This is a genomic window from Pseudomonas sp. LB3P58 (genome assembly GCF_054897895.1).
On sequence record NZ_JBUBVE010000001.1, the window covers coordinates 3,179,077 to 3,234,616 of the forward strand.

Annotated in this window: 55 protein-coding genes and 2 pseudogenes (1 of these 57 cut by a window edge); 35 read left to right on the plus strand and 22 right to left on the minus strand. The window is 58.3% G+C overall.

Annotation, left to right across the window (positions count from 1 at the left end; all coding sequences use genetic code 11):
• Positions 1 to 49: 49 nt before the first annotated feature.
• The 4 genes from ACYZTZ_RS14665 to ACYZTZ_RS14680 all read left to right on the plus strand — a co-directional run bounded on the left by ACYZTZ_RS14665 (position 50) and on the right by ACYZTZ_RS14680 (position 3,441).
• Positions 50 to 340: a hypothetical protein gene (locus ACYZTZ_RS14665; protein WP_056741666.1), complete on the plus strand. Its 291-nt coding sequence runs from the start codon at positions 50 to 52 to the stop codon at positions 338 to 340.
• A 194-nt stretch (positions 341 to 534) separates the two neighbouring features.
• The gene (locus ACYZTZ_RS14670; RefSeq protein WP_461998727.1) at positions 535 to 1,959 is read left to right on the plus strand and encodes a GGDEF domain-containing protein; all 1,425 of its coding nucleotides are present in this window, start codon (positions 535 to 537) and stop codon (positions 1,957 to 1,959) included.
• Between the two features lie 363 nt (positions 1,960 to 2,322).
• Positions 2,323 to 2,445 carry a hypothetical protein gene (locus ACYZTZ_RS14675; RefSeq protein ID WP_269084616.1) on the plus strand — a complete coding sequence of 41 codons (123 nt, stop codon included), beginning with the start codon at positions 2,323 to 2,325 and terminating at the stop codon, positions 2,443 to 2,445.
• Between the two features lie 327 nt (positions 2,446 to 2,772).
• Positions 2,773 to 3,441: a polysaccharide lyase family 7 protein gene (locus tag ACYZTZ_RS14680; RefSeq protein WP_046048980.1), complete on the plus strand. Its 669-nt coding sequence runs from the start codon at positions 2,773 to 2,775 to the stop codon at positions 3,439 to 3,441.
• A 306-nt stretch (positions 3,442 to 3,747) separates the two neighbouring features.
• Here the strand turns inward: ACYZTZ_RS14680 and ACYZTZ_RS14685 are convergent, their stop codons facing one another.
• Positions 3,748 to 4,323 (minus strand): TetR/AcrR family transcriptional regulator, encoded by a 576-nt coding sequence (locus ACYZTZ_RS14685; protein ID WP_461998729.1) that lies wholly within the window; start codon positions 4,321 to 4,323, stop codon positions 3,748 to 3,750.
• A 147-nt stretch (positions 4,324 to 4,470) separates the two neighbouring features.
• Between ACYZTZ_RS14685 and ACYZTZ_RS14690 the strand changes: the two genes are divergently transcribed.
• The 4 genes from ACYZTZ_RS14690 (at position 4,471) to ACYZTZ_RS14705 (ending at position 8,425) form a co-directional block, all read left to right on the plus strand.
• On the plus strand, positions 4,471 to 5,571 hold the full coding sequence (locus ACYZTZ_RS14690; protein ID WP_461998730.1) for an alkene reductase: 1,101 nt from the start codon (positions 4,471 to 4,473) through the stop codon (positions 5,569 to 5,571).
• A 72-nt stretch (positions 5,572 to 5,643) separates the two neighbouring features.
• Positions 5,644 to 6,432: an SDR family NAD(P)-dependent oxidoreductase gene (locus ACYZTZ_RS14695; RefSeq protein ID WP_461998731.1), complete on the plus strand. Its 789-nt coding sequence runs from the start codon at positions 5,644 to 5,646 to the stop codon at positions 6,430 to 6,432.
• A gap of 47 nt (positions 6,433 to 6,479) precedes the next feature.
• The gene (locus ACYZTZ_RS14700; RefSeq protein ID WP_461998732.1) at positions 6,480 to 7,349 is read left to right on the plus strand and encodes an alpha/beta fold hydrolase; all 870 of its coding nucleotides are present in this window, start codon (positions 6,480 to 6,482) and stop codon (positions 7,347 to 7,349) included.
• A gap of 77 nt (positions 7,350 to 7,426) precedes the next feature.
• Positions 7,427 to 8,425 carry an NADP-dependent oxidoreductase gene (locus ACYZTZ_RS14705; protein ID WP_461998733.1) on the plus strand — a complete coding sequence of 333 codons (999 nt, stop codon included), beginning with the start codon at positions 7,427 to 7,429 and terminating at the stop codon, positions 8,423 to 8,425.
• 224 nt (positions 8,426 to 8,649) lie between these two features.
• On the opposite strand, the pseudogene ACYZTZ_RS14710 reads toward ACYZTZ_RS14705, so the two are convergent.
• Positions 8,650 to 8,916: pseudogene (locus ACYZTZ_RS14710) on the minus strand (hypothetical protein); the annotation flags it as partial.
• 40 nt (positions 8,917 to 8,956) lie between these two features.
• Positions 8,957 to 9,577, minus strand: coding sequence for a cell wall hydrolase (locus ACYZTZ_RS14715; protein WP_461998734.1), 621 nt, complete (start codon positions 9,575 to 9,577; stop codon positions 8,957 to 8,959).
• 175 nt (positions 9,578 to 9,752) lie between these two features.
• Here ACYZTZ_RS14715 and ACYZTZ_RS14720 point away from each other — a divergent pair, with 175 nt between their 5' ends.
• Together ACYZTZ_RS14720 and ACYZTZ_RS14725 are read left to right on the plus strand one after the other, a co-directional pair.
• The gene (locus ACYZTZ_RS14720) at positions 9,753 to 10,604 is read left to right on the plus strand and encodes a CAP domain-containing protein (RefSeq protein ID WP_461998735.1); all 852 of its coding nucleotides are present in this window, start codon (positions 9,753 to 9,755) and stop codon (positions 10,602 to 10,604) included.
• Positions 10,605 to 10,801: 197 nt separating this feature from the next.
• Positions 10,802 to 11,701, plus strand: coding sequence for a bestrophin family protein (locus ACYZTZ_RS14725; RefSeq protein WP_056745107.1), 900 nt, complete (start codon positions 10,802 to 10,804; stop codon positions 11,699 to 11,701).
• A 62-nt stretch (positions 11,702 to 11,763) separates the two neighbouring features.
• Here ACYZTZ_RS14725 and ACYZTZ_RS14730 read toward each other — a convergent pair whose 3' ends face one another.
• Positions 11,764 to 12,552 carry a DeoR/GlpR family DNA-binding transcription regulator gene (locus tag ACYZTZ_RS14730; RefSeq protein WP_461998736.1) on the minus strand — a complete coding sequence of 263 codons (789 nt, stop codon included), beginning with the start codon at positions 12,550 to 12,552 and terminating at the stop codon, positions 11,764 to 11,766.
• A 453-nt stretch (positions 12,553 to 13,005) separates the two neighbouring features.
• On the opposite strand from ACYZTZ_RS14730, the gene speF reads away from it, so the two are divergent.
• Positions 13,006 to 15,189 carry an ornithine decarboxylase SpeF gene (gene speF, locus ACYZTZ_RS14735; protein ID WP_461998737.1) on the plus strand — a complete coding sequence of 728 codons (2,184 nt, stop codon included), beginning with the start codon at positions 13,006 to 13,008 and terminating at the stop codon, positions 15,187 to 15,189.
• A gap of 4 nt (positions 15,190 to 15,193) precedes the next feature.
• Here the strand turns inward: speF and ACYZTZ_RS14740 are convergent, their stop codons facing one another.
• Positions 15,194 to 16,087: a LysR family transcriptional regulator gene (locus ACYZTZ_RS14740; protein WP_461998738.1), complete on the minus strand. Its 894-nt coding sequence runs from the start codon at positions 16,085 to 16,087 to the stop codon at positions 15,194 to 15,196.
• 85 nt (positions 16,088 to 16,172) lie between these two features.
• Here ACYZTZ_RS14740 and ACYZTZ_RS14745 point away from each other — a divergent pair.
• Both ACYZTZ_RS14745 and ACYZTZ_RS14750 read left to right on the plus strand, forming a co-directional pair.
• Positions 16,173 to 16,963: pseudogene (locus ACYZTZ_RS14745) on the plus strand (NAD(P)H-dependent oxidoreductase).
• Positions 16,964 to 17,151: 188 nt separating this feature from the next.
• Positions 17,152 to 18,828 (plus strand): MFS transporter, encoded by a 1,677-nt coding sequence (locus ACYZTZ_RS14750; protein ID WP_461998739.1) that lies wholly within the window; start codon positions 17,152 to 17,154, stop codon positions 18,826 to 18,828.
• A gap of 144 nt (positions 18,829 to 18,972) precedes the next feature.
• Here ACYZTZ_RS14750 and ACYZTZ_RS14755 read toward each other — a convergent pair whose 3' ends face one another.
• Genes ACYZTZ_RS14755 through ACYZTZ_RS14765 form a run of 3 tightly spaced genes read right to left on the minus strand, consistent with a single transcriptional unit; the run spans position 18,973 to position 20,509 of the window.
• Entirely contained in the window at positions 18,973 to 19,395 is a 423-nt protein-coding gene (locus ACYZTZ_RS14755) for an HD domain-containing protein (RefSeq protein WP_461998740.1), read from the minus strand.
• 40 nt (positions 19,396 to 19,435) lie between these two features.
• A complete protein-coding gene (locus ACYZTZ_RS14760; protein ID WP_461998741.1) occupies positions 19,436 to 20,101 on the minus strand; it encodes a DUF2268 domain-containing putative Zn-dependent protease in 666 nt (221 codons plus the stop codon).
• A 36-nt stretch (positions 20,102 to 20,137) separates the two neighbouring features.
• A complete protein-coding gene (locus tag ACYZTZ_RS14765; protein WP_046049313.1) occupies positions 20,138 to 20,509 on the minus strand; it encodes a PH domain-containing protein in 372 nt (123 codons plus the stop codon).
• A gap of 198 nt (positions 20,510 to 20,707) precedes the next feature.
• Between ACYZTZ_RS14765 and ACYZTZ_RS14770 the strand changes: the two genes are divergently transcribed.
• A complete protein-coding gene (locus ACYZTZ_RS14770; protein WP_461998742.1) occupies positions 20,708 to 21,133 on the plus strand; it encodes a hypothetical protein in 426 nt (141 codons plus the stop codon).
• Between the two features lie 4 nt (positions 21,134 to 21,137).
• On the opposite strand, the gene ACYZTZ_RS14775 is transcribed toward ACYZTZ_RS14770, so the two are convergent.
• Together ACYZTZ_RS14775 and ACYZTZ_RS14780 are read right to left on the minus strand one after the other, a co-directional pair.
• Positions 21,138 to 21,611, minus strand: a complete 474-nt coding sequence (locus ACYZTZ_RS14775; protein WP_461998743.1) for a GNAT family N-acetyltransferase — start codon at positions 21,609 to 21,611, stop codon at positions 21,138 to 21,140.
• A gap of 220 nt (positions 21,612 to 21,831) precedes the next feature.
• Positions 21,832 to 22,311: a VOC family protein gene (locus ACYZTZ_RS14780; RefSeq protein WP_461998744.1), complete on the minus strand. Its 480-nt coding sequence runs from the start codon at positions 22,309 to 22,311 to the stop codon at positions 21,832 to 21,834.
• A 173-nt stretch (positions 22,312 to 22,484) separates the two neighbouring features.
• Between ACYZTZ_RS14780 and ACYZTZ_RS14785 the strand changes: the two genes are divergently transcribed.
• Together ACYZTZ_RS14785 and ACYZTZ_RS14790 are read left to right on the plus strand one after the other, a co-directional pair.
• A complete protein-coding gene (locus tag ACYZTZ_RS14785) occupies positions 22,485 to 23,027 on the plus strand; it encodes a DinB family protein (RefSeq protein ID WP_461998745.1) in 543 nt (180 codons plus the stop codon).
• Between the two features lie 235 nt (positions 23,028 to 23,262).
• Entirely contained in the window at positions 23,263 to 23,631 is a 369-nt protein-coding gene (locus ACYZTZ_RS14790) for a DUF5064 family protein (RefSeq protein ID WP_046049310.1), read from the plus strand.
• Positions 23,632 to 23,647: 16 nt separating this feature from the next.
• Here ACYZTZ_RS14790 and ACYZTZ_RS14795 read toward each other — a convergent pair whose 3' ends face one another.
• From ACYZTZ_RS14795 to ACYZTZ_RS14805, 3 genes are read right to left on the minus strand one after another with little or no spacing between them, the layout of a single operon-like run.
• Positions 23,648 to 25,417, minus strand: coding sequence for a SulP family inorganic anion transporter (locus ACYZTZ_RS14795; RefSeq protein WP_461998746.1), 1,770 nt, complete (start codon positions 25,415 to 25,417; stop codon positions 23,648 to 23,650).
• 49 nt (positions 25,418 to 25,466) lie between these two features.
• Positions 25,467 to 26,288: a polyphosphate kinase 2 gene (gene ppk2, locus ACYZTZ_RS14800; protein ID WP_461998747.1), complete on the minus strand. Its 822-nt coding sequence runs from the start codon at positions 26,286 to 26,288 to the stop codon at positions 25,467 to 25,469.
• Positions 26,289 to 26,346: 58 nt separating this feature from the next.
• Complete coding sequence (locus tag ACYZTZ_RS14805) at positions 26,347 to 27,009, minus strand: VIT1/CCC1 transporter family protein (protein WP_046049307.1); 663 nt, start codon at positions 27,007 to 27,009, stop codon at positions 26,347 to 26,349.
• A gap of 180 nt (positions 27,010 to 27,189) precedes the next feature.
• Here ACYZTZ_RS14805 and ACYZTZ_RS14810 point away from each other — a divergent pair, with 180 nt between their 5' ends.
• The 12 genes from ACYZTZ_RS14810 (at position 27,190) to ACYZTZ_RS14865 (ending at position 39,479) form a co-directional block, all read left to right on the plus strand.
• Positions 27,190 to 28,464, plus strand: a complete 1,275-nt coding sequence (locus ACYZTZ_RS14810; protein WP_461998748.1) for a flavohemoglobin expression-modulating QEGLA motif protein — start codon at positions 27,190 to 27,192, stop codon at positions 28,462 to 28,464.
• Between the two features lie 160 nt (positions 28,465 to 28,624).
• On the plus strand, positions 28,625 to 29,935 hold the full coding sequence (locus ACYZTZ_RS14815; RefSeq protein WP_461998749.1) for a flavin-containing monooxygenase: 1,311 nt from the start codon (positions 28,625 to 28,627) through the stop codon (positions 29,933 to 29,935).
• 24 nt (positions 29,936 to 29,959) lie between these two features.
• A complete protein-coding gene (locus ACYZTZ_RS14820; RefSeq protein WP_008027166.1) occupies positions 29,960 to 30,376 on the plus strand; it encodes a RidA family protein in 417 nt (138 codons plus the stop codon).
• A 157-nt stretch (positions 30,377 to 30,533) separates the two neighbouring features.
• Positions 30,534 to 31,211: a DUF1028 domain-containing protein gene (locus tag ACYZTZ_RS14825; protein WP_461998750.1), complete on the plus strand. Its 678-nt coding sequence runs from the start codon at positions 30,534 to 30,536 to the stop codon at positions 31,209 to 31,211.
• Positions 31,208 to 32,359 (plus strand): acetylornithine deacetylase, encoded by a 1,152-nt coding sequence (argE, locus tag ACYZTZ_RS14830; RefSeq protein ID WP_461998751.1) that lies wholly within the window; start codon positions 31,208 to 31,210, stop codon positions 32,357 to 32,359. Before ACYZTZ_RS14825 ends, argE begins: the two co-directional genes overlap by 4 nt.
• Before the next feature lie 289 nt (positions 32,360 to 32,648).
• The gene (locus ACYZTZ_RS14835) at positions 32,649 to 34,064 is read left to right on the plus strand and encodes a purine-cytosine permease family protein (RefSeq protein ID WP_461998752.1); all 1,416 of its coding nucleotides are present in this window, start codon (positions 32,649 to 32,651) and stop codon (positions 34,062 to 34,064) included.
• Between the two features lie 213 nt (positions 34,065 to 34,277).
• A complete protein-coding gene (locus ACYZTZ_RS14840) occupies positions 34,278 to 34,475 on the plus strand; it encodes a PLD nuclease N-terminal domain-containing protein (protein WP_462000677.1) in 198 nt (65 codons plus the stop codon).
• 566 nt (positions 34,476 to 35,041) lie between these two features.
• Positions 35,042 to 35,335, plus strand: a complete 294-nt coding sequence (locus ACYZTZ_RS14845; protein ID WP_461998753.1) for a fructose-bisphosphate aldolase — start codon at positions 35,042 to 35,044, stop codon at positions 35,333 to 35,335.
• 194 nt (positions 35,336 to 35,529) lie between these two features.
• Positions 35,530 to 37,008, plus strand: a complete 1,479-nt coding sequence (locus ACYZTZ_RS14850; protein ID WP_461998754.1) for a hypothetical protein — start codon at positions 35,530 to 35,532, stop codon at positions 37,006 to 37,008.
• Between the two features lie 94 nt (positions 37,009 to 37,102).
• The gene (locus tag ACYZTZ_RS14855) at positions 37,103 to 37,936 is read left to right on the plus strand and encodes a suppressor of fused domain protein (protein WP_461998755.1); all 834 of its coding nucleotides are present in this window, start codon (positions 37,103 to 37,105) and stop codon (positions 37,934 to 37,936) included.
• A 498-nt stretch (positions 37,937 to 38,434) separates the two neighbouring features.
• Positions 38,435 to 38,836 carry a hypothetical protein gene (locus tag ACYZTZ_RS14860; protein WP_461998756.1) on the plus strand — a complete coding sequence of 134 codons (402 nt, stop codon included), beginning with the start codon at positions 38,435 to 38,437 and terminating at the stop codon, positions 38,834 to 38,836.
• A gap of 13 nt (positions 38,837 to 38,849) precedes the next feature.
• A complete protein-coding gene (locus ACYZTZ_RS14865) occupies positions 38,850 to 39,479 on the plus strand; it encodes a hypothetical protein (protein WP_461998758.1) in 630 nt (209 codons plus the stop codon).
• Between the two features lie 48 nt (positions 39,480 to 39,527).
• Here ACYZTZ_RS14865 and ACYZTZ_RS14870 read toward each other — a convergent pair whose 3' ends face one another.
• From ACYZTZ_RS14870 to ACYZTZ_RS14885, 4 genes are all read right to left on the minus strand, one after another.
• Entirely contained in the window at positions 39,528 to 40,076 is a 549-nt protein-coding gene (locus ACYZTZ_RS14870; protein WP_007895886.1) for a cupin domain-containing protein, read from the minus strand.
• Positions 40,077 to 40,574: 498 nt separating this feature from the next.
• Positions 40,575 to 41,861, minus strand: coding sequence for an NAD(P)/FAD-dependent oxidoreductase (locus ACYZTZ_RS14875; RefSeq protein ID WP_461998759.1), 1,287 nt, complete (start codon positions 41,859 to 41,861; stop codon positions 40,575 to 40,577).
• A 52-nt stretch (positions 41,862 to 41,913) separates the two neighbouring features.
• Positions 41,914 to 43,404 carry an aldehyde dehydrogenase gene (locus ACYZTZ_RS14880; RefSeq protein ID WP_461998760.1) on the minus strand — a complete coding sequence of 497 codons (1,491 nt, stop codon included), beginning with the start codon at positions 43,402 to 43,404 and terminating at the stop codon, positions 41,914 to 41,916.
• Between the two features lie 206 nt (positions 43,405 to 43,610).
• On the minus strand, positions 43,611 to 44,987 hold the full coding sequence (locus tag ACYZTZ_RS14885) for a glutamine synthetase family protein (RefSeq protein WP_415756690.1): 1,377 nt from the start codon (positions 44,985 to 44,987) through the stop codon (positions 43,611 to 43,613).
• 280 nt (positions 44,988 to 45,267) lie between these two features.
• Here ACYZTZ_RS14885 and ACYZTZ_RS14890 point away from each other — a divergent pair, with 280 nt between their 5' ends.
• The 5 genes from ACYZTZ_RS14890 to ACYZTZ_RS14910 all read left to right on the plus strand — a co-directional run bounded on the left by ACYZTZ_RS14890 (position 45,268) and on the right by ACYZTZ_RS14910 (position 50,500).
• A complete protein-coding gene (locus ACYZTZ_RS14890; protein ID WP_461998761.1) occupies positions 45,268 to 46,029 on the plus strand; it encodes a gamma-glutamyl-gamma-aminobutyrate hydrolase family protein in 762 nt (253 codons plus the stop codon).
• 369 nt (positions 46,030 to 46,398) lie between these two features.
• On the plus strand, positions 46,399 to 47,541 hold the full coding sequence (gene potA, locus ACYZTZ_RS14895) for a polyamine ABC transporter ATP-binding protein (protein ID WP_046049293.1): 1,143 nt from the start codon (positions 46,399 to 46,401) through the stop codon (positions 47,539 to 47,541).
• 29 nt (positions 47,542 to 47,570) lie between these two features.
• On the plus strand, positions 47,571 to 48,452 hold the full coding sequence (locus ACYZTZ_RS14900) for an ABC transporter permease subunit (RefSeq protein ID WP_162247457.1): 882 nt from the start codon (positions 47,571 to 47,573) through the stop codon (positions 48,450 to 48,452).
• The gene (locus ACYZTZ_RS14905; RefSeq protein WP_347804263.1) at positions 48,449 to 49,333 is read left to right on the plus strand and encodes an ABC transporter permease subunit; all 885 of its coding nucleotides are present in this window, start codon (positions 48,449 to 48,451) and stop codon (positions 49,331 to 49,333) included. The genes ACYZTZ_RS14900 and ACYZTZ_RS14905 overlap by 4 nt, the downstream gene beginning before the upstream one ends.
• Before the next feature lie 69 nt (positions 49,334 to 49,402).
• Positions 49,403 to 50,500, plus strand: a complete 1,098-nt coding sequence (locus tag ACYZTZ_RS14910) for a polyamine ABC transporter substrate-binding protein (protein WP_461998762.1) — start codon at positions 49,403 to 49,405, stop codon at positions 50,498 to 50,500.
• Between the two features lie 248 nt (positions 50,501 to 50,748).
• Here ACYZTZ_RS14910 and thpR read toward each other — a convergent pair whose 3' ends face one another.
• Positions 50,749 to 51,288 (minus strand): RNA 2',3'-cyclic phosphodiesterase, encoded by a 540-nt coding sequence (gene thpR / locus ACYZTZ_RS14915; protein WP_461998763.1) that lies wholly within the window; start codon positions 51,286 to 51,288, stop codon positions 50,749 to 50,751.
• A 59-nt stretch (positions 51,289 to 51,347) separates the two neighbouring features.
• Between thpR and ACYZTZ_RS14920 the strand changes: the two genes are divergently transcribed.
• On the plus strand, positions 51,348 to 51,542 hold the full coding sequence (locus ACYZTZ_RS14920; protein WP_033056474.1) for a hypothetical protein: 195 nt from the start codon (positions 51,348 to 51,350) through the stop codon (positions 51,540 to 51,542).
• 14 nt (positions 51,543 to 51,556) lie between these two features.
• Here ACYZTZ_RS14920 and ACYZTZ_RS14925 read toward each other — a convergent pair whose 3' ends face one another.
• A complete protein-coding gene (locus tag ACYZTZ_RS14925) occupies positions 51,557 to 51,910 on the minus strand; it encodes a DUF1428 domain-containing protein (RefSeq protein WP_008151812.1) in 354 nt (117 codons plus the stop codon).
• Between the two features lie 2 nt (positions 51,911 to 51,912).
• Entirely contained in the window at positions 51,913 to 52,998 is a 1,086-nt protein-coding gene (locus ACYZTZ_RS14930; protein WP_461998764.1) for a hypothetical protein, read from the minus strand.
• A 436-nt stretch (positions 52,999 to 53,434) separates the two neighbouring features.
• Between ACYZTZ_RS14930 and ACYZTZ_RS14935 the strand changes: the two genes are divergently transcribed.
• Positions 53,435 to 53,695, plus strand: coding sequence for a hypothetical protein (locus ACYZTZ_RS14935; RefSeq protein ID WP_046049286.1), 261 nt, complete (start codon positions 53,435 to 53,437; stop codon positions 53,693 to 53,695).
• Here the strand turns inward: ACYZTZ_RS14935 and ACYZTZ_RS14940 are convergent.
• Both ACYZTZ_RS14940 and ACYZTZ_RS14945 read right to left on the minus strand, forming a co-directional pair.
• Complete coding sequence (locus ACYZTZ_RS14940; protein ID WP_461998765.1) at positions 53,667 to 54,614, minus strand: NAD-dependent epimerase/dehydratase family protein; 948 nt, start codon at positions 54,612 to 54,614, stop codon at positions 53,667 to 53,669. The two genes, ACYZTZ_RS14935 and ACYZTZ_RS14940, sit on opposite strands and share 29 nt — an antisense overlap.
• Before the next feature lie 3 nt (positions 54,615 to 54,617).
• On the minus strand, positions 54,618 to 55,540 hold the 3' portion of the coding sequence (locus ACYZTZ_RS14945) for an HlyD family secretion protein (RefSeq protein WP_056745169.1). The gene runs 193 nt beyond the window's last position; only the last 923 of its 1,116 coding nucleotides appear in the window; its start codon lies off the right edge, out of view; its stop codon occupies positions 54,618 to 54,620.

Here is a 55,540-nt window from a genome sequence, read left to right on the forward strand (position 1 = left end):
CAGCGGATCTGGATGGGTATCAAGACGCTAAATCACAAAGGAGACGACTATGTATGCGGTCATAAGAACCTACTCAGGTCCTGGTGCAAAGCAGCTTTTCGATGTTTTAGAAAAGCAAAAGGACGACGTCGAAGCTGCCCTCCGTAAAGTGGCTGGCCTGGCAAGCTACACACTGCTACCGCTCGGTGATGGTGGTATGTCGGTGACTGTTTGCACGGACAAGGCCGGTACCGATGAGAGCATGAAAGTCGCTCGCGACTGGATTCAGAAAAACGCCTCGCACATCCACACGAACCCGCCGGTCGTCACGGAAGGCCCGGTTATTGTGCAGATCAATTAGCGCGCCCCTTGCGTTCGCGTGAACATTTTTACCTGCTTGTGCAGCAGAAATCGGCAAGGAGTCTAATATTGAAATGCCATAGGTCGGTCCATCCCCTATCTGCGTAATGATGCGTGGGACCGTTGGCAAGTAGGCGGCTTTGGAGCCAACACCGGACCGGTGTTGGCTAAATAGATTTCAACTTGGAGGGAACCATGAGCAATCTCATCGCCACCGGCGAGCCACCTGAAGCCGTCCGCCTCATGGTCAAGGTTTATGCCTACTTGCTACTCGCAGGATTCGCGTTTGTTCCGGCCTATCTGATTGGCTACTTATACGTCTTTCAAGACCCCACCCTTATTTTCGAAAACCACCTGTTCCATATCATTGCGATCACGGCAGCCACCTTGGCGGGCCTGTTTGTGACTTACGTCACGTGGCGCTGCTATCAGTCATCGGGAGATCCGCTGCTGCGATGGATGACGCTTGGTTTTCTCGGTTTTGTACTGATCTACGCGCTGCATGGCGCATTCACCGGGCTTGCACACCACAATATCTGGCTCTTCCTGCTGTATGGACCAGCCTCTCGACTGGTCATGTCGATTCTGCTGTTAGTCGGAATGCTGTCGTACCACCGCCCACCTGATGCCGCGGACCAACGAATGAAGGCCCGCCCGTGGTTGACCTGGATAGGACTGTTCCTGCTGGTTGACGTGGCAGTGGCGTACGTCGCGAATTCGCCGATCGCCGGCAATCTCGCGGTGCGCCTCTCGATGGAAGGTGGTGCCCTCGTTCTTTCCACATTGACCGTGGCAATACTCCTGCTGCGCCGTATCCGTTCGCCGCTGATGATGATTTTTGTCGTCTCGGTCACCGCGTTCGCGCTGTCATCGCTTGCCTTCATCCTTGCACGTCCGTGGAACCACATGTGGTGGCTCGCTCATGCGATCTTCGCCGGTGGATTCTTCATGTTGAGCTATGGGGTCGTGCAAGCGTTCCTCACCACGCGGTCGTTCTCGAAGATTTACAGCCAAGAAGAACTGATGGTGCGTCTTGCCGAAGCGATGGCGTATACCGAGAGCGCCCTGCAGGAACTCCAGCGCACCAATCAAGAACTCGGGCACCTTGCGGCCACCGATCCACTGACGGGTGCTGATAATCGGCGTCGGTTCATGGAGCGGGTCGAAGTCGAAATGGGCCGGACCAAGCGCGGCGGTGAGCCGTTCTCCGTATTGGCACTCGATCTGGATAATTTCAAGTCCATCAACGATCGCTTCGGGCATCAGGTTGGCGACGACATCCTGAAAGATTTCGTGGAGAAATGCCTCGATTCGATCCGGCCGTATGACGGCGTAGCCCGAGTGGGCGGGGAAGAATTCATGATTCTGCTACCTCAGACTTCACTTGAAGGCGCGCACGTCATCGCTGAGCGTCTGCGAAACACCGTTGCAAATAATTCTTTTCATGGCCTGCAGCGGTTAACCGTGGTCACAGTGAGCATCGGCGTATCGCAATCCGGCCGCGACGGCGACACCATCGAGGCCATTCTGCGTACAGCCGATCAACGCCTGTATCACGCTAAACACGAAGGCCGTAACCGTGTGGTCACGACCATCAAAACCAGCCTCCAATCTATGTGAAAGCGTCGGCACCGATACCCGGCTTTGCCCATCGCAACAGGCAGCAATCGGCCGAAATAGCGGACGTCCAGCTTTGGTTCAGAAAGAAACCTGGCGCTACGCCTTCGCTACGATCTCGTCCCACGCGGTAGGGCTGGGAAACAGCTCGTTCAGGAAACTCACAAACGCCTTCACATTCGTTCAGCCCGATAGGCGGCGGCACGGTCACTTTCAAGGTGCCGGAGGGCTCAGCGCGCGAGGCCACTGCTGCCTGCTCGATGTCCTCTACCTCGCGCAGAATTCGTAGCGCCCGTTCGTAAAGATCGCGCCGCTGATGTCACCAACGGCGATGCCGTCTACTCCGCCTTGGCGGACATCCCTCACGTGGATCATCTGGTTCTGCTCGCCGGCACATTTGTGGCGGGCAAGGTGCTGGACGCTGAAATCAACTACCTGCGTCGGGCGTTCGAAGAGCGTATATGGGCATCGCATCGGTACCGCCGCTGAAGCAGGCGCCGCTACCGTTTTCCTGATGACCAACACCTTTATGAACGGCGCCACGCTAAACATCGACGGTGGCGCTCGGCTGGTCTGAGTGACCTGCCTCGCGCTGAGTGCATTTCAGGAACCCGGATTAGTTCCATCAACTCCCAAAATAGCCGACTAACGGTGCCCCCGTAGGCACAAAGCCTGCAATAACCACCTCGGCGAACATTTGACGTCAATCTACCGCCATACGGGTTTCCTAATCAGCAGACCCAATTGACACAGCTCAATAGCGTCGGTTCAAGCGCAACTGTGGCCGCAACATTCCCCGCGTACAGGATTATTGACATGATCGACCTCGCCACCTGGAATTTAAGCATCCCTGAAGGCAGCCCACCGGCTACCATAGAAACGCCTCGACTGGCGCAAGGCTTCAAGGACCAGTATTTCAGTTCTGAAGCCGCTACCCTTTCCTTCTGGGCACCTGTGACCGGTTCCAGGACGGCCAACGCTATTTACCCGCGCAGCGAGTTGCGGGAAACCTATAGCGATGGAACGCTGCGCAACTGGCAGTATTCAGCGGCGGATAACATTCTGCGGGCGAGTCTGACCGTCAATCAGGTGCCCAGCACCGGCAAGATCGTGATTGGTCAGATTCACAACAAGGACAGCAGCAGCCCCATGGTGAAGCTGGAATACCAATACAAAACGTCGACTTCGACGGGAAACATTGTCGTCAAGGTGCGCATGCGCCCCGACGATGAAGAGGGCCAGGTCATTACCATTGCGACGGGTGTGCCGCTCGACTGCAACTTTTCCTACCAGATCCACCTCAGCCCGAAGGGCGCGCTGGGCATTAGCGCAGCAGGAAACAACTGGAGAACCACCATCGACCCGAGCTGGAAGACCAAACCACTGTATTTCAAAGCGGGTGCGTATGTGCAGGACAACACCGGCTATCCCACCGAGGGCGGAAAAGTGACGTTCAGGATGCTGGAGATCCAACACAACATTTAGTCGCTTCTTTAGGTCACTACCATTGGCACGCCGATCCGAAGGGTGAAGTCTTTAGTGGATTTCCTCGTCGATCGGCTACCAAGTGGCTAGCTGTCAGTGAACTCAACCGCGCGGGCGGCAGATGCCCTCGAAGCCTTTCAAAACCATTGCGTGCGCATACAGTGGGATACGCTGCTATCGCAGGCGGGTGTCGAAGGTGGCGGCACGATTTCGCAATGGGCAGCAATCGGCTGTGGATTCAACCGGTCGATGCAACAGATTGGCTAAATCGTTCAGCACGCGTTGTGCGACATCCATCTATCCCCTCTACGATTGAATAGATAATGATGCGGTCATTTGCGCGTGACACACCGCCAGAATTTCATCGGCCAGCGCCGAGTCGTCAGGACAGGCGCGCGATAACATGATCGCGCCGACCGCGCGCGCAAGCAGGTCAATCATTTTCACCCTCGCCTCACCCGGCGCCGCATCCGGCCCGGTCGGGTATTTTTCGCCGAGCGTTTGCAACGTGCGCTCGATGCCTTCAGCGAATGCCGACTTCAAATCGCCTGATTGACGCGCCGCGTCACCGCACAACGCCGCCATGGTGCACCCCGTGGCGCGCCCGTCGCGATGATCCCTGGACACATACACATCGATGAAATCCTTCACGCTCAACGCTTCGGCGTTGGCCAGTGACTGCGCAAGACTGTTGGCTGAGGCTTCGGCCATCAGGTCAGCCTTCGAACCGAAATGTTTGTAGAAACCGCCATGGGTGAAACCGGCGGCGGCCATCAGGTCGGCCACGCCGACACCGTCAAAACCGCGCTCGCGAAACACGACTGAGGCCGTTTCGACGATGTGCTCCCGATTTGCCTGGGCCTGGGCCTTGGACACTCGCATGTTCGATACCTCGCTACCGCTGGAAATTCATCGGCTGATGATACATAGATGCTGACCATAATCAAAACCGTTGACAGTTTAGATTTCGATCATCATCCTAATCGCAAGCGATATGACCATTTACCAACGGGCACGGAACAAACACCCATGAGCGACCTGAATCTGTTTACCCCTTACACGCTTGGCGCCCTTACGCTGTCGAACCGCGTGGTTCTCGCCCCACTGACGCGCAATCGCGCAGGCAAAGGCTTTGTGCCGAGTGAGTTTGCTGCTGCCTATTACAGCCAGCGAGCCAGCGCGGGCTTGCTGATTTCCGAAGCCTCGCAGATCTCGCAGCAGGGACAGGGCTATCAGGACACGCCAGGCATTTACACACCGGCTCAGATAGAGGGATGGCGCAAGGTGACCGATGCCGTGCACGCCAAGGGCGGGAGAATTTTCCTGCAACTGTGGCATGTGGGGCGTGTTTCCCACGTGGATCTGCAACAGCAAGGCGCGGCACCGGTAGCCCCTTCCGCGCTTCGTCCTGCGACCAAGGTGTTCGTTAACAATCGCTTCGAAGACGTTTCCGAGCCGCGAGCGCTGGAGACTGACGAACTGCCAGGCATCGTCAACGATTTCCGCCAAGCGGCGGCAAACGCCATTGCGGCAGGCTTCGACGGCGTGGAAATCCACGGTGCAAACGGCTATTTGCTGGATCAGTTCATCAAGGACGGCGCCAACCTGCGTACTGATGCCTACGGCGGCTCGATCGCAAACCGTGCGCGCCTGCTGATGGAAGTGACGGCCGCGGTGGCCGCCGAGATTGGTGCTGATCGCACCGGCATTCGCCTTTCGCCTGTCTCGCCGGCCAATGGTGTATCGAGCAGTGATCCACAGGCTCAGTTCGATTACATCGTCGACCAACTCAATGCTCTGGACATCGTTTATCTGCACGTCGTCGAAGGCGCGACCGGTGGGCCACGCGACGTGGCGCCCTTTGATTTCGACGCCTTGCGCCAGCGCTTCAAGAACACTTACATCGCCAACAACGGCTATGACCTGGACCTGGCCACGGCACGCCTTGCAGATGACAAGGCCAACCTGATCGCCTTTGGCCGCCCTTTTATCGGCAACCCTGATCTGGTGGAGCGGCTCAAGACCGGTGCGCCACTGTCTGCCTTCGACCCCTCCACGCTCTACGGCGGCGGTGCGGCGGGATACATCGACTACCCGACGCTTGCCGAATCAAGCGCTGCCGCGAACTAGGCACTGACTGATCGAGCCTGGTTTTACTCGTGCATCAATCCCACTCCATGTTCCTGATAAAGAGCTGACATCATGACTACTCACCCTACCGTTCTCATCACTGGCGCTTCCACCGGCATCGGCGCGGTTTACGCCGAGCGTTTCGCCCAACGCGGGCATGATCTGGTGTTGGTCGCCCGCGACCACTCGCGCCTGGAAACGCTCGCCGCAAAGTTGCGTGGCGAACACAACGTCGCCGTTGAAGTGCTTCAGGCCGACCTGACTCAACTCAGCGACCTGCACACCGTTGAAACGCGCCTGCGGGATGACGCGCGCATCGGCATCCTCGTCAACAATGCCGGCGCCGCACAGTCCGGCAACTTCATCGAGCAAAGCACCGACAGCGTTGCGCACCTGGTGGCCCTCAACACCACCGCGCTGGTGCGGCTCGCCAGCGCCATCGCGCCACGCCTGGCCAAAGCAGGTGAAGGCGCGATCATCAACATCGGTTCGGTGGTGGGTCTGGCGCCTGAGTTCGGCATGTCGGTCTATGGGGCGACCAAGGCGTTTGTGCTGTTCCTTTCCCAAGGCCTGAGCCTGGAACTTTCGCCTCAGGGTGTTTATGTGCAAGCCGTACTGCCCGCCGCCACCCGCACGGAGATTTGGGATCGCGCCGGTATCGATATCAACACCTTGAGCGAAATCATGGAGGTGGGGGATCTGGTCGATGCCGCACTGGTTGGCTTCGACCGTCGCGAACCGGTGACCATTCCTCCGCTGCATGAAGGCGAGCGCTGGGATGCCCTGCAAACTGCGCGTCAGGGTCTTTTGTCGCAGATCAGGCAGTCCGCCGTGGCGGAACGTTATTTGACTCAAGTCTGACCCATGTCGAGCAGGTCGGCCTCGCCCCGCAATCGGACGGAGTAAACATGACCCATATGGCTATAAGCATTCACCCGGGTTCGCAGTCGTCATTTATCAACGCGGCGAACCAGTCGGTTCTGATTGATGGGATACCCTTCGCTTATCGTGACCTGGGGCCCAGGACGGAGGTCCCGCTGGTCATGTTCAACCATTGGGGGGCAGTGTTGGATAACTTTGACCCCAGGATCATCGACGGTCTGGCAAGAAACCGGCGTGTCATCACTACTGATTACCGCGGTATCGGTGGCTCGGGCGGCGCCGCGCCATTGACCGTTGGAGAGATGGCTGACGATGCCATCGGCCTGATTCGTGCGCTGGGTTTTGACAAGGTGGACCTGCTCGGCTTTTCACTCGGCGGCTTCGTCGCTCAAGACATCGCCCTGAAAGCTCCCGAACGCGTGCGCAGGCTGATCCTCACCGGAACCGGACCGGCCGGTGGCACAGGCATCGACAGCGTCGGTTCGGTGACCTGGCCATTAATGATCAAAGGTTTGCTGACGCTGCGAGACCCCAAGTTCTACCTGTTCTTTACCACCACGGCCAACGGACAACGCGCCGCGTCCGAGTATTTGCAACGATTGAAAGAGCGCCGGCAAGACCGGGACAAAGGCCCGACACCCCGCGCGTTTTTACGGCAATTGAAAGCCATTACTGCGTGGGGCAAGCAGGCGCCGCAAGAACTCGGTCGCCTGCGGATGCCGACGCTGATAGCCAACGGGGACAACGACATCATGGTGCCCACTGTTAACTCGATTGAGCTGGCAAAGCGAATCCCCAACGCGCAACTGATCATTTACCCGGACGCCGGGCACGGCAGCATTTTCCAGCACCATACTGATTTCGTGGCCAAGGCTTTGGCGTTCCTCGACGCCTGACAGCCTGCACGTCTAATCGCATCAACGTTGTCGGGGCCGCGCCCCATTCTCATTCCACCGACAAGAGCAGCTGCAACATGAAGGCATTTTTTATCGACCGCTACGGCAAGCAGAACGGAATGATTGGCGAAGTGCCCGACCCTGCGGTCGGTGTGCATGACGTTCTGATCCAGGTGCATGCAACGAGCGTGAACCCGTTGGACTCGAAGATCAGAACCGGGGAATTCAAACTGATCCTGCCCTATACATTTCCATTGGTATTGGGCAATGACCTGGCCGGAGTGGTCGTTCGCACGGGTTCGGCGGTGAAGCGATTCAAGCCAGGAGACGAAGTCTATGCACGTCCTCCCGAGGCACGGATCGGGACGTTTGCTGAACTGATCGCCGTGAACGAAAACGCGCTCGCGCTGAAACCCTCGAATCTCGACATGGCCGAAGCGGCTTCCATCCCCTTGGCCGTCTTGACGGCCTGGCAGGCGCTGGTTGAGACCGCCCAGGTGAAAAAAGGCCAGAAGGTGTTGATTCATGCCGGATCCGGCGGTGTCGGCACGCTTGCCATCCAGCTCGCCAAACACCTTGGCGCCTTCGTTGCGACCACCACCAGCACGGCGAATGTCGAATGGGTGAAAGCACTCGGGGCGGATGTGGTCATCGATTACAAACAGCAGGATTTTGCAAACGAGTTGCGCGATTTCGACGTGGTGTTGAACAGCCTCGGTGCCGATGTACTGGAGAAATCGGTCAAGGTTCTCAAGCCTGGCGGACAGCTCATTTCCCTTTCGGGGCCGCCGACCGCGCAGTTTGCCCAAGAGCAAGGCTTGTCCTGGGTGCTGGGGCAAGTCATGCGCCTGCTGAGCAGCGGTATTCGCAGAAAAGCCCGCAAGCACGGGGTGAGCTATGCATTTTTGTTTATGCGTGCCGACGGGATGCAACTGCAAAAAATCACCTCGCTTATCGAGGCAGGCATCATCAAACCGGTCATCGATCGTTCCTTCCCTTTTGAATCGACTGCCGAGGCGTTGCGGTACGTCGAGCAGGGCAGATCAAAAGGCAAAGTCACCATAACAATCAAATAAGCGCACTACAAAAAATGTCAGTAGATAACGTGCATACCGCCAAGTATCAGACTCCAGCGCCTGAACCAGAGGAGCAGCCACCGCACAACAGGCACACACAGGAGCAGTTGCAACCGGAAGTCGCGCCTGTAGAAAAGCCGATGATCATTTGGCGTAGCTTGATGCTTGAGCAGTAACGAGAAATGCTTCATCTGCAACACTCCTTCATTTAATAGCCAATACATTCACTGATCCGCAGACCCCGTAACGGCGAAAATATTGCAGGGCACTTGATACAGAACATGCTCCGTCGTACTGCCCACCCATTTGCCCAGTCCCTTGCGATCGTAGGCATGCAGCAGATGCAGTTCCGCGCTGCATTGCATGGACAATCCGTTCGCCGCCTGGATGATGCGGTCGTTGATGCCAGTGATCTGAGTCTCAGTTTGTGACGGATCGACTGCCGCCACTACCACCCGCGGAAGTGGACACCTGATTTCGCTGACCAAATGCGCTTTGAGGATGGCGTAGACCTCGCTCGTGCGAACAGCCCTACTTCGCCGTCCCACCACGAGGTTTATAAAAAAGAAACATCGAGGTCTCGGTGGTCTTGATGTATTTCCTGGCCCAAGCGGGTTTCACTTTCCTGTCGTGGAAATACATCGCGCCGTGGGTTCGGTCGTTCAGTTGCTTGTTGAGCGCCTTGCGCGCGATTTCCTTGGCAATCGCGTATTGGGTTTCTTCCTGGACCTGATCCGAGCGTCCATCACACCACCACGAGAACTGACAATTTTTGGTTTCAGAGCCCTGCTTGACCACGGCGCATACCGTGTCCGGAAAGCCCTCATGGCCCAGGCGGTTCATGACGACGCTGGCGACGGCTTCCATGTCGGCGGGCGATTTGCCTTTGGATTCCCAATAGATGGAGCGAGCCAGGCAGGTGATTGCATCGTCCATAGGCGACTGACCGGCCGGATCGACCGCCTGAGCCTCGGATGTGGTGATGGTTTCGGACTTGGGCACAGGTACATCGGTGCCCTTCTCCGCAGCTTTCTGCTCAAGGACCTCGGCCTTGTCCTCAGCCACTTGCTTTTTTTGCTCCTGTTCAGACGCAATGGCGTGGCCGGCAAGAAGGGTTATTGCGAAGCAGGTGGCTATCCAGATAACTCGCATGATCGACCTTTCTGACGGAACTGGAAGCACGCCACACTGGCGACTTTGCTTGATTGTAGTTGCCAAAATTCATTCCAACAGACGGACAAAAAAACTGTCTTCGGGCATGAAAAGTCATTGCGCTCGCGGGGGTGAAATCGCGCATGATGGGCGCAGTCAGCTCAAGGGGATTTCCATGCGCTTCAAATCATCTGCTATGCGTCTTGCCACGTTGTCACTGGGGATGTTGTTCGCCATGAATGCGTTGGCGGCCGACGAGAAACAACTGATTGATTCGATCAACCTCTACCGCAGCCAGGTGCAGCGCTGCGCGGGTCAGGTATCGCAGGAACTGCCACCGCTGGCCGGTGATCCACGTCTGGCGCTGAACGCCAACAGCGTCGGCAATCTGCAGCAGGCAATGGCGAGCGCGGGTTATCCGATGAAGAATGTGCAGGCGATCAGCCTGTCCGGGCCGCGCGATGCGCCGTCGGCGATGAAAGCCATTCAGGAAAGCTTTTGCCAGATCGTGCTGGACCCGCAATTCGTCGATGTCGGCGTCAGCCACCAGGACCGCGAGTGGCGCATCGTGCTGGCGCGTCCACTGTTGAGCGGTCGCCTGGGTGACTGGCAGTCGGAAGGTCAGAAGCTGTTGGCCGAACTCAACATCGCACGCAGTCAGCCGCGCCAGTGCGGCACGCAATCCTTTGCCGCCGCCACGCCACTGACCTGGAACGCCGCACTGGCGACGGCGGCCGAGGAGCACGCCCGGTCGATGGCCAACAACAATTACTTCGATCACAAGGACCGCGATGGCCGCATGCCGGGTGATCGGGCTGAGCTGGCGGGCTACAGCGGCGGGCAGGTCGGCGAGACCATCGCTGCCGGCCAAGACACCGTGCGCAAGGTGGTCGATGGCTGGGTGTCCAGCGCCGGTCACTGCGCGAACCTGATGAACCCAAATTACCGGGAGTTGGGCGCGGCCTATGCGGTTGATCCGAAGAGTGATCCGGGGATTTACTGGACGGCGATGTTCGGGGCGCAGTAACGCCCGTTTTTTTTGCAGGCACAAATCCGGAACTCACTGTTGGGCTCCGGACAGTAAAAACCCGTCATAGATTCTGTCGATCACTTGGTCATCCATAGTGATTGGACGTCCCGCCAAGTTGCTTTTAGCCTGCGCTAACCAACTCCGTAAACAGCGCAATAGCCATTAACAATGGACTCCTGCGCAGGCAGAACACCATGATCGTCAGACCCAAACCCAACCTGATCAACATCCTGATTGCGCTCAAGGGCTCGATTGCCAAGCGAATTGCGTTACGTAGCCTGATGGTGACGCTGCTGGCCTCCGCCATCGTGCTCGTCGAAACAATGCACCCCAGCTACTTTGCAAAGGTCAACGCGACGCCCTTCACGTTGCTGGGCTTGTCCCTTTCTATTTTCATGAGCTTTCGCAACAACGCCTGCTATGACCGCTGGTACGAAGCGCGTAAAGCCTGGGGCGAAATGATGGTCGCGATCCGTTCGATGATTCGTGAAACCCAGGTCATCAAGGACGCGAAAGAGCGGCAGAAGATCCTGCGCAACCTCTGCGGTTTCGCCCATGCGCTGAACGCCAAGTTGCGCGCGGAAAATGAACTGGACGCGGGTTGCGACTGGCTTGAGCCGATGCCGAAGGGCAACGCACCTGACATCAGTGGGCGCATTCTGATCCAGGTCGGCCAACAGTGTTCAGCACTTGGCGAGTCAGGGGTAATCAGTGAGTGGCGCTACACGCTAATGGCCAACCACCTGACAAGCCTGACCCGGTCCCAGGCGGTCTGTGAACGAATCAAACACACGCCACTGCCCTTCCCCTACACCCTGTTGCTACACAGAACCATCTACCTCTTCTGCATTTTGCTGCCCTTCGCGATGGCCGAACCACTGGGCTGGCTGACACCGGTTTTCACCGCCATCGTCAGCTATACCTTTTTCGGTCTGGATGCGATTGGCGATGAGCTGGAGGACCCGTTCGGCCGCGATGAAAACGACCTGCCTACCGATGCAATGGTGCGCAACATCGAACGTGATGTCCTGGCGGCGCTGGGTGCAACGCAGCTTCCCCCGGTTCTGGAACCCGTCGACTATGTGTTGGGGTGAGTTCGGCGTTTGAGTCAGTACGCTCCTTACTTCCGCCCACAGCAGGCTCATTGCATGGCGCTTCACGCCTCCACCTGCACCACCTCGATCCCGAGTTTTTGATAGTCCTCGACATTGCCCGACGCCACATGACGCTCGGTGATCAAGGTATGAATGCGCTGACACGGCGCGACAACAAACGGCTCTACCGCCCCCAGTTTGTCGGCGGTGGTGACGGCAACGACATGGGAGGCGCTGGCGAGCATCGCCTGTTTGACCGGCACCTCGTCGAAATGCAGGGAGCTGATGCCGACTTCCGGGTGAATCGCGCAGCCCCCTGTGAACAGCAAATCAGCCTTGATGCCCTCGATCAACCGCAGGGTTTCATGTCCACTGGCCGACATGGTCGCGGGACTGAGCTGTCCGCCGGCCAGAATCACCGTAATGCCTTTGTATTCAGCCAAGGTGATCGCGATCATCGGCGAGGCGGTGACGGCCGTAATGGCAATGTCCGAAGGTAGCGATCGGGCGATCTGCAGCGTCGTGCTCCCCGAATCGAAAATCACAATCTGGCCGTTGTGTACCTGGCGTGCGGCGAGTTGCGCCAGGTGTGTTTTCACCTCATCGGTTTCACTGACGCGGGTGAAATAATCCTTGCAGGTGTCCTTTGGCCGCGGCAGCGCTCCGCCGTGCACCCGCTGCACCAGCCCGGCGGTGGCCAGCTCCGCCAGATCACGGCGAATGGTGTCTTCGGACACCGCGAAATGCTGGCTCAGCTCACTGGCCATGACCTTGCCGTCACGTTCGAGAATCAATAGGATTTTTTGCCGACGCAGATAAGGGAGCTCGGCGGCTGAGTGTGAGTCGTGCATGTTTTTGCCCGTTTTTGCGCGTAATTGCGTGTTTGTGCGAGACTAGCCAAAGCGCGGGATAAACACAAACCACCCAGACATCAATTCTTTCGATGATTCAAATCATCAAGCCGAATTTTTTATTTGTTTGTGACTTGTTCAAGATGGCGCCATCACAAATGTTTTGGATGAAAACTTCATGAACCTGAATTTCGCCTTTGCCTGCATGATCGTGGTCTCGTTCGCGATTGCGTTGGGCCACGCCTGATCAGCAGAAACCAAGGGGTTAGCGAATCAGAGGGGGTCGAGCGCCGCGGTGCTTGGGGAACGCCGGTAGAAAAGCCATAAGCCTTGCCAAACATGGTCTATAACCAGTGTCGACATGATTTGGATCAGGGAACCTTTAAGGCTCCTTCGCTAAATTGATCTCTTGAAAAAAGCCGACAAGTGACTGTCCGCTAGGAGATTCCTCGCATGAAAGCCCTGAAAATAGCCGCCAGTGATTCCGCGTTCGATTGTTTCCAGACCTCCCGAGAAGTGATTCCGCTCAATCAAACCGACTACACCGATGTCGCGGTTGCGGTGTTCTCTGTGGAGGATGTGATGGCGGGCGCCCTGGACGTCCTGCAACGTACCGGTTTCGATATCCCCATTTTTCTCGTCGCCTCCCCCGGTTCCGGCAACCGCGCCCGGGACGTCTACAAGCACCTGCAAGATGTTCTGCTTCTGGTAAATGGCATTTTTGACCCCTCGCGCAACAACGCCGAATACCATGGCAACCAATTGGAGACCGCGGCAAAAGCCTATGAAGAAAGTCTCCTGCCGCCGTTTTTCGACGCGCTCAAGCACTACACCGAATCGGCCAACGCTACGTTCGCCTGCCCGGGTCACCAGGGCGGCCAGTTTTTCCGCAAACACCCGGCTGGCCGACAGTTCTTCGACTTCTTCGGCGAGACCCTGTTTCGCGCCGACATGTGCAACGCCGACGTCAAACTCGGCGATTTGCTGATCCACGAGGGCCCGGCACTTCTGGCGCAAAAGCACGCGGCGCAGGTGTTCAACGCCGACAAGACCTACTTCGTACTCAATGGCACATCGGCCTCCAACAAAGTGGTCACCAACGCGTTGCTCACGCCTGGCGACCTGGTGCTGTTCGACCGCAACAACCATAAATCCAATCACCAGGGTGCGTTGATCCAGGCGGGGGCTACCCCGGTTTACCTGGAAACCGCGCGCAACCCTTATGGTTTTATCGGCGGGATTGACGCCCATTGTTTCGAAGAAGATTACCTGCGCGAACTCATCAGCGAAGTCGCACCGGACAAGGCCCAACTGCCACGGCCGTTTCGTCTGGCGATCATTCAGCTGGGGACCTATGACGGCACCATCTACAACGCCAGGCAAGTCGTCGATCGCATCGGCAAACTGTGCGACTACATCCTGTTTGACTCGGCGTGGGTGGGCTACGAACAGTTCATCCCGATGATGAAGGATTGCTCGCCGTTGCTGCTGGATCTGCACGAGAACGACCCCGGGATCTTTGTCACTCAATCGGTGCACAAACAGCAGGCGGGGTTTTCCCAGGCGTCGCAGATCCACAAGAAAGATCGCCATATCAAGGGCCAGGCCCGTTATTGCAACCATGCGCAGCTGAACAACGCCTTCATGGCCCAAGCGTCTACCAGCCCGTTTTACCCGCTGTTCGCCTCACTGGATGTGAACGCGCGCATCCATTCCGGCCGCAGTGGCCTGCGCCTGTGGGAAGACTGTGTGAAGTTCGGCATCGACGCGCGCAAGTTGATTCTGGAAGCGTGCACCCTGGTTCGCCCCTTTGTGCCGGACACCATTGACGGTCGTCCCTGGCAGGACCATCCGACCGAAGACATCGCCAACGACATCCGGTTTTTCGAATTCCATCCGAAGGATCGCTGGCATGCCTTCAACGGTTACGCCGACAAGCAATACTTCATCGACCCCTGCAAGTTGCTGTTCACAACACCCGGCATCGACCCGATCGATGGCAGCTACACCGACTTCGGCATCCATGCCGGCATCCTCGCCAACTTCCTGCGCGAGAATGGCATCGTTCCGGAAAAGTGCGACCTGAACTCGATTCTGTTCCTGCTCACCCCTGCCGAAGACTGGGCGAAGATGGCTCATCTCGCCGCACAGATCGCGCGCTTTGAACGCTTCATCAGTGATGACGCGCCGATGAGCCGGGTGTTGCCGGCCATCTATGCGCAGCATCAGGAGCGCTATCGCAACTACACCATTCGCCAACTCTGCCAGGAGATGCACGACCTCTACCGCACCCACAACGTCCAGCAATTGCAGAAGGCAATGTTCCGCAAGGAACACTTCCCGAAAAAGGCGATGAACCCGCAGGCCGCACAGTTCGAATTCATCCGTGGCAACGTCGAACTGGTGGCGCTGGCAGACGCCGAGGGTCGCATCGCTGCCGAAGGTGCGCTTCCCTATCCACCCGGCGTGCTCTGCGTGGTGTCCGGGGAAATATGGGGCGGTGCGGTGCTTAAATACTTCCTGGCGCTGGAGGAAGGTATCAACTCTCTTCCTGGCTTCACGCCGGAACTCCAGGGCGTGTACTTGAAACAGGAAGGTGATCGCATTCGAGCCTATGGGTACGTGATCAAGACGTGAGTCTTCACACCGCGCCCACAATAAATGCTCGCAGCCATTGATGCTCCGGATCGCGATGGCAGCGCTCCGGCCAGAGCATGCTCATCTCGTAACCCGGCACCTCCAACGGCGGCTCGACCACCGCCAGCCCGCTTGCGTCACGAACCAGCCGTGCGGGCAGCGTCGCCACCAGGTCCGTGCTCTCCAGCACCGAGCGGATAAACAGGAAGTGCGGAACCGACAGCACGACCCGGCGCGTCAGCCCGACTTCGGCGAGCGCCCTGTCGGTGGTGCCGTGAAAACCACCGCCATCCGGCGACACGATCACATGATCGAGCTCGCAGAATTGCGCCAGCGTCGGGCGCTTTTGCAGGCGCGGATGGTCGGCACGTCCCACCAACACATAGCGCTCGGTAAACAGTGCCCGGCGATGCATACCGGGTGGCGAGTCCTCGCTGGTATGAAAGGCCAGATCGATGGCGCCCTGCTCCGCTTGTTTGGCCAGTCGTGGCGGGACTAGGTCAAACACCGCCAGGCGCGTGCCCGGTGCTGCCGAACGCAGCCCGGCCAATGCGGGCAACAGGATGGTCGACTCGCCGTAATCGGACGCCATGACCTTCCACGTCTGTTTCGCCTCGGCCGGGTTGAAAGCGTCGGCCGGCGACACCGCGCGCTCCAGTGCTTCCAGTGCCTGGCGCAGCGGTTCGCGCAATTCATCGGCGCGGGCGGTGGGCCGCATGCCCCGTGGACCCGGCAGCAACAGCGGATCACCAAAAATATCGCGCAACTTCGCCAGATGCACACTCACCGACGGTTGCGACAGATTCAGACGGTGCGCCGCGCGGGTCACGTTGTGTTCCGAAAGCAGGACATCAAGGGTCAGCAACAGGTTGATGTCCAGCCGCCGCAGATTATTCATGACAATACCTGGCATATTGGTTATTCATTTCCAATATACCGGTCAACGTCCGATCCTGCAGCCTCCAGACACCGGAGACTCAGTGATGAATGTTTTGCTCGTTTATGCCCACCCTGAACCCAAGTCCTTGAACGGCTCGCTCAAAGATTTCACCGTCGAACGGCTGAAGGCTGCCGGCCACCAGGTCCAGGTTTCAGACTTGTACGCGATGAACTGGAAAGCCTCGCTGGATGCCGATGACAGCCTTGGCCGGCCCACCGACTCGCGCTTCGATCCGTCGTTGGACTCCAAGCGTGCGTACGCAGAAGGCCTGCAACAACACGACATCGCGCGTGAACAGGAGAAGCTGATGTGGGCGGACGCGGTGATTCTGCAATTTCCCCTGTGGTGGTTTTCGATGCCGGCGATCCTCAAAGGCTGGGTGGAGCGGGTCTACGCCTATGGTTTCGCCTATGGCGTGGGGGAACATTCCGATGCGCGCTGGGGCGACCGTTACGGGGAAGGCACGCTGGCAGGCAAGCGAGCGATGCTGGTCGTGACCGCCGGCGGCTGGGAGTCTCATTACAGCCCGAGAGGCATCAACGGTCCGATCGACGATCTGCTATTCCCGATCCAGCACGGCGTGTTGTTTACCCCGGTTTCGACGTGCTGCCACCGTTCATGATCTATCGCACTGGCCGAATGGACGACGCACGCTTTTCAGCGACGTGTGACGCACTTGGGCAGCGCCTGGATGACCTTTGGACGACGCAGCCCATCGCGTTTCGTCCGCAGAATTCGGGGGCGTATGAGATTCCGCAACTGACGTTGCGCGATGAGATTGCGGCGGATGAATTCGGGTTTGCGGCTCACATTGGGGAATCAGCCCGGGGTTGAGCGTGATGGCGAGTGGATATCTGCGCGAAGCCTATTATGCTTCAGGAAACCTTGCAGCGATGCGAGGCCGTCAGCCTGTGTGCATGCTTCGCGCAATCCGTAATCCGACGACATCAGCCCCAGGGCCTGGGTGCGGCAAAAAAGTAACGAGGTACTCCGGCCTATAACAAGAACGACGGAGAAGACTCATGGCCGCAATCGACAACACTTCCACGAGCAGCGCGCCCCACCACGGGATCACCAAGGAGGAGCGCAAGGTCATTTTCGCCTCGTCCCTGGGCACCGTGTTCGAGTGGTACGACTTCTACCTTTATGGGTCTCTCGCCGCGATCATCGCCAAGCACTTCTTCGCCGGCGTCAATGAGACAACGTCCTTCATCTTCGCGCTGCTCGCGTTCGCCGCGGGCTTCGCGGTACGCCCCTTCGGCGCCATTGTGTTCGGCCGACTGGGTGACATGATCGGACGCAAACACACCTTTCTCATCACCATCGTGATCATGGGTATCTCCACCGCCGTGGTGGGCTTTCTGCCCGGCTACGCGACCATCGGCGTGGCGGCGCCGATCATCCTGATCAGCCTGCGCCTGCTGCAAGGCCTGGCCCTGGGCGGTGAGTACGGCGGCGCGGCGACCTACGTGGCGGAACATGCACCGAAAGGCAAACGCGGCTACTTCACCTCGTGGATTCAAACCACCGCGACCCTTGGGCTGTTCCTTTCGCTGCTGGTGATCCTCGCCTGCCGCACGATCCTCGGCACCGAAGCTTTCGAGGCCTGGGGCTGGCGGATTCCGTTCCTGCTGTCGATCCTGCTGCTGATCGTCTCGGTGTACATCCGCCTGCAACTCAGCGAGTCGCCGGTGTTCTTGAAGATGAAAGCCGAAGGCAAGTCCTCCAAGGCGCCGCTGACCGAATCCTTCGCCCGCTGGGACAACCTCAAAATCGTGATCATGGCCCTGCTCGGCGGCACTGCCGGCCAGGCCGTCGTCTGGTACACCGGGCAGTTCTATGCGCTGTTCTTCCTGCTGCAGACACTGAAGATCGACCCGCAGACTGCCAACCTGTTGATTGCCGGCTCTTTGCTGATCGGCACGCCGTTCTTCGTCATATTCGGCAGCCTGTCCGACCGCATCGGGCGCAAGGGGATCATCATGGCCGGCTGCATCCTGGCGGCAGTGACCTACTTCCCGATCTTCCATGCGTTGACCCAATACGGTAACCCCGACGTGTTCATCGCGCAGGAGAAGAACCCGGTCACGGTGGTCGCCGATTCCGGCCAGTGTTCATTCCAGTTCGACCCGGTGGGCAAGGCCAAATTCACCAGCTCCTGCGACCTCGCCAAGACTGTGTTGGCAAAGCGGGCCATTCCCTACAAGAACGAGAAAGCCGAACCTGGCGCCGTCGCGCAGGTGCGCATCGGCGACAAGGTGATTTCGAGCTTCGAGGGCACCGGCATGCCGGGCGCCGACTTCAAGGTCAAGAACGACGCCTTCACCGCCACCCTCGGCACCGCGCTCAAGGACGCCGGCTACCCCGAGAAAGCCGACCCGGCCAAGACCAACTACCCGATGGTGCTGCTGCTCCTGACCATCCTGGTGATCTACGTGACCATGGTCTACGGCCCGATCGCCGCCTGGCTGGTGGAACTGTTCCCGGCGCGCATCCGCTACACCTCGATGTCGCTGCCCTACCACATCGGCAACGGCTGGTTCGGCGGCTTTCTGCCCACGGTGGCGTTCGCCATGGTCGCGGCCACGGGTGATATCTACTACGGGCTGTGGTACCCGATTGTCATCGCTGTGATGACGGCCATTCTTGGCACGTTCTTCCTGCCGGAAACCAAGGATCGGGAAATTCATCACACCTAAGCTTGGCACCTGCCCTCTCCTGCCAGGGAGAGGGCAAAGGCCAACGCAGACCATTCGAGCGATTCGCGAGTTCATTGCGCAGTAATCTCGGTTACTTGCGCTGCTACACAGTACGGGGCGCAATTGATCTATTTGTTCAGCTCGTCAGGAACGCAACACGCCAATCGCCCGCCGATACTTTTCAATGCGTTCCAGGTCTTCCCACGACGGCTGCGCGATCCGCGACAAGTCGCTGTTCTCTTCCAGGTCCGCCAGTTTCACCACCCGCCCAATCGGGTTCTGCGCCGCGCGTTCGACGAACACTTCGTAGGACTCACCCGGCACTTTGGTGACCGATTCGATGGCTGTCAGAACGGCTTCGCTGAAGCCTTCCTTGCGCAGGTCATCAAGGCTGATGCCGCAGTCCTCGACCACGTCATGCAGCACCGCGACGATGCGTTCTTCCAGCGTCGTGACCCGCAACATGACTTTCAGCGGATGCAGGATGTAAGGACTACCGCCCTTGTCGACCTGGCCCTCGTGCGCGGTGGCGGCGATGGCAATGGCGCGTTCCAGTGTTTGAGTCATCTCGCAGCTCCCAGGCTTGAATGCCTTAGCGGTCGTTGGATTAGAGCAACACAATGCCGTCCTCAAGCGCTGAGGCGACAATATCTTGAGCAGGCACGTTGATCCAGGTTGCAGCATCGATTTCGCCCACTGACGCAAGCCAGCGCCCAACCATCTGATAACCGAGCGTATAACCAAACCATTTCGGGTGCGTACCAACACCGAAAAACCACTCGGCGTGATTGTAGTGCGTGGACTCAAGGGTCTTCAGGTCTACCGGGGAGCGAAGCAGATCGGCGTCGGTAACGGCACACTCCCAAGGCTCTGGGTCGTTGCCGAGCAAATGCCGGACAAACTGTCCGGCAAGTCCCTCGCTGACCAAGGCTTCACCTAACGTCCAGCCGTAGCCAGGCCCCGCCATGCGCAAGCAATGATGAACCTCATGGACGATTTGTCGATGCAGCGTTCCCGTGCGCAGGCTTGGCAACAAATTAGGGTTGTCCGGGTCGATGGTCATCGCGAACATGGTGCTTCGATAAGCTCGCCCCACGAGGCCCATTTCAGGAATGGTCTCGCCAGGGAGCCGCTGGATCAACACATCAAGTCGCGGAGGCGTAATCAGACGGGAGATCGTCTTGTAAGCAGCGTCAAATTCGCCGATCAGATCGGAGCGAAGTTCGCCAAGGCTCCCCGAGGCTTCCAGCCAATGCAGTGTCCATGCGTCCATTCTTACCTCTGAAAAACTGTCACGAAGCCTAAAAACTCAGCCCAACAGATGCTGTGAGATGAGTTTGGAAATCTCGACCATCGACGTCCTCCCAGTGAATTCAAACTTCACTCTGCCCAGCGCCGAGAAGTAGATTTCCAGCTCAGAATCCAGGTCGAAGGTGCCCGAGGTTTCCACGGAGTAAGCCACGATGTTTTTGTAAGGCAACGAAGTGAAGTCTTTTTTGCTGCCGGTGATGCCTTGGACGTTCACCGCGATGATTCGTTTATTGGTAAACACCACGCCGTCGCGCATGGATTTATAGGCATCAATGACCTGCTCGCCGTCCAGCAGCAGCGCGGTGACTCGCTCCGCGTACTCGTTGTTTTGCTTGAGTTTGAAAAAGCCTTTGTTGTTGAAATCGATCATCCGCCATCCCCTTCCTTAAAGAGTGTTCCCTGGATTGCCAGCACGTGGCGCGGCGAGCATACCATCGGGCCTGCGCTTTTTGCGCCCCTCCCGCAGCGGATCTGAAAAACCAATGGAACCCCGCGCCTCATCGCGTTTTCGAAACCCTATCAGCGCTGATCTTTGAGCAAACAAGGCGCCATTGGAGAGAAAATCCCGATGAACAGTAGACTGCTGTTTCTGCTTGCCAGCCTGAGCCCCACCCTGGTCATGGCTGAAGGCTGTGATGTGCTGACTCGCTCCCAAAGCCCTTCCGTGCCGGTGGTCGAAACGCATAGCTGCTATGAGTACGAAGGCATGCCGGTGAGCTCCATCGATTGGTCATGCAGCAACGAGAGCAAAGATATGCTGACCAGCACCAAGAAAAAAGTCGAACAGTGCGCCGATCATTCTCAGGCCACTTGCATCGCCACGTTGACGCAAGAATCGCTGGCCAATCCTCACTCCACCAGCAAGGACAAGAGCAGCACATCGCTGAGTATTCCGAACAATGCTCAGGTCACTACGTATTACTACGGTGCTGAGCATTTGAGTCAGGCGAAAATTGATTGCGAGTCGGGCGGTGGTCACTGGAAAGCGCAGTAGCCACTCAAGTACGCAAAAGCCCCTTCACCATCGGAATGCAAGCGAGTTGCAGACCAGAGGGTGAATGGTAAATAGCCGTCTGCTCACCGACGAAACCGCATCGCCGGTAGAAGTGAGCAGCGTTCAACGTAGCGTCCAGATTAACGTCCTCCAGACCCAGATCCCGCGCCAGGCATTCAAGGTAATCCAGAATGCGCTGGCCAATGCCCCGCTGCATAAAGCCAGGCAGGACAAAGATCGCGCCGATTTCACGCCTCTCCAGATCAAGCATGCCTGTTGCCACGGGTTCGCCCTGAATACACCCCAGATAAAAGTGTTTTTCCATCAGGTCGCAATATCCGTCCTCGGCTGCCCCTGCCGTCCAGACATCCATTTGCTGCAGGGTATAGGCGCCGATGCATTGATGCCGTATCGCTTGACGGCGAATGTCGAATGCCGCCCGGCAATCGCCGTGATGGGCGCGTTTGATCTCTAACATTTCAATCTCCGTTAGCCATCGGCGGACGGAGAACTAAAAAGCCCCGTCCATTTCTGGCGGGGCCTTGGTTAATACGTCAGGTTCCAAGCACGCATGACCTCATGGCCCGCCGGAAGCGGTCATGGAGGAATACATCATGTACGTGCGAGGTGTGTAGGTCATGGGCAGATAGTGTTGTTGGAGAAGTGGGTTGTCAATCTTGTGCCCCAAACTGCGCTGGTTAACCCTTAACAGCCGCTTCAATCCCAGCGATGTCGATCTTTCCCATCTCCATCATGGCGTCGAACGCGCGCTTGGCCGCTGCTTGATCAGGATTGGTTATCGCGGCGGTCAGAACGCGTGGTGTGATCTGCCATGACACTCCCCACTTGTCCTGGCACCAGCCGCATACGTTTTCCTGGCCGCCATTTCCGACAATCGCGTTCCACAAGCGATCCGTTTCGGCTTGGTCGTCGGTCGCCACCTGGAACGAAAAAGCCTGGTTGTGCTTGATCGCCGAGCCCCCATTCAGTCCGAGGCAAGGGATGCCCATCACCGTGAACTCGACCGTCAGGACATCGCCCTGCTTGCCCGCCGGATAGTCGCCAGGCGCGCGAAGGATGGCTCCCACCTCGCTGTCCGGGAACGTTTCGGCGTAGAACGTCGCAGCGTCCAACGCAGTGCCGTCGTACCAGAGGCAAATCGTGTTTTTGCTGATCATCTTGGTTCTCCAGAATCGGAACGGGTCCGTGCATTTTAGCAGCGCATTCAGCGGGGCGGCTTTGGCAACTGGCGTCACCCTGGTCTGCCAACTTCAGTAGCTGCTCCGCATCGGAGGCGATAACATCCCGGCCTCGCATGGAGTGTGCGAACACCTACTCAAAGGATGAACACATGAGCCGCACCGACCACATCTGCCTGATGGCGACCTATAACCAATGGATGAACGCAAAGATCTATGGGGCAACCAGGTGCTTGTCCGATGATGAGCTCTCAGCCGATAGGAAAGCGTTCTTCAAGTCTATTCTCGGGACGCTAAACCACGTGGCAATCGGAGACACTGTGTGGCTAAAGCGATTCGCCAAGCATCCAGCGGACCACTCGGCACTGGCGCCGGTGAGGCAACTTTGCGATCCGGAAAGCCTCGACCAATTGTTGTTCTCTACTGTTCCAGAGCTCTCAGTGCATCGAGAGAGACTCGATCAGATAATCGTCGAATGGGCTCACTCTATTACAGAGTCCGATCTAGACCACGCTCTTCATTACGCCAGCATGAACGGTGTAGTGTCCGATAAGAATTTTTACAGCCTTGTCATGCATTTTTTTAACCACCAAACCCATCACCGTGGCCAGGTTACTACGCTGCTTTCACAGGCTGGTATTGATGTAGTTGATACAGATTTAGTCTTTCTCATTCCATCCCGATCCTGCATATAAAAGCGACAGCTCTGGTTGTTCCTGACAGTCGTTGTCCGGTACTGCCCCTTCAGTCCGGGAACTCTTTTCGTGCACCTTGAAGGTAGAAAACCCCAAGCAATCACCTAAGCTCTAAGGGGAGATTTTGCGCTGCTACAAATTGATAGCACCACACTATGGAACACGCTCCATCAATGCGATTTCCATGGATTGCCGATGCCAAGAAGGTCGCCATCCACCCCAAAAGGAGCCACCCATGTTCAAGCCCGGTCACCTGAACCGTACCAATGCTCCTGGCACTCCCGGAGTCCCGGAATACAACATTGATGTCTTCTATGAAGTCCGCCGCGACCCCAAGGAAGGCATGCTGATGCACTTCAAGATGGACGGAGCGGTATCAGGTAAAAGCTTCACTGAAGAATTCGATATGCACCGCGACACGGCCTTCAACTTCGCCAGCCGCGTGGCAAAGGCTGCGGCCAAGCATGGAGTGCCCGCCAATGCCAGTCTCATCATGCGCGGGCACACAGAATACGACGCGATGTTCGAGGATATTCGCGACAAACTCGGCGTCAAACCGGGCGATCCAGTCAATCTGGATAACGCTGAGAAAGACCGTCGCTGAGTGACGCCAATGCCACTCAGCGCGCCTCGTCCACCGGATGGATCACGAGGTAGCTGTCGACGGCATCGTCTATGGTTGGAAAGAACGCCGATTCGCCAAGCCGTGCGAACAGCCCGAATCGCTTCAGCTTGTCCTTGACCGGGTCCTTCATCTCGGCCACGCACAACTTGATGCCCGCCGCGTGCAAGGTGTCGTCCAGTTCAGCCAGCATGTCGGCGGAGGTCACGTCCACACTGGTGACGGGTTCCGCCGCAACGACCAACCAGCGCACGGGCGTAGGCGACGACGCCACGGCGTCGAGCACTCGCTCATTGAACAGTTCGGCGTTGGCGAAAAACAACGGCGCATCCCAGCGAAACAGCACCAGGCCGGGGATAAGGCTCGCGTCGGGATAACGCTGGATGTCGTGGTAACCCTTGACCCCCTTGGCTTGCCCCAGCACCGCGGAATACGGCCGCCAGCCATCCCACAGAAATTCGATGACGGCGATCACGATGGCCAGCCCAATGCCCTCGATCGCACCGAACACGGCCACACCGACGGTGCAGACGATCGACAACCAGAACTCCCAGCGCTGGATGCGATAAATGCGCCGCAGGTCGGCGACTTCAATCAGGCCGATGGCCGACGCGATCACGACCGCTGCCAGTGCGCTGCTGGGCAAACTCTGCAACAGGTTCGGCGCCACCAGCAACAGCAGGGCAACGGCCAACGCGCCGACAACCCCGGTCAACTGGGTTTTGGCGCCGGCGGCTTCGGCCACGGGGGTACGCGAAGAACTGCTACTGACCGGAAAGCCCTGGAAAAATCCAGCCGCCAGATTGGCAAAACCGAGCCCTGCCATCTCTTGGTTCGGATCGACGAAGGTACGGGTCCGTGCCGCATAGACACGAGAGAGCACGCTGGTGTCGGCGAACGACACCAGGGCCACGGCAAAACCGCCGATGAGCACGGGGACAATATCGGCCTGGGTGATCCAGGGGATGGCGAACGCGGGTAAACCTTGTGGAAGAGCACCGAGGACCGACACTCCCGCGCGCGCGGCAAGGTCCAGCACACCGACGGCGACGGTTGCACCTGCCACTGCGATCAAGATGCTCGGCACACGCTTGTTGCCTTTGAGCAGCAGGATCACGACCAAGGTGGCGGCGCCGATCATGAACGCGGTCCAGTTGGTTTTTCCATCCATCACCCCTGAGACAATGGCCCATATGTTTCTCAGCGGGCCGTGGGACTCAATCGAAAAACCGAATACTTTGGGTAATTGACTGATCAATACGGTCAGCGCGATGCCGTTCATGTACCCGTAGCGGATCGGCTTGGACAGCAACTCCGTAATGAAGCCCAAACGCATGATGCCCGCCAGGATGCACACGACGCCTGAAACGATCGCCATCATGCCCGCAAGGGCGACGGCGCGATGTGGGTCGCCGCCCGACAGCGGCAAGACGACAGCGAGGATAACGGCGGCCAGTGAGGAATCCGGGCCCAGCACCAGAATCCGGCTAGGCCCGAACAATGCGTAAGCGAGTAGCGGAACGATGGTCGCGTAGAGGCCATAGATGCCGGGTACGCCCGATGCCACGGCGTAGGCGATGCCGACGGGGACCAACATCGTGGTGAGCACCAGCCCGGCCATGATGTCGTGACGCAACCAGGCAATCTGGTACCCGCGCAGCGTGCGAAGTCCAGGGAGCCAGCGGCCCCAGCCGGTATCGTCGCCGGTATCCCGGCGTGCAATCCGGCCCGGTTCCGGGACGGGAGGCGAAGCATCCGAATCGCTCATAGAACTGTGGCCTTTAGGTGTACAGCGCAGATTCGCTTACACGTGCCCGTCAGAACTTTTCGGGCACTCGCCGGTGCGGATAATCCGGGTCGCGATAGCCGCCTGGCTTCTGCCGCTTGGGCAATATCACCTTCTCGTGTTCGACTTCCTTGTACGGGATGCGGCTGAGTAAATCGGTGATGATGTTAAGGCGGGCCCGCCGCTTGTCGTTCGAGTTGGCCACCAGCCATGGGGCATGATCGGTGTCAGTCGCCTTGAACATGTCGTCACGTGCACGTGAATAGTCATACCAGCGGCTGTATGACTTGAGGTCCATGGGGGTCAGTTTCCAGGTTTTTCGTCCATCCTTGATGCGCTCCTCAAGCCGGCGGGTCTGCTCCTCTTCGCTGACTTCCAGCCAGTATTTGAGCAGGATCACGCCCGAGTCGACGATTGCACGCTCCACGAGCGGCGTTGTCTTCAGGAAATTGGCAACCTGCTCTTTGGTGCAGAACCCCATCACCCGCTCGACGCCCGCCCGGTTGTACCAACTGCGATCGAAGATCACCACTTCACCCGCCGCGGGCAGGTACGGCAGGTAACGCTGGACATACATCTGGCTTTTCTCTCGATCACTCGGCGCCGTTAGCGCTACCACCCGAAAGACACGCGGGCTGACGCGCTCGGTGATCGCCTTGATCGTCCCTCCCTTGCCAGCGCCATCTCGCCCCTCGAAGACGATGCAGAGCTTGATGCCCTTGGCTTTTACCCACTCCTGTAACTTGACCAGTTCGACGTGCAGGGTGCGCAGTTGCTCAAGGTAATCCTTGCTCTTCAGCTTCGGGTTTTCAGCAGATTTATTCTTAGGGGCTTTCTTCTTGTCCTTTGCCATGACCAAGACCTCATAGATGCCAGTCGCCAGTAGGTAACCAGCGTAGGTTGCTATCTGCTCATCCGCCGAGCGCGATGATCGCGGTGATTAAAACGGCCCCGGTGACGGCCGTCACAAGACCGCCTTGCCACGGTTTTGCGCCGGCGTACTTCGAAAGCATCCAACCGGCGATGAACAGCACCCCGAGCCCGACCAGGTTAGACAGGCGTACCGCGAGCGCTGTCTGATCAAGTAGCAGAAACGGCACGACAAGCGGGAATGTCGAGAACACCACCAACAGGAAAACGCCGACAGCGCCCCTGAAATCATCCCAACCGAGGCGCGGCTGTACCGGCATGGATGAATAATCGACCAGGCGGCGACGCAACGATTCCAGTTCTTCAGGGCCGGCCGCTGCTGCGAGACGCGGGGGTAACGCCTCGGCAATGAGCGCTTGCCCGGCGGCTGCATCCGTCGCGCCGAGCAGGTTGGTGCGAAGCGTACGGTTGCGCGTGCGCTCGATCAGGGTTCGCAGTAAATACATCACGGCGTCCGCGAGTCCCCAGGCGAGGTTGCAACCCAGCGCGGCGATCATCATCGTGCGCTCCGCCTCCTGGCCAGACGTGGCCACGCTGATCGTCCCAGTGAAGGTCATTGCCATCAGCAGGCCAAAGATGACCTCCGTGACACGATCGACCGGATCAAGTACACGGGCCCGCTTTTGCTCTCCAGTGCTTTGCATGCGCTCATCCTCGCCACGGCTGCGTCAGCGTGGTCCTGGTTTTCAGCCGTGCCAGGCTGGCCAAGACCCAGCATCCGCAAGCACACCGAACAGCTTAGTTCAGACTTGACCTGTCACCACGCAATGCATCGACAACGACTAAGCTTTTTCGATTGAGCCTTGTTTCCCAAGGAGATCTCCATGAGCGCCGCACCCCTGTCCGAACTCGATGCCGCCCTGCCCGGTCTGGCCCGCAAGATCCGCGTGCTGGAGGCCCTGGCCTGGCCGGATGGGGTCGAAGAAGCATTCCTGACACGTTGGCGCACCGGGCAGGCAGAACTGCCCAGGGTTGAACTGCGCCCGCGCGACCACAGCACCGACATCGCCGCCCTCGAAGCCTTTATCGGCCGCTGCGATGAGGGCCATCCGGCCGGGCGCCACCTCGCCATGACGGCGCGCAGCTATGCCACGGCGGGACACATGCTCGGTGCCATTGGCACACCCGCCTTTACGCAGTATTCGTCAGCGCTGTACCGGCGCCCGGACTTCTACTATTCGCGCCTGAAACTGAGCATGCTGGACGCGGCCCAATTCTTCCTCAAGACCACCGACGCCCTTCTGGGCGGTGCGCGGATTCCACCGTGCCCGGCAGAAATCCCGGCCGAGGTCTTCGCCGCCTGGATGCAACCGGAACTCGACCGCTTCTTCGGACCGGGCCGGATCACCGTCGTGCTCGATCCGACCCTGGCCGCCAAGGCCATCGCCGGGGCCAGTCGCATCCGCCTGCGGGCCAGCGCCCTGTTCTCGGAACTGGACAAGAACCAGCTGTTGCAACATGAGGCCTTCGTGCATGTCGCCACGGCACAAAACGGCGCGCTGCAACCCAACCTCAAAAGCCTGGGCCTGGGGGCGCCCCGCACGACCCAGACCCAGGAGGGCATCGCCACCCTGGCCGAGCTGTTCACCGGCAGCATGGACATCAACCGCCTGCGCCGCCTCGCCCTGCGCGTACTCGCGGTCCAGCAGGCGCTGGATGGCGCCGATTTCATCCAGGTATTCGAAGGTTTTCTCGCGGCCGGTCAGTCGCAAGAGGAATCCTTCCGCTCGACCCAGCGGGTGTTCCGCGGCGCCGACCTGCGCGGCGGTTCGGCATTCACCAAGGATGCCGCCTACCTGACCGGTTTGCTTGGCGTGCATACCCTGTTGCGCATCGCGATCCGCGACAACCGGCCGGAACTGGTGGGCCATCTGTTCGCCGGGCGCCTCAGCCTGGGGGATACCGTGCGCCTGGCCCCGCTCTTCGAGTCCGGCTGGCTCCAGGGGCCAGTCCATGTCCCGGCCTGGGCCTCCGACCTGCGTCTGCTCGCCGCCAACCTGGCGTTCTCCGCTTTTATTTCCCGGATCAAGCTGGATGTACTCGATCTGGAGGTGCTCATGGCCTTCGCCGACGAGCATGAAGCCGATGCCAGCGCCTAGCGTTTAAAGGGTGAGCCACCGAACCAAACGCTCTGCATCAGTTATTTATACTCAAATGCCAGCTTAATAATATTTTACCGATACCAGGGTGATCCCTAGTCTTGACCCCAAGAAATGGCAGGCCGTTACCGACCTAAATCCAACTTCGAAGGGTATTGAGATGACCACTGAAAAAATAAAAACAGATACGCTGATTGTTGGCGCCGGTCAGGCTGGCGTGGCCATGAGTGAACACTTGAGCAAACTCGGCGTGCCGCACCTGGTGCTGGAGCGCAACCGTATCGCCGAGCGCTGGCGCACCGGCCGTTGGGATTCGTTGGTGGCCAACGGTCCGGCCTGGCACGACCGTTTTCCCGGTCTCGATTTCGACGACCTCAGCCCCGACGACTTTGCCCCGAAAGAGCGGGTTGCCGACTACTTCGAAGCCTACGCCAAGAAATTCAACGCCCCGATCCGCACCGGCGTGGACGTGCTGAAGGTTGAGCGCAATGTCGGTCGCCCGGGCTTCACCATTGAAACCTCCGAGGGCGTGATCGAGGCCAACCGCGTGGTGGCTGCCACCGGGCCTTTCCAGCGTCCTGTCATCCCGCCAATCGCGCCGAAAGATCAGCCATTCCTGCAGATCCACTCCGCCGACTATCGCAACCCTGCGCAGTTGCCCGAAGGCGCTGTTCTGGTGGTCGGTGCCGGTTCGTCGGGCGTGCAAATCGCCGATGAATTGCAGCGTGCCGGCAAGAAGGTTTACCTCTCGGTGGGTGCACACGATCGCCCTCCTCGCGCCTATCGCAACCGTGATTTCTGCTGGTGGTTGGGTGTGCTCGGCGAATGGGATCAGGCCGCCATGAAACCCGGCCGGGAACACGTCACCATCGCGGTGAGCGGTGCACATGGCGGCCGCACGGTGGACTTCCGTGGTCTCGCCCATCGCGGCATGACATTGGTGGGTTTGACCCAATCGTTCAACGGCGGCGTAGCGACTTTTCAACCGAACCTTGCCGAGAACCTGGCGCGCGGCGATGAGAACTATCTGGCGCTGCTCAATGCCGCCGATGCCTACATCGAACGCAACGGCCTGGACCTGCCGGAAGAGCCTGAAGCGCGCATTACCTTTTCCGATCCGGACTGCGTGACTAACCCGATTCTTCAGCTCGACCTGGCCAAGGCCGGCGTGACCTCGATCATCTGGGCCACCGGTTTTGCCACGGATTACAGCTGGCTCAAGGTTGATGCCTTCGACGACAACGGCAAGCCGGCGCATCAGCGCGGCGTGTCGAGCGAAGCTGGCGTGTATTTCCTCGGCCTGCCGTGGCAGTCCCGTCGCGGATCTTCGTTCATCTGGGGCGTTTGGCATGACGCCAAGTACGTGGCTGACCACATCGCCATCCAGCGCTCATACCTCGACTACCACGACGCCGCGCAGCGCGAGGCTGAAACCGTCCCGGTCGCCCATAAAACAACTGTCAGCGCTTGAGCCATTCTTCTTTAGGAGCTTCAAATGTCCACGCCAACCCATACCCGTATTCGCATGTTCAACACCAAGGAAACCTACCCGAACCAGAGCCTGGACAATGACCTGTGCCAGGCGGTCCGGGCCGGCAACACCGTTTATGTTCGCGGTCAGGTCGGTACCGATTTCGAAGGCAACCTGGTGGGGCTCGGTGACCCGCGAGCGCAAACCGAGCAAGCCATGCGCAACGTCAAGCAGTTGCTGGAAGAAGCCGGTAGCGACCTTAGCCACATCGTTAAAACCACTACCTACCTGATCGACCCGCGGTATCGCGAGCCGGTGTATCAGGAAGTGGGCAAGTGGCTTAAAGGCGTGTTTCCGATTTCGACCGGGTTGGTGGTGTCGGCGTTGGGGCAACCGCAGTGGTTGATGGAGATTGATGTGATTGCGGTGATTCCTGAGTAGACCGAGTCGCGGCCATCGCGAGCAAGCTCGCTCCCACATTTGATCCGCGTCGTACACAAAATCTGCGGCCACTGAAGATCCCCTGTGGGAGCGAGCTTGCTCGCGATGAGGCCCGCACAGACGCCACCTCAACCAAGGCAATACAAGGAGCAAAACCATGACCTTCTCCATCGCAGCACGTTGCCCCGAAACCGGTCAGTTCGGCATTGCGATCAGTTCCTCCAGCATCGCCGTCGGCGCCCGTTGCCCCTGGCTGCTGCCGGGTGTCGGCGCCGTCTCCACACAAAACATCACCCTGCCATCCCTCGGCCCGGAAACCCTCGCTCTCATGGAGCAAGGCCTCACGCCTGCTGAAGCACTGGACAAGGTCCTGACCCGCAACGGCTACAGTCAATACCGCCAGATCACGGCGATTGACCACCTCGGCCAAACCGCGCACTTCAGCGGCTCGCAAACCCTGGGCAACCACAACGCCGTGTCCGGCGATCAATGCGTGGCTGCCGGCAACATGCTGGCGGACCGTGCAGTGATCGAAGCGATGGTCGAGGCATTCGAACATGGCGAAGGCCAACTGACCGACCGCTTGCTCGCTGCCATGAAAGCAGCCATCGCAGCGGGCGGTGAAGCCGGGCCGGTGCATTCGGCGGCGGTGGTGGTGGTCGGCGAATTGACCTGGCCGATCATCAACCTGCGGGTGGATTGGGCGGATCACGACCCGATCGGCCAGCTTGAGAAACTCTGGGACGCCTATCGCCCACAGGTTCAGGACTACATCGACCGCGCCCTCGCCCCCGACAAATCCCCTGGCTACGGTGTCGCCGGAGACGACCGATGAGCAACAGCCTCGATTTGCTGAAAACGTTGGTGGCGTTCGACACCACGAGCCGCGAATCAAACCTGCACCTCATCGAGTTTGTCCGCGACTACCTCGAACGCTTCGACGTGCCTTGCGAGCTGTTCTACAACGAGCAGCGCAGCAAGGCCAATCTGTTCGCAACCTTTGGCCCGGCGGACCGGCCGGGCATCGTGCTGTCGGGGCACACCGACGTGGTGCCCGTCGATGGCCAGCCGTGGACCGTTGCACCGTTCGAACTCACCGAGCGCGACGGCAAGTTGTACGGTCGCGGTACGGCGGACATGAAAGGCTACATCGCCTGCGTGCTCGCCTTGGTTCCGTCACTGGTAAAGGCCACGCTGCGGCTGCCGGTGCACATCGCACTCTCCTACGATGAAGAAGTCGGCTGCCTCGGTGTGCGTTCGTTGCTGTCGGAATTGGAAAAGCGCCCGGTCAAACCGATGCTCTGCATCATTGGCGAACCGACCGGGCTCAAACCGGTGCTTGGCCATAAGGGCAAACTGGCGATGCGTTGCGATATTCACGGTGAAGCGTGCCATTCGGCGTACGCCCCGCTCGGGGTCAATGCGATTGAATACGCCGCCGAACTGATCGGTGAACTGGGACGGATCGGCAACCGGCTCAAAGCACCCGAGCATCACGACGCGCGATTCGATCCGCCGTTCAGCACGGTACAAACCGGTGTGATTTCCGGCGGTAAAGCCTTGAACATCGTCCCCGCCGATTGCCGTTTCGACTTCGAAATCCGCGCCCTGCCCTCGCATGATCCGAGTGAGGTTGCGCAGGAGTTGAAGGCCTACGCCGAGCAGCAGGTATTGCCGCGCATGCGTGCTGTGAGTGAACAGAGTGAGATTCGCTTCAGCGAGTTGTCGGCGTACCCCGGTTTAGCGACCGATGCGCACAGCGAAGCGGCTGAGTTGATTGCTGCATTCTCTGGCTCTCGAGAGTTCGGCACCGTGGCGTTCGGGACAGAGGGCGGTCTATTCGACGCCGCAGGCATTCCCACCGTCGTCTGCGGCCCCGGCAGCATGGATCAAGGCCACAAACCCGACGAATTCGTCAGCCTCGAGCAATTGAACGGTTGCGACGCCATGCTCCATCGAATGCTGCAATCAATCAGCGAATAGCAAAGATTTTGAACACCCCAAAATCCCCTGTGGGAGCGGGCTTGCTCGCGAAGGCGGAGTGTCAGACAACATCATTGTCGACTGACACTCCGCCTTCGCGAGCAAGCCCGCTCCCACAGGGTTTTCATCGTCCCCACTGACATACATTTTTTAGCGTCTATACCCACAAACTTACTAATTTATCTCTCACTCCCCACCGCACATCATCAACTCCAACAAGAAAAGCGTCGCCCCCGTGCAGCGCTCACCGAAGTACGTCCACGTACTCACTTTTGCCTTGGAGTCCGTCATGGTTACCGCAGCAACAACCTCCGCCCCGCTCATCGAAAAACACACCATCGGCTATGTGCCGCCCGAAGATCGCCACGGAAAAACCCGCGACCTGTTCACCCTCTGGTTCGGCGGCAACATCGCGCCGCTGCCCATCGTCACTGGCGCTCTCGGCGTGCAGATGTTCCACCTGAACCTGGTGTGGGGCATCGTCGCCATCCTCGTCGGCCACCTGGTCGGCGGCGTGCTGATGGCGCTGCACTCGGCGCAAGGCCCGCAGATGGGCATTCCACAAATGATCCAAAGCCGCGCCCAGTTCGGCTCGCTCGGCGCACTGTTGGTGGTGCTGATCGCCGGCATCATGTACATCGGCTTCTTCGCCTCCAACATCGTCCTCGCCGGCAAATCCCTGCACGGCGTGGTCGACAGCGTGCCCGTACCGGTGGGCATCGTCATCGGCGCCCTCGGTTCGGGCATCATCGGCATCATCGGCTACCGCTTCATCCACGTGCTCAACCGCATCGGCACCTGGGTGCTCGGCGCCGGCATCGTGCTGGGCTTCGGCTACATCTTCACCCACGTACAGACCGCCGACTTCCTCACCCGCGGCAGCTTCAACATCTCCGGCTGGCTCGCCACCGTCTCCCTGGCCGCGCTCTGGCAAATCGCCTTCGCACCCTACGTCTCCGACTACTCGCGCTACCTGCCCGCCAACGTGCCCGTGGCCTCAACCTTTTGGACGACTTATCTGGGCACCGTGCTCGGCTCCAGCCTCTCGTTCATCTTCGGCGCCGTCGCCGTCCTCGCCACACCCGTCGGCATGGACACCATGGACGCCGTCAAACTCGCCACCGGCTCCATCGGCCCACTGATGCTCGTGCTGTTTTTGCTCAGCGTCATCAGCCACAACGCCCTCAACCTCTACGGCGCCGTGCTGTCGCTGATCACCCTGGTCCAAACCTTCGCCTACCGCTGGATCCCCACCGCCAAAAGCCGCGCCGTCCTCTCAATCATCGTCCTCGCCGCCTGCTGCTTCGCCGCCGTCGGCGCCTCCGCCAACTTCATCGGCCACTTCGTCGACATGGTGCTGGTGCTGCTCGTCGTGCTGGTGCCGTGGACCGCGATCAACCTGATCGACTTCTACGCGATTCACAAAGGTCAGTACGACATCGGCTCGATCTTCAAGGTGGATGGCGGGATTTATGGCCGGTACAACCCGCAGGCGTTGTTGGCGTATGCGATTGGCATCGTGGTGCAGATCCCCTTCATGAACACGCCGCTGTACGTCGGCCCCATCTCCGAACACATCAACGGCGCGGACCTGTCCTGGCTGGTCGGCCTGCTGATCACCTCCCCGCTCTACTACTGGCTAGCCAACCGCGACACCGCCTACAAGCGTCGGTTGTCGAGTGGCAAACTCGCCACCAGTCTGTAATTGGAACCCAATCCCCTGTGGGAGCGAGCCTGCTCGCGAAGAGGTCCTGACAGTCAACACGCATATCGACTGTCACACCTTTCGCGAGCAATCCCGTTTTCGCTTTACCCGCCATCCCCACAAAACCCCGAAATTTAATGAACCCCGTCCACACCCACTCACCTAACTGAATGACTATCAGGAGGGTCACCAATGCAAACCGAAACCATCTGAATCGTACTCGCCGCAATACTTGTGCTGGTCGAGTTATGGGCCATCAATAAAGTACGAAAAGCCGAAGGCAAATCCAGCAACAAACTCGTATGGATGGTGGTAATCGTGTTTGTGCCGCTATTCGGGCTGATAGCGTGGGCACTGGCGGGGCCGAAACACACCGATCACAATCCGCATACACCGCAGGCCAGACAATGACATTGGAAGCTGTGCGGTAAGGATTTTTGAACTGCACAATCGCAAAGAACAAAGCCCCGATGATTCGGGGCTTTGTTGTTTCTGACCACCCAATTTCATAAACCTGACGTCCGAAAATCGTGTAGGAATTTACCCTTTGTGGCGAGGGGATTTATCCCCGTTGGGTCACGAAGCGGCCCCAAAACCTGCACCACATTTCCCAAGGCACTCCACACGGCCCGAATCACCGCGACAAGCCCGAAAACAGTGGCATTCAGCCTTGTCACAACAAGCGCCCAACCGTCCTACAGCCCGGTTGTGAGCACAAAAATGGACGCCTATATTCGACCCGTCGCTGACCGCAGTTAGCGATAGGGTTTCGCAGCCCGCTAGATTGACACCAAAGCACCGTCAGGCATGATGCAGCCGTTTCTGGTTGCATTAGTTTTATGGCGGTTGTGCGTGGGAGACCCTCGGGTCTGCCGGGTTTTTGGTGTGGGTCTCCGGTCTGCGAACCCGCGCACAGCTGCCACCCATTTGTTTCGCAGCAGAAAGGTGGCAATTCTTCTTTTGTGAGGATTTAGCCCATGACGACCCAAAACCCGCCCCGCCGCTTCACCCCCATGTCCCAATTCGCCACCGACTACCCCGTCCTGCTCATCGACAGCGACGCCCCACTCCGCGAACTGCACAACTGCGTCAGCGAACGCCTCAGCGCCGTCCTCAAGTACCTCAACCTCATGGCCTGCACCAGCCTCCCCGACTACGCCGAAAACGACATCAACACCGTCACCAACATCGCCCGGATCATGATCCAGGATGTGAGCGATGTGTTTCGGGTGATTGAGCAGCGTGGGTTTGATGTACCAAAGAGTCAGTGATCAGAGTTGAGTCGTAAAAAAACCCGCACTGAGTAGCGGGTTTTTTTGTTTTGTTCAGTACTGTCGAGTTACCGAGAGGATTGTCTTCTTTATCAGCACAGCACGAACACAATATCGTCTCTATAAGCGCCATCCTATTTGGCAGCCAGCACTCATGTTAATATGCCATCACTTTTTTGATGAAGTACACCCGCATGGATGCCACGTCCCACCCTTTCAGCTTTTTTTCACTGCTTACCGCTGCCTTGATCCTTTCTGGATGCCAAGCGACAAAGCCCGCGTCCGCTCAAATCACAACACCTGAGGCCCAGCCGGGCTTTGCGGTTTTCAACAGTGTGATGTTCGAGACACCCGAGCCGAACTCGATCGTGCGCGAGGGAGATCGGATCACCTATGTAGTGACTTCGTCCCCAAGTCCGGAACTCCACTATCTGGCCCGTTTCGACGCCCATTGCAGCCAGCCGGATGCGCAAATGACTTACTACAGCAAAGGGAGAATGTCGCTATTCGCCGCCAACCCGCGGGGGCGTTCGGTTGAATCCTGGCAATTGCCTGCTGAACAAAAGAGCCAGTACCTGCAAAGTGCGCAGTTGAAGCAGGTGTGTGCCCAGACAACACCTCCTCAATGGCGCGTGTTCTCGGCACCCGAGCATCAGGATTGGCAGATGATCGACCGCAGCAGCCTGAAAGTAATAGGTGATGAGGTCACTTTCTGGACGGCTCGGGTACTACCCGGCGAGATGTTGGTGCCCGGCAAAAACGTCTTGTATGGGCAGGTACGCCAGCGGTGGACGGCCAACTGCGCCCTGCAACAACTGACCGCGTTAAGCCATTTCTATCTGGATACTCACAGTCGTGTGCTCGCTGGAAGCGTGCAGACAGATCTCAAAGCCATCGATCTGCAAAGCCTCGGAGTCGATGAGCGTCAGCTGGTTCAAGTGGCCTGTGGCAAACCCCAGTCGCTGGACCAGTACAAACAATTTGAAGGGCGTGAGCAGTCGCCCTTCGAAGCACCGCCCCCAGTCGTTGCCACCCCGGTGTTGAAAGCCATAGAGGCATTGAATATGCCCAAACCGGAGAAAAGCATTCAGCACCTTCGCCAGGTGTTCAAGGATAACTCCGAGCCAAGACAGTATTCAGATGACTCCGTCCTGCTCAAGGGTCGTGACTCGAAATACCTTTCTGGCGAGGCGGGCAATCAACTGACGGAGCGTTTTAAAGAGCGAGGATATCATTGGGTCAAAGCCACTTTCCGAGGCCTGATCGACTTGGCTGAAAGTAAATACAGAACTCATACAGCTGAGATAACGATCGAGACTGAGGCGCTGACGAAACTCAGCTTCGAGGGCGATTGGGCGAACATGCCGGTCGGCGCCCTCCTGCGATACACGACGCAGGATATGCAGCTTCTTTATACCAACGACGGGAAAGGTCCCAGAGCCTTGGTGCCGGTCGACGACAGATACAGCTGTGAGGTGCAGTCGCAGAAACCCGCCAGCACGTATCACCCGAGTTTGACCGGGACTGCCAAGGTACTCAGTTGCACAAGAGATGCCTACCAATACAGCACCGACATTTACGTCTACCTCGAAACGTATGGAATGTTTGTGCCGATCCAATACGTCACGCGGAACGTGCAGGGCGAATGGATGATTGAGGTGGTGGAATCTTGAGTTGCCTGGCCACTAGCAAAAACAACCGTTGAAGTGGAAGCACAATCTGCTTCCGCGTTTTCACATCAATGCCAAAACCCGACAAGGAACGCACATGAATTTCTTTAAAAAGCTTCTCGACTCACTGAGAAGCCCTGCCACCCAAAACCTCCGGGTCGAACCGCAAATCCAGGCATTCCAGAAGCTGGTTGATATCGGTGAGTTGAACGAGGCTGAAGCGTCCAATCTGGCGGCGCGACTCGCCGGCGAAGCGTGCCTGGATCGTCATTGGCACTCTGTCGGCACCGTCGAGCGGGATGTCATTGCCTATATGATCAGTCCGAGTTTCAGGGGTGGCCCTGACTGGCCCTCGACTCGTCAGGCCTATCGGGTGGTCCGCCGTGGTGACTCGATACTCCTTGCCACCGACGGCCTGTCGGATCCATTCGATGGAGTTGAAGGGATGGGCAATGGTTTCGAGATGGAGTTGTTCATGGAAACAGCTGACATACCCGAGCACGCCCGTGGCGCCCTCGGTGAGGTCGACCCATTAAAAAACAGCTGGGCATTCGAACTGTTGGAGCACGTTGCCAAAACGGTGGCCGACGCTGGAGGAGTCACCGAACGGCTCGATCAGTACGGTACGCTATCTCTCGAAATTCCCGGGTTCAGCCTGTCGCACCACATGAGCGATCAACTTCCCAAACACTTTGTGACCGAAGACGACTGTACCGGCGTTCTGCTGGGCGCGCCGGAGCCGGATTTCCCGACCCGACTGGATGACATGCCGTTATCTCCGGTCAGGTTGGTTCCGATGGTATTGATCACCGCATCGGAGCTTCAATACGTCCGAACGGGTGGGCGAGCAGCACGTGAAGATCTGGTCAGCCGTTTGAACGCCGCCGGCATCGGACATATAAGCAATCTGAATCGTGCTAGCGTTGTGTGAAAACCGAGCGGTCGCTTTCATGTGCACGAAAAAAGGTGACAGATCTATTTATTAATAGATCTGTCACCTTTTACGTTTTTAGTGAATAGTATTTCAAGTCTAGGCATGAAATGGGAATTGAACCTGAAAACACCGCCCCCCTAAGGACTCAACAAAACTCATCACAAAATACAATTTGATTAAGAACCTACCAAGCAAACATTTATCTGGAGTCAGGTACGCAATCTATTATCCAAACGTATCGTACGAGTCGGACGAAAACACTTAAAAACAGGGATGCTGGAGACTCCGGATTCTACACTTGGAGAAAACCATCAGAACCATGTTCCTCCGTGTAAATTCTTATAATTTTCACCCAAACCGCTACGGACAGAAACGCCCATGAAACCGTTGTATTTAGGCTCGCTCCTGCTTCTGATTACGGGCTGCTCCCCGATCCAGCAATACGAAATCCCTGCCAATGCCCCCCAAGCGCAAATTCGCAGTGAAATGGACGCAATGACCAACCGTCGCAACTACCTGACCCTTAGCGCAGCGCCGACCATGGCCTGCAAATATGGCAGGTCGGTACCCGTGACACCCGCTCGGGAACTATTCTCGGTCAGCGGTGGGCACCCATCGAAACCCGAAGGTTTTCGAGCCATTGAAGCGGGCAAACCGATCCACCTGATGCTGGAGGGCGGGGCCAGCGGCAACCGCAGATGCACAGTGGATTTCGTCAGTGAGTTCATGCCGGGCGCCCGCTATGTGATCAAGGGCGGCATCGCCGAAGGCCCCAATGTCATGAGCGGCTGCCAGATCAACATCGTTGATCTGGATTCCGGAGTTCGACTCTTTCAGGCTAAGCAATCACCAGCCAAAGGCTGTGCACTGGATCGGTTATCACTGCCGACGCCTTGAGCGCGCTGGCCGATTGAGCGCTGTCATCTATTCCGTTACTGTTGTTCATTGGCGCTGGAAATATACAAATATGGCGAGAAAGCCTGAAACAACTTGGGAGATGCTGAATGAGGCCATGTCCCATTTCCAGGAGCACATTCGCAACAAGAAGTTAACCTGGGAGCTTTCGCTGGTCGATCTCCTGCACGTAAGCAACTTCAAGGGTGGAAATGCTTCTATAACAGAGCCGATGGCAACGCTGCCCGCGAAGCTGAAATACTACGAAATTGCTCTAAAGGACATCGAAACAACATTTAAGAAAAAGCCTCTGAATAATCTGACAGAAGAGGAGCTGACTCAACTGACTGGTTGCTGCACAGACTTCCTCGCTTTAACAACAAAACCGAAAAGTAAAATACGAGGTCTGGGGCCGTCTTACGCTTCAGCGCTATTGGCAGCGCACTTCATAGATCTCATCCCCGTTCTGGACCGTCGGGCCCTCAACGGCGCCGGCATCAGCGTTAAAACGTATAGCAACCGCCAGGTCAAGGACATCGCTAACCACTACGCCGAACTAATCAAGGCGTTTAGAGCGGCGCTGCGACTGACGCCAGAAATGACGTTGAGAGAATTGGATAAACAATGGTTCAGTAAAAGCCTCTGAGATGTATGAACGGGAGAAGCGGCCACCCGCCGCTTCTATCATCAGGTATCAGAAGTTAGCTGGCGTATTCGCACTAATAATCTCCGCCTCATCCGCCCCAATATTCCGAAACCGATGCGGCAACGTCGTCGGAAAGTAATACCCATCCCCAGCATTCAACACACTAATCTGCCCATCAACCGTCAGTTCAACCGTCCCCCGCGTAACGAGCCCACACTCCTCTCCTTCCGAGTGCACAATCGGCTCTTCCCCCGAGCTCGCCCCAGGCGCGTACTGCTCGCGCAAAAGGCGCATCTGCCGACTCGGCACCGAAGCGCCAATCAGCAGCAATCGCAGCCCATGACGACCGAGATCCGGCTGTTCGTTGGCGCGGAACACGTATTGATGCTCACGCGGCGGCTGATCAAAGGTAAAGAAGTCCGCCAAAGACATAGGAATGCCTTCAAGCAGTTTTTTGAGGGAACTGACGGAGGGACTGACGCGATTTTGTTCGATCAGGGAGATGGTGGCATTGGTGACGCCGCTACGCCGGGCCAGCTCGCGCTGGGAGAGTTTGTAGCTTTCGCGTACTAATTTGAGTCGTGAGCCCGTGTCCATGACAGCCTTATGCGAGAAATACTTAAGGGTTATGGGGGTGGATGGCGGGCGACTTTTGGCCGCGAAAACACCGCTTCCCTGTCCCGGAAATTTGAAAGGCGGGTATTAAATCACGTTTGGTGGTGTTGCTCAGCAGGTTCGATAAATGGTTGGGTAAAAAGGTTGTTTTGGCCTGAAGTTGGGTGGTTTGGTTGTGCGAATTGTGGATGCGGTTACTGGGTGTCAGGTGGGATTGATGTCGACTGGAATGGCCTCATCGCGAGCAGGCTCGCTCCCACAAGGTCGCGGTGTGTCATGTGGGATTGATAGTGGCTGGTATGGCCTCTTCGCGAGCAGGCTCGCTCCCACAGGTTGGTTCTGGTCGTATGCAAATTTTGTGTATGCCATGGATCTCTGTGGGAGTGAGCTTGCTCGCGATGGCGGTGTGTCAGTCGATATCAATGTTGACTGTGCGGCCGTCTTCGCCAGCAAGCTTGGCTCCCACAGGGATTGTGTCGCTTAGATGCCGAACCGGTCGCGCAGCGCGTAGTACGCGGCGCCCATGGCGGTGAGTGGGGCCTGGAAGGTGCGGCCGCCGAGCATGGGCATGTGCGGCAACGAAGCGAAAGCATCGAAGCGTTCGGCGTCGCCGCGGATCATTTCCGAGATGAGTTTGCCGGCCAGGTGCGAGCAGGTGACGCCGTGGCCGCTGTAGCCTTGCATGTAGTAGGCGTTTTTTTCGATGCGGCCGAATTGCGGCATGCGGGACATGGTCAGCAGGAAGTTGCCGGTCCAGCGGTAGTCGATTTTCACGTCCTTCAGTTGCGGGAAGGTTTTGAGGATTTTCGGCTTGATCAGTTGTTCGATGTCGTCCGGTTCGCGGGCGCCGTAGACCACGCCGCCGCCGTACAGCAAGCGGTTGTCGGCGGTGAGGCGGTAGTAGTCGAGCAGGTAGTTGCAGTCTTCGACGCAGTAGTTGTTTTTGATCAGGCTGCGCGCAACCTTTTCGGACAACGGTTCGGTGACGACGATTTGCGAGCCGCACGGCATACTTTTGCGCGTGACGCGGTTGTCGAGGTCTTGCGGCAGGTAGGCGTTGCCGGCGATCAGCAGGTATTTGGCGCGGACCACGCCTTTGGCGGTGCGCACGGTGATCGGTTCGCCGTAGGTGATTTCCACTGCGGCCGATTGTTCGTAGATTTTACCGCCCAGGCCGATGATGGCCGAGGCTTCGCCGAGGGCCAGGTTCAGCGGGTGGATGTGGCCGCCCTGCATGTCGAGCAGACCGCCGACGTAGTTGTCGCAACCCACTTCGCGCTTGATGTCGGCCGCGTCGAGCATTTTCAGGTTCTTGTTGCCGTAGCGTTCCCAGCTGCTTTTCTGCTCGGCCAGGCCTTTGAGCTGCTTCTTGTTCAGCGCGGCGAAGATGCCGCCCGGCTTGTAGTCGCACTGGATGTCGTAGTGTTGTATGCGCTGACGGATGATGTCGGCGCCTTCGAAAATCATGCTGCCGAGGACTTCGGCGGTTTTGTCGCCGTAGCGTTCTTCGATGACATCGACGTCGCGGCTGTAGGAGTTGACCAGTTGGCCGCCGTTGCGACCGCTGGCGCCGAAACCGACTTTGGCGGCTTCGAGCACGGTCACGCTGTAGCCGGCTTCCGCGAGGAACAGGGCCGAGGACAAACCGGTGTAGCCGGCGCCGATCACGCAGACGTCGCATTCCACCAGTTCTTCGAGCACCGGGAAATCGCCGGTGAAGTTGCGGGTGGCGGCGTAGTAGCTGTTTACATGTGTTGTTGTTTTCATACGTTTCTCCGATGGCCGCTGGCACCTGCCGGCGACCGCCGTTGTAGAGGTGTTAGAGCTTGATCCAGGTCGCTTTGAGTTCGGTGTATTTGTCGAACGCGTGCAGCGATTTGTCCCGACCGTTACCCGACTGCTTGTACCCGCCGAACGGTGCGGTCATGTCGCCGCCGTCGTACTGGTTGACCCAGACGCTGCCGGCGCGCAAGCCGCGCGCGAAGGTGTGGGCCTTGCTGAGGTTGCTGGTCCATACGCCTGCGGCCAGGCCGAAGATGCTGTCGTTGGCAATCGCCAGCGCTTCTTCCTCGGTGTCGAAGGTGATCAGCGACAGCACCGGGCCGAAGATTTCTTCGCGGGCGATGGTCATGGCGTTGGTCACGCCGTCGAAAATCGCCGGTTCCACGTACAGGCCACCGGTGGCTTCGAGGGTGCGGCTGCCGCCAGCGATCAGTTGCGCGCCCTGGTCTTTACCGATCTGGATGTAGCGCAGCACGTTGTCCAATTGACGCTGATCGACGACCGCGCCGACGGTGGTTTCTGGATCAAGGGCGTGCCCCGGCTTCCAGGCTTGCAGTGCTTCCACCAGCAGCGGGATGAACTGCTCGCGAATCGAGCGTTCCACCAGCAAGCGCGAGCCGGCGGTGCAGACTTCGCCCTGGTTGAAGGCAATCGCACCGGCCGCCGCTTGTGCTGCCGCGCGCAGATCCGGCGCGTCGGCGAACACCACGTTCGGGCTCTTCCCCCCTGCTTCGAGCCAGACGCGTTTCATGTTGCTTTGGCCGGCGTAGATCATCAGTTGCTTGGCAATCGCGGTCGAGCCGGTGAAGGCCAGCACGTCGACGTCCATGTGCAACGCCAGCGCCTTGCCGACAGTGTGACCGTAGCCCGGCAGGACGTTGAACACGCCTTTCGGGATGCCGGCATCCAGCGCCAGTTGGGCGATGCGGATGGCAGTCAGTGGCGACTTTTCCGAAGGCTTGAGGATGAACGAGTTGCCGGCCGCGAGGGCTGGGGCGAACTTCCAGCTGGCCATGATCAGCGGGAAGTTCCACGGCACGATGGCGGCTACAACACCGGCAGGTTCGCGGGTGATGAGGCCGAGTTGATCGTGGGGTGTGGCGGCGACTTCGTCGTAGATCTTGTCGATGGCTTCGGCGCTCCAGCGGATCGCGTTGGCGGTCGCCGGGATGTCGATGTTCATCGAGTCGTTGATCGGTTTGCCCATGTCGAGGGTTTCGAGCAGGGCGAGTTCTTCCTGGTTGGCCAGGATCAGGTCGGCGAAGCGGATCAGGATGCGCTTGCGTTCTGCGGGGGCGAGTTTGGCCCAGATGCCGGATTCGAAGGTGCGGCGCGCGACGGCGACGGCCGCATTGGCGTCGGCTTCGTCGGTGCTGGCGACGTTGGCCAGGAAACGGCCGTCGACCGGGCTCATGCATTCAAAGGTGTCGCCGCTGAGTGCCGGGCAGTATTGGCCGTCGATGAATGCGCGGCCTTCGATTGTTAAGGACTGGAAGCGTTGTTCCCAGTCGCTGCGAGTGTTTGTCATGGTTGTGACTCGACGCAGAGGAATAAGTAGTCGTCAGGCTGATGCCTGTCATTTCAAACCTGGAATGCAATCCCCTGTGGGAGCGAGACCGGCTTGCCGGCGATGGCGGTGAATCAGGCGACATCAATGTGACTGATGCGCCGCTATCGCGAGCAGGCTCGCTCCCACAGTTGATCGGGTTTTCAGCCTGGATCTGGTGTTACCCATCAAACGGTGTGCAAGTACCAGTTGTACTCAAGGTCCGAGATGGAGTTCTCGAACTCGGCCAGCTCGCTTTCCTTGCACGCCACGAACACGTCGATGTACAGCGGGTCGATGTAACGGGCCATGACTTCGCTGTCGTCCAGCTCGCGCAGTGCATCGCGCAGGTTGTTCGGCAGGCTCTGCTCGTTTTGCTCGTAGCTGTTGCCTTCGACCGGTGCGCCCGGTTCGATTTCGTTGGTCAGGCCGTGGTGAATACCGGCCAGGACCGACGCCATCAACAAGTACGGGTTGGCATCGGCGCCCGCTACGCGGTGTTCGATGCGCACGGAGTCCGGCGAACCGGTCGGCACACGTACTGCAACGGTACGGTTGTCGATGCCCCAGCTCGGCGAGTTCGGCACATAAAACTGCGCGCCGAAGCGACGGTACGAGTTGACGTTCGGGCAGAGGAACGCCATCTGCGCCGGCAGGGTCTCGAGCACACCGCCGATCGCGTGACGCAGTGCGGCGTTCTGCTCGGGATCCTCGCTGGCAAAGATGTTGTTGCCTTCTTTGTCGAGAATCGAAATGTGCACGTGCAAACCATTGCCCGCCTGGCCCGGATACGGCTTGGCCATGAAGGTAGTGTCCATCTCGTGGTCGTAGGCGATGTTCTTCACCAGACGCTTGAGCAACACCGCGTAGTCGCAGGCCTTGATCGGGTCGTTGACGTGATGCAGGTTCACTTCGAATTGCGCCGGAGCGCTTTCCTTGACGATGGCGTCGGCAGGAATGCCCTGCTCTTTCGCGCCTTCGAGGATGTCTTGCAGGCAATCGACGTATTCGTCCAGGTCGTCGATCAGGTACACCTGAGTCGACATCGGACGTTTGCCGGACACCGGCGAGCGTGGCGATTGCGGACGACCGTTCACGTTGTCCTGGTCGATCAGATAGAACTCGAGTTCGAACGCGGCGCAGATGGTCAGGCCCATGTCATCGAACTTGCTCACGACCTGACGCAACACTTCGCGAGGGTCGGCGAAGAACGGCTGGCCTTCGAGTTCGTGCATGGTCATTAACAGTTGCGCGGTCGGGCGCTTCTGCCAAGGCTCGATGCTGAGCGTGTCAGGGATGGGGAAGCAGATTCGGTCTGAGTCACCGATGTCCAGACCCAGGCCGGTGCTTTCCACCGTAGAACCGTTGATGTCCAGAGCAAACAGCGACGCCGGGAGGTTAATGCCTTTTTCGTAAACCTTATGAAGACTGGTGCGCTCGATGCGCTTGCCGCGCACCACACCGTTCATATCCGCAATCAGAAGGTCGACGTACAAAACCTCAGGATATTTCTTAAGGAATGCGTTTGCTTCGTTGAGTTGAACGGTACGCAGAGGGACCGACATGATGCACCTATTAGCTGTTAATTATTATGTTCACTACCTTGTTGCGAGCCCAGTCAACCCGAACGGCAAAGTGAAGTCAATAGCGAACACTTGGCCTCTCAACCTTTATTTTCGGGCCTTTCTTGGGCACGAGAGTGCCAGATCAGTCTTGCACACCGCGTAAACCCTGAAGATCGGACGTACGGCGTTTAGAATTTTTTACATGAGAGTTGTTAATTAAAATCAACAAGGCTAAGCTCCGGAAAAGCTCGTTCAAGTGTGAAACTTCGAGGTGATAAAAATGGCATTCAAGCCATTGATCGGCGTTACAGCGTGCGTCAAACAGATTGGCCTGCACCCCTACCATGTCAGCGGCGACAAGTACTTGCGTGCTGTCAGCGTCGCGGCTTTGGGGCTGCCGGTCGTCATTCCTTCCTTAGGCGATCTGACCGAAATCGATGACCTGCTCGCGCAGCTCGACGGTCTGCTGCTGACCGGCTCGCCCTCGAATGTGGAACCCTTCCACTATCAAGGCCCCGACAGCGCCCCCGGCACGGATCACGATCCGCAACGGGACGCCACAACTCTTCCCTTATTGCGTGCGGCCATTGCGGCGGGCGTTCCGGTGCTCGGCATCTGCCGGGGCTTTCAGGAAATGAACGTGGCGTTCGGGGGCAGCCTGCATCAGAAGGTCCACGAACTCCCGGGCATGCTTGATCACCGGGAAGCGAATCATCCGGACCTGGCGGTGCAATACGCAGCGGCGCATGCGGTCAACGTGCAACCGGGCGGTGTGTTCGAGGCACTGGATTTGCCGCAGATGTTCCAGGTCAATTCGATTCACAGCCAGGGCATCGACCGACTGGCGCCCGGCCTGCGCGCCGAAGCGATTGCGCCGGACGGTTTGATCGAGGCGATTTCGGTTGAACACAGCCCGACCTTCGCCGTTGGCGTGCAATGGCACCCGGAATGGCAGGTTCTGTCGAATCCTCCTTACTTGAGTATTTTCCAGGCGTTTGGTGATGCATGCCGGCGACGGGCGGTGCTGCGTAACAAGCGCTGACTTCAAACACGACTAATTCAATTTACTGCCCCCGAGAGTCAGGCGGATGCGCCTTTGCGCATCCGTGACTCGCGAAAACAACACACTGCAATAACAACAAGTACGACCCAGGCAGCCAGGACGGCGGCGCCGAATAAGCCCGATTAGTGCGGGCCAGTGAATCAACTGCAAATCCCTGTGGGAGCGAGCTTGCTCGCGATGAGGGCGGGTCAGTCAACATTGATGTCGACTGATACACCGCCATCGCGAGCAAGCTCGCTCCCACAGGGGATCACTGCTGGATTCACTGGCTCACCGGGATTGGGCTTGCAATCAACTATTAAGTCAGGCCGCGTTGGCCCGACGACTGAAACCTGTTGGGAGTTTCACATGGCAAACGCCTCCAGCATCTACAGGAAGGCTCTTGAAGGTCACCAGACATCGAAAAAGGTGTTGGTGAAAGTCGACCGCGTCACCAAGAAATTCGACGAAACCACTGCGGTGGACGATGTCTCGCTTGAGATCCATCAAGGGGAAATCTTCGCCCTGCTCGGCGGTTCCGGTTCCGGCAAATCGACCCTGCTGCGCATGCTCGCAGGCTTCGAGCGCCCGACCGAAGGGCGGATTCTGCTCGACGGTGTCGACATCACCGACATGCCGCCGTACGAACGGCCGATCAACATGATGTTCCAGTCCTACGCGCTGTTCCCGCACATGACGGTGGCGCAGAACATCGCCTTCGGCCTGAAGCAGGATCGTCTGTCCGCCAGCGAAATCGACGCTCGCGTTGAAGAGATGCTGCGACTGGTGCACATGACCCAATACGCCAAACGCAAACCCCATCAGTTGTCCGGCGGTCAACGTCAACGTGTGGCCCTGGCTCGCTCCCTAGCCAAGCGTCCGAAGCTGTTGCTGCTCGACGAACCGATGGGCGCGCTGGATAAGAAGCTGCGTTCGCAGATGCAACTGGAGTTGGTAGAGATCATCGAGCGGGTCGGTGTGACCTGCGTGATGGTGACCCACGATCAGGAAGAGGCCATGACCATGGCCCAGCGCATCGCCATCATGCACCTCGGCTGGATCGCGCAGATCGGCAGCCCGGTGGACATTTATGAGGCGCCAGTCAGCCGCATGGTCTGCGAATTCATCGGCAACGTGAACGCCTTCGACGGCACGGTTGTGGAAGACCTTGAAGGTCACGCAATCATTCACAGCCCGGATCTGGAGCAGAAGATTTACGTCGGTCACGGCGTCAGCACCTCGGTGCAAGACAAGTCGATCACCTACGCCATCCGCCCGGAAAAACTGCTGGTCAGCACCACCAAACCGGATACCCGCTACAACTGGTCCAGCGGCAAGGTGCATGACATCGCCTACCTCGGCGGTCACTCGGTGTTTTACGTGGAACTGCCTGGCGGCAAGGTTGTGCAGTCGTTCATGGCCAACGCAGAACGCCGTGGTTCACGTCCGACCTGGGACGACAAGGTCTACGTGTGGTGGGAAGACGACAGCGGCGTGGTACTGCGCTCATGAAAACACTCAATCAGCAGTTTATGCGGCTGATGCCGAGTGGTCGAAAGCTCGTCATCGGGATTCCTTTCCTGTGGCTGTTCCTGTTCTTCATGCTGCCGTTCTTCCTGGTGATGAAGATCAGCTTCTCGGAAGCGGCCCTGGCCATTCCTCCTTACTCGGAGATCTACACCTTCGCCGAGCAGAAATTTCAGCTGCTGCTGAACCTCGGCAACTACTCGCTGCTGACTCAGGATGAGCTGTACATCTCGGCCTACTTCGGCTCGTTGAAGGTCGCGTTTTTAAGCACGCTGATGTGCCTGGTGATCGGTTTCCCGATGGCCTACGCGATCACCAAAGCGAGCAAGGAAACGCAAAACGTCCTGCTGTTGTTGATCATGATGCCGACCTGGACCGCGATCCTGATCCGTGTCTATGCGTGGATGGGCATCCTCAGCAACAACGGTTTGCTCAATGCGTTCCTGATGTGGACCGGGCTGACCGATCACCCGATCGAGATCCTCAACACCAACACCGCCGTCTACATCGGCGTGGTGTATGCGTATCTGCCGTTCATGGTGTTGCCGCTGTACGCCAACCTGGTCAAGCACGATCAAAGCCTGCTGGAAGCCGCTTCGGACTTGGGTTCGAGCAACTTCAACAACTTCTGGAAAATCACCGTGCCGCTGGCCAAGAACGGCATCATTGCCGGCTGCATGCTGGTGTTCATTCCGGTAGTGGGTGAGTTCGTGATTCCAGAGCTGTTAGGCGGCCCGGAGACCCTGATGATCGGTCGCGTGCTGTGGCAAGAGTTCTTCAATAACCGCGACTGGCCGGTGGCGTCTGCCCTGGCGGTGGTGATGCTGTTGATCCTGATTGTGCCGATTCTGCTGTTCAACCGCAGCCAGGCCAAAGAGATGGAGGCACGGGGATGAAACGCTTCGGATTTTCAAAGTTCATGCTGATTTTCGGCTTGTCGTTTATCTACCTGCCGATGTTGATTCTGGTGATCTACTCGTTCAACGCCTCGAAACTGGTAACCGTATGGGGCGGCTGGTCGTTCAAGTGGTACGCCGGCCTGCTTGATAACTCGCAACTGATGGGTTCGGTGGTGCGCTCGCTGGAAATCGCCTGCTACACCGCGATTGCTGCGGTGGCGCTGGGGACGTTGGCGGCGTTTGTGCTGACTCGCGTGACTCGCTTCAAGGGCCGCACGTTGTTCGGTGGTTTGGTGACGGCGCCGTTGGTGATGCCGGAAGTGATCACCGGTCTGTCGCTGTTGCTGCTGTTCGTGGCCATGGCGCAGTTGATTGGCTGGCCGCAGGAACGTGGCATCGTCACCATCTGGATCGCCCACACCACCTTCTGTGCGGCGTATGTGGCGGTGGTGGTTTCGGCGCGTTTACGTGAGCTGGACCTGTCCATCGAAGAAGCGGCCATGGACCTCGGGGCGAAGCCGTTCAAGGTGTTTTTCCTGATCACCATTCCGATGATCGCGCCGTCACTGGCGGCCGGCGGCATGATGTCGTTTGCCCTGTCGCTGGATGACCTGGTGCTTGCGAGTTTCGTGTCCGGCCCGGGTTCCACGACCCTGCCGATGGAAGTGTTCTCGGCGGTGCGTCTGGGCGTGAAGCCTGAGATCAACGCCGTTGCCAGCCTGATTCTGCTCGCCGTATCGATCGTGACCTTCATGGTCTGGTACTTCAGCCGCCGCGCCGAAGCCACCCGTAAACGCGCGATTCAGGAAGCGATGGACCAGACCGCCAGCGAATCCTGGCAGCAACCTAAAAAGCAAATGGTAGAAGCGACGGCCTAGTGCCGTCGCGTTTCACGGCTTTGCATGCTTTTCATAACAAGAGCTGAAAAAAAGAATGGAGTTGTACCGATGAAAATGTTTGGCAGGACTCTGCTGACACTGTCCTTATTGGGCGCGATTGCCACCGGCGCCCAGGCCAATGACAAGGTACTGCGCGTCTACAACTGGTCGGATTACATCGCCCCGGACACCGTCAAGAAGTTCGAAGACGAGACCGGCATCCGCGTGACCTACGATGTGTTCGACAGCAATGAAACCCTTGAGGCCCGGCTGCTCGCCGGCAAATCCGGCTACGACATTGTCGTGCCGTCCAACAGTTTTCTGGCCAAGCAGATCAAGGCTGGCGTCTATCAGGAACTGGACAAGTCGAAGCTGTCGAACTGGAAAAACCTCAACCCGGTCCTGCTGAAAAATGCTGCCGCCAGCGACCCGGACAACGGTCATGCCTTCCCGTACATGTGGGGCTCGATCGGCATCGGCTTCAACCCGGAGAAGGTCAAGGAAGTGCTCGGCAGCAACGCGCCGACCAATTCCTGGGATCTGCTGTTCAAACCGGAAAACGCTGAGAAATTGAAAGCGTGCGGCATCAGTTTCCTGGATTCGCCGACGGAAATGCTCCCGGCCGCCCTGCACTATCTGGGCTACCCGGTGAACTCCCAGAACAAGGATCAGATCGCTGAAGCTGAAGCGCTGTTCATGAAGATTCGTCCTTCGGTGGCGTATTTCCATTCGTCGAAATACATCTCCGACCTGGCTAACGGCAATATCTGCGTGGCGGTTGGTTACTCCGGCGATGTGCTGCAAGCCAAGGCGCGCGCCCAAGAAGCTGGCGACAAGGTGAAGGTCGACTACAGCATTCCCAAGGAAGGCGCGGGCAGTTTCTACGACATGGTCGCGATTCCTCGGGACGCGGCGAACGTGGAGAGCGCTTACCTGTTCATGAACTTCCTGATGCGCCCGGACATCATCGCCGAGATCACCAACAACATTGGCTACAGCAACGCCAACGCGGCGGCCACGCCTTTGGTGGATGAAGCGATTCGGGATGATCCGGGGTCGTATCCGTCGCAGGCTGTGATGGCGACGCTGTATGCCATTCCGGATATGCCGATTGGCGTTCAGCGGGTGATGACCCGGGGCTGGACGCGGGTGAAGCTGGGTAAGTAAAAATATATGCAACACCACTGATCAAATGTGGGAGCGGGCTTGCTCGCGAAGGGTCCGTCACATTCAACATTGATGGGGACTGAACCACCGCTTTCGCGAGCAAGCCCGCTCCCACATTTGATCGGTGGTGTTTTCCTGTTTTCCGTTCACGCAGCGCCTTACCACCGCTGCACTCCTATCTGCAGAACGGCCTCACCTGGCTTCCTCGGTTAAGGTGAATTTGGGCGCCCTCCTCGGGCGCCTTTTTTTTATGATGGAACGAGCGGCCATTCGGCCAGCGCTCGGTAGCGGCCCTTATGGGATTCGAACAGGGTGAAGTGATCGGCCCGCAGATAGAACTCGGGCGGCGTCGCGGACTCGGGCACCGGTACTCGGTAATCACGCATCAGCGTCAGGTGCGGTCGAAACTCCTTCGGCGAATCCTCAAACCCGAACGGCAGCATGGCCTGCTCAAGCCCATAAACCAGCCGCAGCAACTCCGGTGATGCCTGCTCCGGCGCGAGCACCAACACCCCGCCCCTGCGCCAGACATCCAGCCGATCAAGCGCAACCCTCAAAGGCACACCCGGCGTTCGAACATTGGCAGCGGCCGTGCAGATATCGGCGATTTTCGCCACCTCGACAGCGCCCAAAAACATCAGCGTCAGATGAAAGTTTTCCACCGGCACCGGGCGTCCGCTCCTGAGCTCAAGTGCGCTGCGCCATTGGGCAATGGCCCGACGTTGCTCGGGCGTGCAGTTCAGGGCAAAAAACAGTCGTTTTAACGGCTCATGGGATTCGTCGCTCATATCTGGCACCTCCTGACATCCAAGTTATAGTTCATGCAAACGATTCAACTGGAGGGGCCATGCGCGAGATCATCAGCAAGGAACCATGGTGGGCCGTGCCACCGAAACCCGGTCAGGATGAGTCCGAGCTGGAATGGGGCTGGCTGGTTCATTACAACGAAGGTGAACCGCGCTTCGAGTTCATCAAAGAGCGGCCGACGGACAGCGAAATCCGTAATCGCAAGAGTTGCAGGATCACCCCGACGCCGGAGTGATCCTGTCGTTGGTTTCAGGCTTTTACGATCATTTCGAAACCGCCAAAGATCAGCCTCTGGCCATCGAACGGCATCGGGTTGACGTCCTGCTGCATGCGCGGATCGTTCATGAGTTTTTCCATGCCTGCATCGCGGGTGGTCTTGTCGGGCCAGATGATCCAGGAAAACACCACGGTTTCGTCTTCCTTGAGTTTTACTGCCATCGGAAACGAGGTCACTTTGCCGTCAGGGACGTCGTCGCCCCAGCATTCGGCGACGCTGAGGGCGCCGCTTTCCTTGAAAATAACTGCGGCGGTTTCGGCGTGTTTCTTGAATTTTTCGCGGTTGGCGGTGGGTACGGCTGCGATGAAGCCATCAACGTAAGACATGGTCATTCTCCTGCTGGGGGTAGAGGGTCGTTCTGCTGGTTAGTCGATTCCTTCGGCCCCCAATCGACAGATCCACTGCCCGAACTGACCGACGGTACTTCGGCGCTCCCCGCCAGATTGCCCTCGATCTGCGCCGCCATGTAAAACGTACCGGCCATCACACCGGTCGTCGGGTTTTGCACCAGCTTCAGCCAGGCTTTGTCGAACGTGTTACCCAGACTGCTGCGAATCAGTGCCTCGCTGTCAGGCCGGTCATTGGCCTGGATAAGCGCGCGAATCCCCGCCACGCCCACGGTAATCAGTCCTCCGGCCAGTTTCCCTGCCGCCGCGGCCACTGCACTGGCCGCCCCTCGCGGGGCCATTTCGGCTTCCATCCGTTGGCTGGCGCGTTTGGCCACCGGCGCCATGGCGGTGTCTGTCGAACCCACCCCCTTGTCACCGCCCGCCTTATGGATCTTCTCGATCAGCGCCGCGTAGGCCGGCAAGGTGTTCAGCGGCTGGGTGTGCACGACCTGATAAAGCGAGGCGTCCCTGGCGGGAGGCGGCCCGAGGGCGATGGCGGGGATTTTCTGGATTCGGCCATTGAGCTGAGCCATCGGCACGCCGTGACGCTGGGAGATTTTCTGCAGTTCTTCCTGAACAATGTCCACGTAGAACGCCGTGGCCAGGCCGAGAATCGCGTCGGGATCGATCTCCACCGCGACCGGCGCCAGCACACGCTCTTGGTATTGCTCCAGCAGATAGGCCGCCAGGCGCTTGGCCGAGGCATCTTGCTCGCCCTTGGCGCTGAGCGTGTACCAGCTGACCTTCATCGACAGCCATTCCTGGGTCCAGTAACTGCTGAACCATGGGATGAAGTTCTCTTCGGTCAGTTGATAGACCCGCGTCCGCCAGTAATCCATGGCACCGCGCGCGTAGATTTTGGTCTGCTCGGTGGCCGAATGCGACGCCGCGACAATCTCCTGGTCGACCATCTGCCAGGTGCTTTGGGAAATAACCACCGGCACCACTTCCACCGGGGCACGCGCAGTCGTGACGCATCCCGCCAGCACCACCAACACGGCGACGATCAGCGAACGCACGTTCAAGATCGCGGTTCCTACAGACTTGCCCGAACGGGATGTCCGGTGTTCAAAGGCCTATTAATTTGAGTATAGGTGTCGGTGTTTGTTCGCTTGGGGTTGAGGGTGTTCTTCAGATCGCCTTCGCGAGCAAGCCCGCTCCCACATTTGGCCGGCGGCGCTCACAAATACTGTGTCCACTGAAGATCAAATGTGGGAGCGGGCTTGCTCGCGAAGAGGCCGGAACAGTCAGCGATGATCCCACCATCACTTATGTCGATATTCACCATCGCCGCGAATGCCTTCCGCTCAAAAACCGTCAGCGTAGGATCAGCCTTAACCCAACGCAAAACCCCGCATCGGAGGGGCGAATCATGATTATCCATCTCCTGACCTGCATGGCCCTGACGGCCGTCACCCTGAGCGTTTTTTCCTGGTACATCCTGTCCGAGGAGCGCACGTCATGATTCACTCCGTGACCCTGGCCGTAAGCTTTGCGGTGTTCGGCAACAACTACTATTCCCAGTCATTCGTTTCCCGCAAAACGTTTGAACTGGTGTTCGACAAAAACTTCGAGGCGTTGCTGATGCCGTCCGCCGCCAATCACTTCAACAATGAAGTGATCGGGCTCAATGATCAGTTCCGGTTCCTGAGCGATGTGCTGGAGGAGCACCTGCTGGCGACTGAGCTCGCCGCTACCGCCCCCCGGAATCAATACTTCTGAGCAGCTGCCCCAGACCCTCGGTAAAACAGGTCGGTGAGTTCAAGGAAAAACGCTCAAGCAGGCGACTGTTGTCGGCGCGTGAATGTTTGATATCACCGGAACGCGGCGCGTCGTGGTTCAACGTCACGGGGCGTCCCAGGAGTTCGCTTAACGTCGCCACGAGTTCGTTAACGCTGGTGGACCGGTTAAACCCGACATTGACCGGCTCGACAATCGGCTCTGACTCAGCGACCGCCTGTACCAATACCTTTACGAGGTCATCGACGTAAACAAAATCCCTTGTTTGCTCCCCATCACCGTAAACCGTGATGGGGAGTTTTTTTTGCGCCCTCTCGCTGAAAATGCTGATGACACCGGAGTAAGGCGATGAAGGGTCCTGACGGGGTCCGTAAATATTGAAAAACCGCAGAATGACCGGTTCAAGACCATGCTGGCGTCGGTAAAAATCGAGGAAATGTTCGCTGGCCAGTTTGTCGGTGGCATACGGGGTCAGCGGATTCTTGGGCGTATCCTCGGTAATCGCCATGCCCTCGCCATTGTTTCCATAGATCGCCGCACTGGACGCGTAAACCACCCGTCTTACGCCGGCCTGGCGCATGGCTTCGCAGATATTCAGCGTACCGACGAAATTGCTTTGGTGAGTCGCGACCGGGTCATCGACCGACGCCTGCACCGAGGCCACTGCAGCCAGATGCACCACCGCGCTGCAGTCTTTCATCGCCCGCTCCACCGTCGGCGCGTCGGCGACATCCCCCACCACCAGAGTCAAATGGCAGCGATCAATCGGCAAGTTCGACAACTTTCCACTGGAAAGATCGTCCAGAACCCGAACGCTATAACCACTTTCAAGCAGTGCTTCAACCAGGTGCGAACCGATAAAACCGGCACCGCCCGTCACTAGAATTCGATCAGCAGTCATGATTTATTTACTCCCCGGTGCAGTGGTGGGTGTTCGATCCATTGCAATGAAGTCGCCTATTTGCTCGATGAATTCACGGCTGTTACTGAGCATTTGTTCCCAGTCGGTGGGAAAGCGCACATTCAACGGCAGTTGATCGATTCTCCAGCGCGGCGACAGAGGGCGATCAAACCGGGCGGCGACCTGCAAGCCCATTTCGCTGGCAGCGAATGGCCCACGCAACACCGTCGGCGTGCGACCGGCGCTGTCGACGGCCTGGACAACATGGGCCGCCAACCACTCGCCATCGGGCATACGAACGCGCAGCGGCTGGCCAATCGCGGCGTAGCTGATATTCAGCGGTTCCAGATAAATCCACAGCAGAGGCTCTTCCAGCCGCTCAAGGCGCATCAACAACGTACCGGCACCGACGTTCTCGCCGGGCGTGACCAACACCTCCGCAATCCGACCGCTCTGCGCAGCCTTGACCGACAATGCGGCGAGGCGCGTTTTCAACCACTGCTGTTCGGCAGTCTGTTGAATAATCTCGCGCTCAACGCTCAACGGCGACTGACGGGCCAGTTGCTCGCGGCGCTCAAACGCCAACAGGTCGGCTTTAAAAGCATCAAGTTCAGACTGGGCTGCCAGCACTTCTCCACGAGAGACGGCGCCTGATGTGACGAGGTCTTCAAGCACCTGCACACGCTCCTCCGTCCTGCTCACTCGGGTCTTGAGCAACTGACGCTCCCTGGTGTCCAGTTTGGCGTTGTTGGTGGGCACCGTTTTGGTCGGCATCGCGGCGAGCTGCGAGAGCCGTGCACGCCATTCGGGATTGTCGAGACTGACCAACGGCTGATCGATCTGGACCTGCTCCCCGGCCATGACGAACAGCTGATCGACCCGACCGGCATCCCGCGCGCGCACCTCAAGAATCGGCAGGCGCAATT

Excerpts from the sequence above, each read along its gene's own strand:
- ACYZTZ_RS14665 (WP_056741666.1), top strand. The coding sequence starts at position 50 with ATGTATGCGGTCATAAGAACCTACTCAGGTCCTGGTGCAAAGCAGCTT.
- ACYZTZ_RS14670 (WP_461998727.1), top strand. The coding sequence starts at position 535 with ATGAGCAATCTCATCGCCACCGGCGAGCCACCTGAAGCCGTCCGCCTC.
- ACYZTZ_RS14680 (WP_046048980.1), top strand. The coding sequence starts at position 2,773 with ATGATCGACCTCGCCACCTGGAATTTAAGCATCCCTGAAGGCAGCCCA.
- ACYZTZ_RS14685 (WP_461998729.1), bottom strand. The coding sequence starts at position 4,323 with ATGCGAGTGTCCAAGGCCCAGGCCCAGGCAAATCGGGAGCACATCGTC.
- ACYZTZ_RS14690 (WP_461998730.1), top strand. The coding sequence starts at position 4,471 with ATGAGCGACCTGAATCTGTTTACCCCTTACACGCTTGGCGCCCTTACG.
- ACYZTZ_RS14695 (WP_461998731.1), top strand. The coding sequence starts at position 5,644 with ATGACTACTCACCCTACCGTTCTCATCACTGGCGCTTCCACCGGCATC.
- ACYZTZ_RS14700 (WP_461998732.1), top strand. The coding sequence starts at position 6,480 with ATGACCCATATGGCTATAAGCATTCACCCGGGTTCGCAGTCGTCATTT.
- ACYZTZ_RS14705 (WP_461998733.1), top strand. The coding sequence starts at position 7,427 with ATGAAGGCATTTTTTATCGACCGCTACGGCAAGCAGAACGGAATGATT.
- ACYZTZ_RS14715 (WP_461998734.1), bottom strand. The coding sequence starts at position 9,577 with ATGCGAGTTATCTGGATAGCCACCTGCTTCGCAATAACCCTTCTTGCC.
- ACYZTZ_RS14720 (WP_461998735.1), top strand. The coding sequence starts at position 9,753 with ATGCGCTTCAAATCATCTGCTATGCGTCTTGCCACGTTGTCACTGGGG.
- ACYZTZ_RS14725 (WP_056745107.1), top strand. The coding sequence starts at position 10,802 with ATGATCGTCAGACCCAAACCCAACCTGATCAACATCCTGATTGCGCTC.
- ACYZTZ_RS14730 (WP_461998736.1), bottom strand. The coding sequence starts at position 12,552 with ATGCACGACTCACACTCAGCCGCCGAGCTCCCTTATCTGCGTCGGCAA.
- speF (WP_461998737.1), top strand. The coding sequence starts at position 13,006 with ATGAAAGCCCTGAAAATAGCCGCCAGTGATTCCGCGTTCGATTGTTTC.
- ACYZTZ_RS14740 (WP_461998738.1), bottom strand. The coding sequence starts at position 16,087 with ATGAATAATCTGCGGCGGCTGGACATCAACCTGTTGCTGACCCTTGAT.
- ACYZTZ_RS14750 (WP_461998739.1), top strand. The coding sequence starts at position 17,152 with ATGGCCGCAATCGACAACACTTCCACGAGCAGCGCGCCCCACCACGGG.
- ACYZTZ_RS14755 (WP_461998740.1), bottom strand. The coding sequence starts at position 19,395 with ATGACTCAAACACTGGAACGCGCCATTGCCATCGCCGCCACCGCGCAC.
- ACYZTZ_RS14760 (WP_461998741.1), bottom strand. The coding sequence starts at position 20,101 with ATGGACGCATGGACACTGCATTGGCTGGAAGCCTCGGGGAGCCTTGGC.
- ACYZTZ_RS14765 (WP_046049313.1), bottom strand. The coding sequence starts at position 20,509 with ATGATCGATTTCAACAACAAAGGCTTTTTCAAACTCAAGCAAAACAAC.
- ACYZTZ_RS14770 (WP_461998742.1), top strand. The coding sequence starts at position 20,708 with ATGAACAGTAGACTGCTGTTTCTGCTTGCCAGCCTGAGCCCCACCCTG.
- ACYZTZ_RS14775 (WP_461998743.1), bottom strand. The coding sequence starts at position 21,611 with ATGTTAGAGATCAAACGCGCCCATCACGGCGATTGCCGGGCGGCATTC.
- ACYZTZ_RS14780 (WP_461998744.1), bottom strand. The coding sequence starts at position 22,311 with ATGATCAGCAAAAACACGATTTGCCTCTGGTACGACGGCACTGCGTTG.
- ACYZTZ_RS14785 (WP_461998745.1), top strand. The coding sequence starts at position 22,485 with ATGAGCCGCACCGACCACATCTGCCTGATGGCGACCTATAACCAATGG.
- ACYZTZ_RS14790 (WP_046049310.1), top strand. The coding sequence starts at position 23,263 with ATGTTCAAGCCCGGTCACCTGAACCGTACCAATGCTCCTGGCACTCCC.
- ACYZTZ_RS14795 (WP_461998746.1), bottom strand. The coding sequence starts at position 25,417 with ATGAGCGATTCGGATGCTTCGCCTCCCGTCCCGGAACCGGGCCGGATT.
- ppk2 (WP_461998747.1), bottom strand. The coding sequence starts at position 26,288 with ATGGCAAAGGACAAGAAGAAAGCCCCTAAGAATAAATCTGCTGAAAAC.
- ACYZTZ_RS14805 (WP_046049307.1), bottom strand. The coding sequence starts at position 27,009 with ATGCAAAGCACTGGAGAGCAAAAGCGGGCCCGTGTACTTGATCCGGTC.
- ACYZTZ_RS14810 (WP_461998748.1), top strand. The coding sequence starts at position 27,190 with ATGAGCGCCGCACCCCTGTCCGAACTCGATGCCGCCCTGCCCGGTCTG.
- ACYZTZ_RS14815 (WP_461998749.1), top strand. The coding sequence starts at position 28,625 with ATGACCACTGAAAAAATAAAAACAGATACGCTGATTGTTGGCGCCGGT.
- ACYZTZ_RS14820 (WP_008027166.1), top strand. The coding sequence starts at position 29,960 with ATGTCCACGCCAACCCATACCCGTATTCGCATGTTCAACACCAAGGAA.
- ACYZTZ_RS14825 (WP_461998750.1), top strand. The coding sequence starts at position 30,534 with ATGACCTTCTCCATCGCAGCACGTTGCCCCGAAACCGGTCAGTTCGGC.
- argE (WP_461998751.1), top strand. The coding sequence starts at position 31,208 with ATGAGCAACAGCCTCGATTTGCTGAAAACGTTGGTGGCGTTCGACACC.
- ACYZTZ_RS14835 (WP_461998752.1), top strand. The coding sequence starts at position 32,649 with ATGGTTACCGCAGCAACAACCTCCGCCCCGCTCATCGAAAAACACACC.
- ACYZTZ_RS14845 (WP_461998753.1), top strand. The coding sequence starts at position 35,042 with ATGACGACCCAAAACCCGCCCCGCCGCTTCACCCCCATGTCCCAATTC.
- ACYZTZ_RS14850 (WP_461998754.1), top strand. The coding sequence starts at position 35,530 with ATGGATGCCACGTCCCACCCTTTCAGCTTTTTTTCACTGCTTACCGCT.
- ACYZTZ_RS14855 (WP_461998755.1), top strand. The coding sequence starts at position 37,103 with ATGAATTTCTTTAAAAAGCTTCTCGACTCACTGAGAAGCCCTGCCACC.
- ACYZTZ_RS14860 (WP_461998756.1), top strand. The coding sequence starts at position 38,435 with ATGACCAACCGTCGCAACTACCTGACCCTTAGCGCAGCGCCGACCATG.
- ACYZTZ_RS14870 (WP_007895886.1), bottom strand. The coding sequence starts at position 40,076 with ATGGACACGGGCTCACGACTCAAATTAGTACGCGAAAGCTACAAACTC.
- ACYZTZ_RS14875 (WP_461998759.1), bottom strand. The coding sequence starts at position 41,861 with ATGAAAACAACAACACATGTAAACAGCTACTACGCCGCCACCCGCAAC.
- ACYZTZ_RS14880 (WP_461998760.1), bottom strand. The coding sequence starts at position 43,404 with ATGACAAACACTCGCAGCGACTGGGAACAACGCTTCCAGTCCTTAACA.
- ACYZTZ_RS14885 (WP_415756690.1), bottom strand. The coding sequence starts at position 44,987 with ATGTCGGTCCCTCTGCGTACCGTTCAACTCAACGAAGCAAACGCATTC.
- ACYZTZ_RS14890 (WP_461998761.1), top strand. The coding sequence starts at position 45,268 with ATGGCATTCAAGCCATTGATCGGCGTTACAGCGTGCGTCAAACAGATT.
- potA (WP_046049293.1), top strand. The coding sequence starts at position 46,399 with ATGGCAAACGCCTCCAGCATCTACAGGAAGGCTCTTGAAGGTCACCAG.
- ACYZTZ_RS14900 (WP_162247457.1), top strand. The coding sequence starts at position 47,571 with ATGCCGAGTGGTCGAAAGCTCGTCATCGGGATTCCTTTCCTGTGGCTG.
- ACYZTZ_RS14905 (WP_347804263.1), top strand. The coding sequence starts at position 48,449 with ATGAAACGCTTCGGATTTTCAAAGTTCATGCTGATTTTCGGCTTGTCG.
- ACYZTZ_RS14910 (WP_461998762.1), top strand. The coding sequence starts at position 49,403 with ATGAAAATGTTTGGCAGGACTCTGCTGACACTGTCCTTATTGGGCGCG.
- thpR (WP_461998763.1), bottom strand. The coding sequence starts at position 51,288 with ATGAGCGACGAATCCCATGAGCCGTTAAAACGACTGTTTTTTGCCCTG.
- ACYZTZ_RS14920 (WP_033056474.1), top strand. The coding sequence starts at position 51,348 with ATGCGCGAGATCATCAGCAAGGAACCATGGTGGGCCGTGCCACCGAAA.
- ACYZTZ_RS14925 (WP_008151812.1), bottom strand. The coding sequence starts at position 51,910 with ATGTCTTACGTTGATGGCTTCATCGCAGCCGTACCCACCGCCAACCGC.
- ACYZTZ_RS14935 (WP_046049286.1), top strand. The coding sequence starts at position 53,435 with ATGATTCACTCCGTGACCCTGGCCGTAAGCTTTGCGGTGTTCGGCAAC.
- ACYZTZ_RS14940 (WP_461998765.1), bottom strand. The coding sequence starts at position 54,614 with ATGACTGCTGATCGAATTCTAGTGACGGGCGGTGCCGGTTTTATCGGT.